This is a genomic window from Pseudomonas sp. HY13-MNA-CIBAN-0226 (genome assembly GCF_040310305.1).
Classification (GTDB): Bacteria; Pseudomonadota; Gammaproteobacteria; order Pseudomonadales; family Pseudomonadaceae; genus Aquipseudomonas; species Aquipseudomonas gregormendelii.
Map to the genome: position 1 here is coordinate 171217 of NZ_JBEOPS010000007.1, position 57671 is coordinate 228887.

The window sequence follows — 57671 nt, forward strand, 5'->3', positions numbered from 1 at the left end:
TGAGGGTACTGATGTCAAATGCACCATTGGTGGCAAGGAAGTAAAAAATTACAAGGTCACCAGCACCTCATTGGTTATGAACTGTAAAAAACCCTCAGACAACGCCGGCAGCATTGCAGTCAACACCGAAAAAATGGGCTCGAGCCCGTTCATCAATTTGCCTGGCAAAACGGACGGATTGATCATGGAGATGGATCAGCGTACAAGAGGATTGGCTCAAGCAATGATAAAGGACAGAGCGGCACTTTCGTCGAGACTGGACTCCATTAATGGCCGCTTCGATAAAGTGCGGTTTAACGCAAGCGCTTGCTTGGCACCAGAAACCGGTTCACATGATGTGCCAGCGTGCCCGCCTGGTTTCAAAGATACAGGCTTTATGGAGAGTAACACTTGGCCTGGTGGATGCTGTGGCTACGGGGCTGTTTGTAGAGTCTGCTACACAGTAGATCCTTAGCTGAGCTGCGCTGCGCTGCTCACATCTGATCACAACAGGGAGCTCTGTGCAGTCGCGTCTTATGAGTGAGTCGTGATTACAGGCGTCACAAAGGCTTGGCTTGTCTAAATCCACTGGCGAGCAGTCCTGTCGACAGTTCCCCAAATAGTCGACGTGACTCCAAACTGAGCTAGCACCCTGCAGCCGCATCTGAAAACCACTGAGCTTCCCTTTTCTCCCTGAAAGCTCTCATGAGGGGGTTGCAGGGGTCTGCCATGCACATGCCATACTGAACCGGGCAACCGCGTCACGCGATGCTAGAGTCTGCCAGAGGTGAACGACTCACTCTTCTTGCGGTCTGAGCAAACTGTAGACATATCTTAGAGAAGATGATTGACTCGTGAAGAGGCGTCTCTATAATTGCCGAAATTTTTTCGAGGCGTCTCAGTGACATCTCATCATGCTCTAAGCACGCAAAGACGTGATTCATGGGCTAAAGTACAGTGACTGCGTAGGGGATTGATTGAATGACAACAGATCGTCTGTTTGACAAAATCCGCAATCGGGTTGGCGAGACGCGCGACGAGCGCCAGAATGCGGCCCTTTCCCGTCTGAATGAAATGAATGAGAAGCTTGAGCGTCAGCTCGCTGCTCAGGCGATGACCCCAGACGTGCTAGCGAAGGCCTGCAGCCTTTAATCCTCCTTGTTTGATAGAAAGCAGCCTCCATGGCTGCTTTTTTTTTGCGCGACCATAATGACTCCATACCTCGTTTCCAGTTTTCAAAAAGCCACCCTCAGCGCGTTGATCCGCGAGCGCTTTGGCTACGACTTTGCTGATATTTTTTCCAAAGAACAGATCACCTATCTCTTCAACTATCTGACGGAGAGGGGCTGCTCTGCGATCCTTTTGGAGCCCAAGTATATTGATCGCGAATTTCTGGAGGATTACTCCAGGTACTACGTCAAGCGCTTCGGCAATGATGGTTACGTGTGCGGGCGGCTCCACTTTTTCAGCCGTAGCATTGACCACAAAAGCTTGGATCTTCTGTTAGAAGGTCGTGATGCAAACGGCCTGACGGCTGATGAGCTACAGAAACATTATCTTGGCTTCATGGTCGTCAAGCCGCTGAGTCGAACGTTCGTAGGTAAGACTTGCCTTCAGTTGGCAGGCGACAAGGGCATCGGTGACGGCACGAAGAAGAAAATCACTAAGCAGTACGATGTGAACCTCTTTGGGATAAAGCTGCACGTCGACTCAATTGCATTCCAAGAGCAGGATAAGGTTGTGGCGGCATGCGCCACTACAGCCATCTGGACGGCGCTCCACGCGCTTCCTTGGGGTGATGTCAAGCACGTGCCGTCATGCAGCGAGATCACGATCAATGCGCTCAATTTCGTTGAGGGGTCGAATAATGGCTTCCCCAACAAAGAGCTCACGAACAAACAGATTCAGCGCTCACTGGATGTCGAGGGACTGCGCTACCACTCTAGCCAGCTCCTCATTGAAACCAGAGAGTGGTTCCGCGCATGTGTCACTGCACACATCGATAGTAACCTCCCACTGATTTTGGTTGGTGTTGTCCACGGCTTGGCAAGGTCAGTGGCCGCTGAGGAAAGCGAGCAAAGCGAAACCATTTTTCTTGCGGAAAAGGGAAATCACGCCGTGACGTTGCTTGGTTACGATTTCCGGCTTGGCTCAAACTTGATCTACGTACACGATGATCGTCTGGGCCCGTATGCTCGGGCTGAACTGGTAGAGTTGAACGTCCTGCTCGGCGTTGATACTCCTGCCGATCTCAAAGATCGATGGGCACTAGCATTCCGTCATACAGAGGATAATGGTACGACGTGGCTGCCAGCCCACGAAATACTTATCCCGGATGCCTGCGTCGTACCTGCAGATAAGAAAGCCCGCTTGCCCTTCCAGTACGCCTACGGCACAGCTGAGGTGATTGCAGATCAGATTCGACTTTGGATGGATGCATGGCTCACCTCGCCGACGAATCTGATTCAACCTGAAAAGCTGCGATTCAATATCAAGCTCTCCTCCATTTCTCAGGTGAGGGATCACGTTCTTGAGCACACCCTTGAATATCACGGCGGCGAAACGTTACACATCGACGACGAGGAGAAAATCACCTTCACAGAGACTGATCTGGAGAGATGGCGAGAAGATCGAATACAGTTCCTGACGAGCCCAATGGCAAGACTCCAATGGGAGTTAGACTTCCTGTGGGGCAATAAGAAGGTCTTCAAGATCCTCCTGGACGCTACTGACATCCCTTTAGGTAAAGCTGTATCGGGCATTTACGTGTACGACCCGCTGTACGCTGAGCTCTTCTTCGGGGTGATTCGCGGCTTGGAAAATGTCGATCTTGCGGCTGATAGAGCGCATTTCTTCGGTTCGTTCGTCAAGGCACTTGAATTGCGCGACGTCGATTATGAACACCATTTGAACAAAGCTTACGGTGCGCTGCGCGCGCCTATTAAGCTGGAGGACAGTGAGGTTTCGGAACTTGGCAAAGGTCGCAACCCACGCCTCAAGCACTACTTTGACCCTGAGGGAGACAAACTGGCAGACGTTTTTTCGGACATAGTCGCTGACCCGGTTATGCGCAATCTCATCTGGGCCATCGGGCGAGATGGTAGTCTCTACGTTGCTGAAGATATAGCTAAACCGAAGCTCGGCCATCCAAGCATGACCGGCTTGCAGGCTGCACGTATTGCGGGAGAAATGTGGCGGACAGAGGAAGATGGTAAGCCAATCTGGCACGTGAATTACCTTTCGGGCCGATATAGCCGAGACTACGCCACGCCGAGTACGTATTTGGACAACGCTGTCCGGAAGATCAACTCGTTCTTTGATGACGATGCGCCTTTCATAGCCAAAGGTGCCACTCGCCCGCCCTCGGTCGAGGCTCGATTCGCTGCACAGATAGAACTTGCGACGCTGGCACCGATGGAAACAGGATCGAAAACCGGTACTGAAGTCATCTGCTAAAACCTGCTGGCGACAATTCGTCATCGCAGAAATGTGCTCTGGCTCGCAAACCATAGGATGAACAGTTGAAACCTCGCTGCGGCGGGATTTGAGAGCAAAGCTCGCGGCCATTTCATACTGAGCAGCAATGGGAACCCAGACGTGAGAAAGCCCTCCATGAAAATCATCATCGAAGAATGGGATGGTGACGGTGCGATTCGAATCCCAGACGAAGCGCTGCAAGAGCTCGAGCTGGATGTCGGCGACGCTGTGTACCTGACCGAAGAATTTGTCGGCAACACGCGCTGCCTCGTCCTATCAAAAACGCCTAAAATCGCGGATCGAATTGACGAACTCATTGAGGCCTGAATAGCGGAGAATAATGATGGTTGACGCGGATCATCTCTGGAAGCGCGAACGCAAACGCCGCTACGCACTTTGGGATTTGGAAAGGCTGCAGCCTGGATCTGACAGAGCGATTCAGTGCCTTGCGATTCTTGATGAAGTTGAGCGCCAAGATCAAGATGACCCCATTGGCGATGCAGCCGATATGTCGGTTGAGGAGCTACGAGAATCTGTTCCGGAAACCGAAATCGTGGGAGTCAGCGGATCCCACTTTGTAATCGTGCTTGACGAACATATACCAGAACCCTGGAAGACTCGTTTCGAAGAAGCGAGCACTGGGTCTACCCGTTTACGCCAGGGCTGTTATGCGAGAGATTGGCGCCGTTTTTTACGACTGTGGTCATTTGAGATGCAGCGCGTCGCAGCGCATAAGGAGTTGCGTTAAGACTGTGACGTGGCTGCTCGTGAGCTTCAATAACGTCAGATGGTTCCAGGCTACTGGAGCCGGACATAGGCCGCACCGATTTAACGCAAGAACTCCCTTCAGAGCTGGCCGTTAAGATCGATGACAGCTTTCGTCTCCCCCTCACCTCCAGCATATCAAGACGACGTCAAACCGAGCCCAGGACATGGCGCGCTCACCTGCGGTGCAGTTCTGGGTCGTGCCCGGAGAACTCCTACACCGGCTTCAAGTGTGTTAACGGATGGAGCTACCGCAGATTTTGATTACGCAGCAGCTATTCATCGGATCTGACGGCTGTCTTAGCCGTTCGATTTTTGACTTAGGGCAAGTATCGGCACCTTGGATTAGCGGGTGACAGCCGTTTCCGCTCACATCATGAACTAAATCCGCAAGGGACTGATCCCCAATGACTGCTAATTCACAAATACCGTTCACAGACCTAGTCAAACAGACCGTGAAAGCTAATGCAAGCCAATTGGTTACCGCCGGCGCCGCCCTGACGGGCCTCGGTTTTATCCTTACGTTCTGTGTTTTGTACACCTATCTACACGCGATTGGATATCCAAACCTGTTAAGCCCTGCATTGGGGAACACCAGCGCCCTGCTCCCGTGGATTGTCATTTCCACACTTATGCTCGTGCTGTATCTAGCGAGCCTAATGGTCACTTCCGCGTTCTATGCAGCGGCGTTGACCCCCTTCAAAAACAACCCCTCGTTTATGGCTTTGATGCTGATATTTCCCTCATTAGCAGGCATCGCAGCGATGGTGTGGGCGGTAGTTATTCGCCAACGCACAAGTGTGTTTTTCGTAGTTACCTTCTCAGCGGTGACTGTCATCATTGCCACTCTGGTGATGCTTTTGATACCAAAATTCTGGGCAACTGTAAGGGACGCCGCCAGCCAAGCTTCACCGGCTCAAAATGCGAAAACTAAATGGATGGCAACAATCATTGGCCTGATCGGGACGGTGTGGGGGGCGGCACTGTCTGCAATGTTCCCATTGCTCCTCCTCATCAAAACCTACCCGTGGCCCGCAAACAGGTACGAACTGTACAAATTTGCTGGCATCTGCGTGACCGTATCGGGACTCGGTCTCTTTCCGGCTGCAGCCTTTTACATCTGTAAAGATGGGCTGTGGACGCGTACACGCTCCACATTGGGCGGAATGATGCTGGTGGTAGCAAGCGCGCTTTACTTTGCCCCAGCGACCATACCGAAGGTGGTCGATCAAGCAGCGAAAATCATCGGTATCAAAAGCCTTGAGGTTTCGTCTTACATCATCAAGGACACCTATGCTGCCGAAGATTTCGATTCGCGGTGGGGGGAAGTCAAAACGCTTAGGAGTTATCCAGTCGTCGAGGCATTCCCTTTGTTTACTCTCGGTGACCTCCTCCTGCTCTGCCCCAAGCCGCTTGCACTTACCGCATTAGTAGATTGGCCGTTGGTGACCCGAGCGTGCCTGCTATTGGACGGCAAGACCGTGAAACAGATGCCGGAGCAGATACTGAAGGTGTCAAAGACCTAGACTAAATTAAAGAGAGTCCATCAACCAACCCGCTACCAGAGCGTCGTCAACGTATCGTTGCGGCGCTAGTGCACCACTTTCAAATTCTACAAAATCAAGCGTTTAAGGCCTGGTAGCGAAGCGCTATTCTTCTTGGCAATACCTCTTGGGATTGCATTGCTATGGATGACGCGCTGGTGGTCTTTTCACGGAAAGGTCTCTTCCAAACTCCGATTACGGCTTACGAAATTAAAAGCCGGGAGCATTATCGAAAGATGTGGCCCTTGGTCACTGCGGACAAACCCCACCACCTCGTAAGTTGGGTGAGCCCTTGTTTCGATGATGATGGAAAGCTGAAAACACACAGCTATTTCAGAAAGTACACCGGCAAACGCGGCGCTAGAGCCGCGGACTATTTCGACAGCCAGGAACAAGCTCGACAACGTCATATTGGCGAAAGCGAGGAGCACAGGCGAGCCAAGCAGCTGATAGCCGATGAGCTTCAGCGCCGACTCGACGCAGGGCTGGCCATGCCCTGGTACTACATGGATGAAACAATCAGCCAGTATCACCTGGCCGGCAATCTCCTGCTCGGAGCTAATAGTGTTACCCAAGAACAGAAAATAAAGACACCGTTTGGCAACTTCTATCGCCTTGATGTGGCGGTGCTCGGCAACCCTATTCTTCGGCATCCGATGGTGCTGGCGGGAATCGAAATTGAGCTTGGCCACGCTTTTGATGGGCGAAAGGCTCTGGCTGGTCGCTCAATGGGCTTTCCACTCATATCCATAGACATCTCCGACATGAGTCTGGATCAGCTGACACCGCAGTGGGCCCGGGAGGCGCTAACAGCAACGAAGTCCAGCAGCGATGTGGGCCGGCGCAAGACGTTCATCTACCTGAACGACCTGCTCTATCCGCTTTATGTTCAGTTGCCCCCTGCGCTAATCGAGGGGGATGACTTCCGGCACCAGTTCATTATATTTGCCGCTGATGAGCACCTGGAGCGGGTAAAAGCGACCCTAGCCAAGGTCAGTTCGGCACTCGGGCTTCAGAGCCCTACCGTTCTACTTGGGGTCGTCAACGGCAAAAGCGAGTCAGCAGCCAAGCAAGTTGCCAACCTAGGCGATATCGCGGGGCCGGATTGGCGTGAGTTCCACCAGCACCGTTGCCTGACGATCACCCTGGATCGCCCCAGGACACCGCAGGATGTGCCAAGTCACCTCATGCACATTGCGATTGCCGCATTATTGGCCGGCAAAGGCAATGCCTTGGTGGGGTACAAGAACCGGCTCGGTATCATCAACCATCGTCCTGAAGAAGACGTCTGGAATGAGTATCGACGTGGAACCTGGCACCGCACCTTGCCCAAACGTCTTGCGGAGCCATTCCAGCGATACTTGGCAGTGCTTGACCAGCTATATAGCCAATAGGCTCCATCCGTATCGGCTATAACCGGGATGACGCAAATCGGCGCCATCTCAGCGAGACTCATCAACAGTAACCCCACTACATGTCTTGGACTCATCCGTGTAACGAGGTAGATGGAGCCGGGCTAAAGCCCGAGAGAGCGAGCGCCAAAGTAGCTTGCTCTCCTCAGCCCAACAGCGCGCCTATCGAATCTCACACGAGCACTCCTTTGATTTTTCAGACACAGGACAATATCGGTGGGGGCGTCGTCCTCAACACGCACATTCGTAATCGTGCTTGCAGTAAGTATGGGGTAGGATTTGTAGCAGCCGGATGCTGCCCCAATTCTCATGATGCCAGCAATTCGATTTGCCTTTTCTCATTACCCCAATGGATCGCAAAATCAATTTCTCGCGAAACTGGCCGTCCACATTCTCTCAAGAACGTGACAGCGAGAAGGATCTGATCAATAGCCTTCGAGATCTCGCTTTCGGAGGGCTTTAGGAAGCGACCCTGAGGAAAAAGACCTTCCACATACATTTTCTCATCGATAGGTACTTCGCCGGGATACGTCATCATGACGGAACCGGGTCGAAGCCCTCTTAAAGAGTGCGCTGTCGGATCGTAGAACACAGCAACGACACTTCTGCCCATAGGGAGAGATAGCTTCCATGTTGACTTGGGTATCCATACTCCAGCCAATTTCGAATCGCGGAGATCGAGCCGTCGCTGTTCTTCTTCGATGATGGCAAGCATGTGTTCGACGTCCTTGGGCGACTCACTGCCGTACCGATTTTTTACTGGATCGATAAGCTCGACTAAACCAGAAGCTGTGAGGAACCCATCCTCCGTTTTTGTGATTTTCCTAGCCATGACTCCGGAGCGCTCGGATGAGCCAGACGTATAGATCGAGAATGTCTCACGGTCAGCGGCGAGGACTACGCAGTCCTCCATACTGATCATTGCGATGAACGTCATATGGAAATCCTTGTGGGCAATGGATATTTCGTTCGCCTCCTACTCAATGAAACTATTGCAGCACTACGTCGCTCGCTACTACGCAGATTTGCTGGAAGGGCCAGCCAGTGTCCATCATCGAGTATGTGACCTCTCACGCCATGAACGGGAATAGTGCTTGCCTCCAACGCTGCCCTCTTTCCACGGAATAGACGCAATGCCAGCTTCAGACCTGCTTCCTTCCCTGATACAAGATCAATAAAAATAAGTTGGCGCTCACTCTCTTCGTCTATCAGGGCGGCTCAGGTGAGGGTGGAGGCACAATGCGCGGCGCGCTGGAAACGATCAGCAAGGACGAGGAGTTCATCACCGTGTCGTTTTCAGTACTGATAACGCCTGAGTGAACATTCTTTTGGTAGGCTAGCCGGGTCTCGTTGACCCGAACGAGCGACGTCTAAATTCAGGCTACTTCATACCGCAGCTTAGCTATGGGCTCGCGATGACTCGAGCTTAGAATGATTTGAACACCACCTCTCCTCTCACCGCCCACGAGGTCAGCCTGATACTGACGGACGTCGCGTGCGGCAAACGCAACATGATGCCAAGCTCTATCCAGTCATGGAGCGAAATTTACCACGGACTCATGCCCCTTGAGGTTGATGGCTGACAGCTGACAGCTGATGCTATTCAATGACTGCGACTCTTTGGACTACTGCGAGTACTGTAGATCGCCTGACGGTAGATCCGGGATACTTGAACTCTTGCAGCGCGACGGAGCTGACCCTGTCGACCTATTGAATGCCTGGGAGCGTGAACAGCTCGGACGATTGCTCGCTGTGCTCTGAGCCTGTACGCAAAGCCGAAGCTTCTCGAGATGGGCAAACCGCAATAATGTAGTGTTCATCAGCTCGCAGTAACGCCAGCATAGTAGGAGGTGTCACCAGTTGGAGATACCCCCAACTCGTTCAGCGACGAGAAGTTCGGTTAGCATCCATCGCTACGAGCCTGCTCTGGCACAGAGTGAAAATCGTACCCGGCTCACCTGCTGCTTAGAGGACGGCGCATCTTGAAAAACGGCTTACACTCAGGACTTAACCCCAAACAGATATCTGCTCGTTTTGTCCGGCCAAGGAGTCGATAAGTGAACGTAAATTGGGAAGGGATATTGCCTATTCAAGGAGAGGTTATTGTCATCGAAGACGATCCGACGTTGCGTTCGCTGATGATGGATATCGTGGCAGAGATTGGCGCAAAGGCAGTGGCATTCGACACTGCTGATGGCGCATTGACCTACCTGTTGGAAGCGCATGATCAGTGTCGGCTGGTGATCGCCGATCACGGTGTTCCAGGTCAGATTCAAGGAATCGAATTCATCGAAATGGTCAGGGGTCGATGGCCTTACATCGCTGCAATTCTGACCTCCGGGTATCTGATCGACCCTACAGCAGTGCCTGCCTCAAGCGTATATCTGCACAAGCCCTGGTCACTGGACGACTTGGTCATCGCGGTGGCGTCCCTTCTGCAACCTGATCATCCCATCCGCAAACCTTGAGCCGACGTGACCGGGTGGGCTCCCATGCCGCAACCATTTACCGTTGCGCTAACAGGTAAGGCCTTCTGGCGAGTCGCCATTTCAATTCTGAGTTCGCTGATCAAGTTCGAGATCGCTCGACTGGACGTCAGACCCGATGCCAACACTTTGGGGACAAACAATTCGACACGGCCCGAGGATGGCTCAACCATCTTGATCAAAAGCGACCCTTTCGGATTCACGAAGCAAGTGCAGGAGCGAGGTAACAAACCACTCTCAACGATATGTCGGAGCTCTAAAGCTGAAATCATTGACGTTTGTCCAAATGAAAAATTTCAACTCAGTCTTGTCTATGAATCCCGGGAGTCAAGGATCGCGCCGAAGCATAATTTACGACGAATTGTTTCAACTGCTCTGAAGGACTTCGTTCTGACTATCGAATTCCGTCCCTACTGGGGCGCCTCGGTACTGTGAGCTTTGTGTAAAGAGTCACTGTCAGACGCTTCGCGACCTTAATGGAGAGATGACGCACAAGTGGTCGGACGTCCGCCGGGCCGAGCTCCGCTAGTGGGCACATTGGTGAATTCGAATGCGTGTCAGTTACGAAAGACGGCTCATCAGATAATCATCAAAGGCGCTTGATCTAGTAGCAAATAGCCGCTATGCCTTATCTTCCGTGCTGATTGCAGTCGTACAAGAGGAAAAGAATATGCTTTCTAGATACGTGGTTGTTCCGGCGACCCCTGTAGTATCGGAATCTGTACGTGAAGGCGGTCGTTACTACAGCAAAACAGTCTCCAATGGTTTTGACCTTTACGATAATCAAGACAAGCAGCGGTTGAAGCCAACCTTTGCGACCCGCCAGGAAGCAGAGGCCGAATGTGGAAGGTTAAATTCTGAGCGCCTTGCATCCATCCAATCCGCATATGGCTGAGTCAGTTCACTGGTCTTATATGAATCTCACTGATGCCACTTTAGTGCTGCTCCTTGCGGCACGTATCCATGGAACAGACGAAGCCATCAGAGCATCGGCGAAAAGTGTGGTGAAGAAATTACCACGCGGTAAACGTGATCTGATCTACAAGGTGATCGACAGCCGGACTCCGCTAGATTTGGTTAACTATTTGGCGCTGCACCTGGATGACTGACCAGAACCCACTGGTATTCGCCTGCCCTCTGCCACTCGTCGATAGTGGCTTGCGACAGGAGCGCTGAGGTGAATCGGTATGCTTTTGAGATACCGATAGTATTCACCAGAAACGACATGATATGATCGCCTCAAGCACACAGGTAGTGCTTACAAAAGCCCCGTGCTTGCTACTCCCTCTCCGCCTTACACAGATGAGAGATGTGGGGAACGCAACAAGCGAACCGTTGAACACAGTCATTGCCTGTGCTTCAGCTTGGCATGATAAGTTAGATTGAATGGCGCGTTTCCGGAAGTGCCCCATTCCTTGGCTTACTTGCCATAAGACACGTGCCAGGACATAGCTCCTGCAGGGCTCAGTAATGAATTAGCCTCGTAGAGGCATCAACGGTCAGCTATGCTGGCCGTTGTCATTTCTGCGTTTTGAAGACACCCGCGTCATTCTACTACTCACATCACCGCAAACCCTGCCACGCCCCTCACTGACCCCACGGGGCTAACCAGAGATGATGCATGCGCATCAAACGCGTACGTGGTCATTGGGGGCAATATTCAAGTGCGGATTCCCCTCGTACGCTTGGGCTGTTGAATGACAACCGGGAAACTGTCCCTTCAAATTCCTTGTCCCCTTGGTGCAGTCATAGTGAAAGAGCTGGTCATAGGGTGCTCCCAGTCGTCTTCTCCCTGACAAAATACACGCGAGATTATGACTCCCGCCTGCCCTGGAGAAGCCGTGGCGATCATTGCCTGGAGGATGAAACTCGACTTGTCGATCATCGACAAAACAGTTTCTGCTTCTGCCCGCAATTCGTTGCATCGGATGCGCATCCAGCATTCGTTTGCGATGCTCGAAAACTGCGTTACTTGGCACAATTCCAGCTGCCAGCTCCAAGTGCAATTTTTGCAAGGCTGGCACGAATGCTTTGGAGTTGAAGTTCTGCACAGGCAGCAGAATCGGGGTGCTCTGGGCCCTGGAAACCACCTCATCTCGCACAACGGATAGAGCTTCTCGGGCGATTGCTGTCGCCTGCTTAAGTTTCTCCGTCAGCTCGTTCACTGCCTTCCCGACTGAATTCAGCCGAGTTCCATCCCACTGCCATTCGACGGGCACCATCATGGTGTGGGGGAAAAAAGCGCTTGCGAAAGCGCTCGAACTCTCTGGGTCACGAACCAGATAGATAATGGCAAACGCTGTTTGCGCGACCTTTCCGCCCGCATCGATTTTCCGTTGAAAGACGTTCATAAAAAAATCGATACCTTGGGGGCCGTACGGAACGTAGCTAGGCATCTTGTCGATGCAGAATTCTGCACCTCTGGAAAACTCGCTATTTCTGGCTTCTACTTTTTCACGCAGCTCACGCGGGACACCCGCGAACCCAAAAAAATACTCCATTACTTCCTCATCAGCTTCGCAACGATATCCAGCGGCAGGGAAATGCGCTTGAGCTCACTTTCCGTTAGGCTTTCCATCAGTTGAGTCAGCAACGAGGGCCCACCTTCGGTGTTTGAAGTTGGCTTGTGCGTAAAGTCATTGATATCGAGCCCTTGATCGTGAATCCAGAGCTTTATACGTTCGTAAAAGTCAGAGCCAGTACCACCATCTTCCGCCCGGGAAAGGTATCTACTTTCAAGCTTTGTATAAGCAGCTGGGGCGCTTTCTGAAGGGGGTATATCCATATAATGAACGGTTGGAACAGTTCTGATCCAGCGTTCCATCTGGTCAGCCAGAGGACGCTCGAACGCGGCTTGCATGGCCCTGTTGAACGTTGCTGGCGGCACTGACGGGCGCTCAGCTATAGCGGCAGTCTCGACCGCTACAGGTTGTTTCGGCAGAGCCCCTAAGAGCAAACCACTCGCGTTAGGGCTGGAGACTTCAATTTCATCATCAAGGTAGTGATGTATGAACTGGGACAGCTTCAACCCGCCGAGCTCAGTATGCAGCGCAAAACCTCGGCTAGATGCCGCTTGGCCAAGCTTTGACAGGAGAAGAGGTTCATTTTTGGCCTGCCAGTGCCTTACTACCTCATCAACAACAAACTGATGAAAACTCAAAGTGGTCACTGGATGATCCTTCATTTAAAACGCTGCGGTTATAGAGCTGAAAACGGCTTCTGAGCCGACCTTTGGATATACGAGAGAGTTCTGCCCTCGTTAACCGCCGATCACGGGCAAAAAGCCATCATTATGCACTGCTCACAATCCTAACAAAAACGACCAGGTTGGGTGAAGCATTGCTGAACAAACCCTAAAACCGCGACATGAAACAAGGTAAATGATGCTGGGCGTCGCCATCGCACGTGCTGATAAGGGAGTGAGCTCGCCTCCCAACGTCAAGCTGTGAGCTGTAGTGGTCTAATGAAACCGGACACCCATTTAGGCGAGAATACCCGCCAGATCGAGGTGTCAGATGACCAAGCAACGCCGTACTTTTTCTCCAGAATTCAAACGCGAGGCTGCCGACCTCGTGCTTAAGCAAAACTACAGCTTCGTCGAAGCCAGTCGCTCGCTGAGTGTTGGTGAGTCGGCGCTGCGCCGTTGGGTCGACAAGCTTCAGTAAGAGCGCACCGGCGTCACCCTAGCTAATCTGCTCGGTTTCGATCCGCTTGACCTCCTCTTGATCACTTCAAGCCAAGATATGAGCGTGACTTATGAGCAGCGCCTAAAAGCGCTTCAGGATGAAGTCGGTCGCATTGCAGAACTAGGGTAAGCATCCGGCCAACACACCTTGCCATCTTGGGTGACGCTATTCGCTGGGCAGAAATCGGTTAACAATCATCGCGACCGCTTACGCTGAAGAGGGTAAGCGAATGCCGAACTCACCTTGCACAGGTCAGCCGTGCAATCTCTGATCCGGCGGCAGGTGGTACAAAAAAGTAAGCGCTGGCAAAAGTACGTGTGCCTAAGGTGGCTTGCTGCCCTTGCGCCAAGCCTTTAGGAAAGCTGGCTTGCTCGACAGCGCTTACTGATCAACAGCTAATCGCTGAACGATTCCTCCCTCATGCTAATCTGTTGAAAAGCAAAAATTTGCGAACTGTTCTACTTCGGCGCGCAGACTGACTGGAGCACTTAGTGATCCTATTCGCTCAGGCGACAATATCACCCGATTGCGTGCGTAACAGATCGGCTGGATCAGCCGTTGCATGAGCGTCATTCTGCCCGGTATAGGTTATGCCTCCATGGCTCCAAACCGGATTAACGTTTAAGACCTTGAGAGCGTAAGCGCATGGAGTCTACTTGGGTCGCGGTATCGGTCTTTATCTGCCTACTATCGGCAGCACTGTTGATGATGCATGTGTATCCCAAGCTCGCGGCCCGGCACAAGGATGAAGAGACGAACGCCGTGGTTCGGTTGGTAGCGAATATCTTCGTGGTAATGACGTCCCTTGTATTTGGCCTCCTAATCAATTCCGCCAAAAACACATACGAAAACGTCGATGCCAACTATCACGCTTACGCAACGAGCCTGATTATTCTCGACCGAACGCTCAAGTCGTATGGCCTCGCCGCCCAAGACACTCGTAAACATTTAATCGTTTATCTCGAACATGCGATTTCAACCCCCTACAGCGGCGATCAGGCATTGCAGCATCGCAAAAGCCCAGCCGTTCAATATCTTGATGATATAGGTGGAGCATTGGCCGCCATTGCTCCGCCCGACCGGTATCACGAGACCATGCTATCGGACATACGCCAGCAATATCACTCGATCATTGAGCAACGCTGGAGGATTGTTGAGCAGTCGGAAGGAGCTATACCAAGGCTCTTGATAGTGATGCTGGGGGCCTGGATGACACTCATTTTTGCCAGCTTTGGGTATCGGGCCCCACGAAACCCTATGGTTGTTGGGATGTTCACCGTGTCAGCGTTTCTTTTAGCCGCTTCGGTCTTTCTCGTTCTCGACATGGATATTCCTTTTTCCGGGGTCATACAAATTTCAGACCTGCCGTTGGAAAGGGCTCTTGCCGAAATGCAGCTGTAGAGCAAGAGTAAGGTGCATGACATTGCGTAATATCATGCAGGCCTCCACTGATGCGGCAACATTTGACCTATCTCACTGGCCCGCTGCGTCGGCAGCCGCGTCAGCACATCTTTGAGATACGCATACGGATCGTGCCCATTCATGCGCGCTGACTGGATCAAACTCATGATCGCCGCCGCCCGTTTCCCACTGCGAAGCGACCCGGCAAATAACCAGTTGGAACGTCCAAGTGCCCACGGCCGAATCTGGTTTTCGACTGCATTGTTGTCTATGGGCACAGCCCCCATCGTCCAGATAGCGCGTCAGCGCTACCCAGCGTCTAAGGCTGTAATCCAAGGCTTTGGCCGTCGCTGATCCGTTGGGCACCAGATCGCGCTGGGTCAACAGTAAGCGTCCGGCCAAGTCACCTTCCGAACCCCAGTATTAAGGGCGATGGTGTCCGCGTATTTTTAAGCGACGCTATCGCCCTTAACGTCAGGAATTCCATGCGCCAACGAAGCTCTTATCCCAAATCGTTCAAAGCCCAGGTTGTTCAGGAATGCCTGCAGCCGGGCGCGACCATCTCCGGCGTCGCCATCAGCCATGGCATCAACGCTAACGTAATTCGGAAATGGATGCCGCTGTACCGAGATCAGCCGCCAGCAATGCTACCTGCTTTTATTCCAGTGAAATCTACGCCAAAACGGCCGACTGAAACATCGGCGGTCATCGATCTACCGTTTGGCGATCAATCGGTCACAGTGAAATGGCCAACTTCTGATCCTGAAGGATGTGCCCGCTTTGTCCGTGGGCTCACGCAATGATTCGCATCGATGCTATCTGGCTCGCCACCGAACCCATGGACATGCGTGCCGGCACTGAAACAGCGCTGGCCAGAGTGATTACAGTGTTCGGTGCGGCGAAGCCGCACTGCGCTTATCTGTTCGCCAATCGCCGCGCTACCCGTATGAAAGTGCTGGTGCATGACGGGATAGGCGTTTGGCTGGCTGCACGTCGGTTGAACCAAGGCAAATTTCATTGGCCTGGCATTCGACAAGGCGGTGAAATGGAGCTGGATGCCGAGCAACTTCATGCCTTGGTGCTCGGTTTACCTTGGCAAAGGGTGGAGCTGGCGGTGCAATCACACTGCTTTAAAAGGCTGTAATTCGCGCCTTGACCTACTGCCGCAAACGACCTTTGGTAAAATCCACGGCATGACTTCCTCGCCCAATCTCGATCATATGCCCCCCGATCAACTGCGTGCCTTCGCTGCGCAGTTGCTTTTCGCAGGTCGACACGATGGGCAAGAAGATCCAGCGGATCGAAACGCTCAACGAACAGCTCACCCACGAAATCGCACTGCTCAAACGGCACAAGTTCGCCAAGCGCAGCGAGCAACTTAGCCCTGATCAGGGCAGCCTGCTCGATGACCTGCTTGATTCGGATATCGCAGCAATCGAGGCTGAGTTAAAGGCGGTCAATCCGCCCGCCGCACCAGCCGAACCGCGTCAGCAACCTAAGCGTGCGCCGTTGCCGCCACAATTTCCACGAACTGTGATCCGTCACGAACGAGAGAACACCCAGTGCGTGTGCGGCTGCCAGCTTCAGCGCGTCGGCGAAGACGTCAGCGAGAAGCTGGATTACACGCCGGGCGTGTTCACGGTTGAGCAACACGTCCTTGGAAAATGGGCCTGCCGCGAGTGTGAAACGCTTACCCAGGCACCGGTACCGGCGCAAGTGATCGACAAAGGCATCCCGACCGCAGGCCTGTTGGCACATGTGATGGTGGCCAAGTTCGCTGACCATTTGCCGCTGTATCGGCAAGAGAAAATCTTTGGCCGTGCCGGCTTGGCAATTGCTCGCTCGACACTGGCGCAATGGGTCGGCCAAACCGGAGTGCAGCTTCAGCCGCTTGTCGATGCGTTACGCGAAACGATACTTGCCCAAGGCGTGATCCACGCTGACGAAACGCCGGTGCAGATGCTCGCGCCGGGCCAGAAGAAAACCCATCGTGCCTACGTTTGGGCTTACTGCACTACGCCGTTTTCGCCGCTCAAGGCAGTGGTTTATGACTTCAGCCCGAGTCGTGCGGGCGAACATGCGCGCAACTTCCTTGGCCAGTGGAATGGCAAGTTGGTGTGCGACGACTTCGCCGGCTACAAAGCAAGCTTCAAGCAAGGCATCACTGAAATCGGCTGCATGGCGCATGCCCGCCGCAAGTTCTTCGATCTGCATGCGACCAACAAAAGCCAACTGGCCGAGCAGGCGCTTCACTCGATTGGCGGGTTGTACGAAATCGAACGGCAAGCGCGAGATATGACTGACGAAGATCGCGGGAGGATACGTCAGGAAAAAGGGGCGCCAATACTCAATGCACTGCATGCCTGGATGCTGGCCCAGCGCGATCTTGTGCCCGAAGGATCGGCTATTGCCAAAGCGCTGGATTACAGCCTAAAGCGCTGGGGCGCACTGGCTCGATATATAGAGGACGGCGCAGTGCCCATAGATAATAACGCGGTCGAAAACCAGATACGGCCGTGGGATCTTGGACGCTCGAATTGGTTGTTCGCCGGATCACTACGCAGCGGTAAGCGGGCGGCGGCAATCATGAGTTTGATCCAGTCGGCGCGCATGAATGGTCATGATCCGTATGCCTATCTCAAAGATGTGCTGACGCAGCTGGCAACGCAGCGAGCGAGTGAAATTAACGAATTGCTCCCGCACCGATGGTGCGACCGCTCCATCACGCAGAGTGTCGGGTAGACGCTCACCATAAATTGAAGCGCTTAACATTCCGTTGAATGCCAATCACGCTGATCGCCTAAGCAGTTCATTTCCTTGACGATCATTTCGCCAATCAACAACGCCCAAAGATCTGCGCTGAGGATTAGCAGTGAAAGCAAACCCCAATACGCAGACTCTAAGCCACGCGAATTCATCACAGGTGCCCGAGCTGCCAATATCCTGAGGGCATCGCGAAGGTCTATCTGGCTCGTTATCATCGCGCGTAACTGCTCGTTGTCCAGCCGCCGAGTTTTCATCGCTGTTACTCACCGTCGAAGTCAACCCTCATAGTGCCATCAGCCAGAGCCCATGGCGTTGAGTTTTTGATCCTTACCAAGCCATACGTCGGTAACATTCCGATCACTCACGTGCGTTGATAAGTGGCGATGGCGTGTTCGTAACAGGTAGACGTTGGAGTCAGAAAGGTGTGTTACCCGGACGCATACGGATCTGGCGGAAAAAGTAGAGATGAGGCGAAGATAAATCTGCTTCCAGCTGGTGTTCTACTCCTTGATTCCACCTTCAACTGGGCGTTATCCGGTTGCAGCTACCTGCTAATGATGAGCGCTGAGTCTCAAACGAGCAGGTGCCCTAGCGAGGGACTGGTGGGCACACACAGCAGCTATGGCCGGTTTTCGCATATGCTTAAGTAGGCACACCGCCGACACAAAAACCCCTTCTTTGCTGACCGGTCACCGGCGACGAAACGCTTTGCCATTTTGTAAACTGAGGTGGTCTCAGGTGCATACGCTGGAGCATTTTCCTTCGATTTCTCCGTGAGTAAGGAGTGCACAACAACCTTCGAAAACACACGCCCAGCAATGTTCAGCATCATCGGACGCATGTGACTCAATGTTGTGTCGACGCCCGCCTGAGTGCGGAGCCAGTGGATTTCTGTTGCCCCAGGCTTATCCACTAAAATCATCCATGGCAACTCGATGCGGACACCTTGTACATCGGCCATCAGATCAGTGATTAACGATCCACCTGTGCGCTGGATAATCTTGGCACCTCGGTTTGCTGCAATGACTGCGTCACGATGCAGTCCCGGATCTTCTTCTGCAGACGGAAGCTTGTGCGCCCCCCACGCATCGGCAAAAGCTTGTTTCGCTGGAATACCTTTGAGCCAACCTTCCAAAGTATCCATTACCGCCCAGCGCGCTCGGATTGAAATGTCGACCTGCTGTTCAGCTGTGAGACTCAACTCATAGCGATAGTGGTAGTGCAGCGGGCAATTAATAAACGACTCGAAGTGGCTGTAGTTGATCGATCCTACGTTTGCATTCCCTGCAAACGGTGTCGGTTTGATTGCTGCCATAGGAACGGCGCTACCTGGGAATTTGTTTAATAACCTGCCGGAGTTGCCCAATGCCGCAGGGCGATCCCTCCGACTAGGTTCATACAAATACAGTTCGTCCTTTGCCCTGGATAGCGCAACGTAGAGCAAATTATTTCGCTCCACGGAAGCTTCGAAATCATGTTCGCTTTGTGTGCTGTTGAGCACCTCAGGCGGTACTAATTGGGAAGCACGCGCATCGTATTTCCAAGACTTCTCGCTTCCAAAGGCGTCTTTGTCCACTCCGATAAGATGAACTGCTTGGAATTCAAGTCCTTTGCTCCCATGAACTGTCATCAACGGTACGGCATTCAGTGCCCTGGCCTCTGGTGGTATCCCGCGATCTGCAAGCTTTTCGTTGATGCGCCGGCGAAGCTCCTCGCGTAGCAAAAACCTCGACAGTCGTGCTTCTTTGGCATCACCGTCCCCGTTGCGCACCGCATAGGCGAACAGCCATAGAGCTAAGCGTTCGGTATGGGCCTCCATACTCTGATTTGAAGGATCTGGTAATCCGAAACGTCTATCCAACAGAACACTGCACACGAAGTCCCACGGCCTGGAATGCCGACTGAAGCCCGACAGCAAGGCGCTCAATTTAAGTTGCGCTGCCTGCCCATTGATCGAGAGACCCGGCATATATGCTTTCAGCCACTTACCACGCTGGAGCATCACTTTGGTGCTGCAGGTTTTTGTTAGCAACTCCATGTCAGCGACCGACATCGCATATTTAGGTTCTTGGATAAGCCCCACCAATGAGCGAGGCTGGCGGGTGCATAGCAGCTGCATCAGGCACACAAGGCGCTTAACTTCTGGGCGCTGCGACACATCGCCAATGTAAAGGTGAGGTATACGCCTTGCGGACAAGGCATCTGCCACTTGCTCGATATCAGCTTTACTCCGACTGATGACTACCTGGTCTCGGTATTCCACTCCTCGATTGGCCAAGGTGACGATGGCATCCCCAAGGGTTTGGGATTGGCTTTCAGGAGACGCACATTCGAAAAGCGATGGTGTCATACCAACCGACTGCCGATACGCAGTCACATGCTCTAGTGGGAGCCTCGGCTGAAGAACATGTTCGCGACCCGCATGGCAGAAGAGGTCGAGTATCTCGGGGGTGCTACGGCGATTTAGGTCAAGTTCGTACTTGCGAACCTGTGCATTCGGCGCATGCTTTCGAAAAGCACTGTCGAATTTCATAAGGCTCATGATCGAGGCGCCACGCCAATGGTGGATGGCTTGGCGAATGTCTCCCACCACCCAGACCGATTTGGCATTTCTTGAAAGCTCACGAACGAACTCAACCAGAACATGTGTCACGTCCTGATACTCATCCACCAATATGTGATCGAAATGATCAAAGTATTGTGTGACGGAGGCGCGATCTTTTTGTGCCTGTAAGGTCGGCAGTGCTACGAGGTCGGTGTAATCCACCAGCTTCTGGCGACGTAGAGTAGCTTCGTATGCCTCGTATACAGCCGCTATATCCTCGCGCTGGGACACGATATCAGCCTCAGGCAGCGGCAAAGCGGCGAGCTTTGAGCGGTATGTCTGAACGTCGACCAGTTCTTCCTTTAGTCGATCAATATGGCCGAACACCTCAGGCAACCAATCATAGGGATCCTGAAGACGAAGGAAATACTTGAGCGGGATTTTGTGGAGTTGACCAACCATCATGCGCACTTGCTTGAGCAGGTCTGCCATGTGGATATCAGCATCTAAACCGAATAGATCGTGGTGTTTGCGTAAGAACTCTAATCCGAAGGCATGGAAAGTACCCGCCCAAACATCGGAAGCCCTTCTGATGCCTGATGCCTCCATCCGCTCAACTAGCTCGTTGGCTGCCTTATTGGTGAAGGTAAGAACTAGAATTTTGCTGGGTTCTGCACCTTGCTCAATCAGGTGTTTGATGCGATGGATTAGCGTCGTTGTCTTTCCGGTTCCAGGCCCGGCGACTACGTTTATGAACCGCTCAGTTGCAGTAGCCGCCGCAGCTTGTGCAGGCGTCATGATGGGTAGAGGAGCGACGGGACTTATTACTTGCTCAGGCAGAAGAAGTGCGTCAAGCAACTGAAGCCTAACTACTTCCAAAGGTATTTTGAGATTCTCAGCTAAGACGTGCGCGCCCAGACCTTCGTTCCAGAACTTTTTGGCGGCTGAGCGAGGTAGCAGTAGCTCCCGGGCAAACACGTTAGCTTGGAGTTCTTGGCGCTCTCTGGCTCCATAACCCTCCACAGCAACCACTGAAGGGTCGCCGTGGGGAGTAGTTATAGAAGACAGGTCAGCCACGGTCACGGCAGTTTTCTCAGCATCGAGAAACCAATGCCCCAACTCGTGAGATACCAGATAGGCCATCTCAGCAGGCGAACAGTCGCTGCGGACGAAAATCGTATAGCGCTGTCGAAGCAGTGCGGCATCTGCGCCGCTTAGGCTGAAATGGCCTGCAGGCACTGACTCCACAACTAAGTCGAGTACTTCTTCAATCTTCTGAGGATCGAGAAGCTCAGGTGATGTAGGCCAACTCGAGAGAGACGTGCCGCTTAGCAGTGCTCTAATTTCGATTGCTTTGCGGCGTGCTCTGTCAAATGGGTTCAATGCTTCAATTCTCTAAGCCGAACAGCCAACTCTCTTCGCTTTCGGGAAGCTTCAACGCCGAAATTCCTTCGCGCCATGTGCGCGGCGTATTTAGCATCTGAGGTTTTCCAGACGGTGATTTAAAAGCGGGAACCTGACGATGTTCAAAATTGAATCTAGTAGCCGCCATCAGTAGCCCCGCTGGTACATCCATTTCTTCGGCAACGGCATCCACGACTCTAGATGGGGCTAACATTTCGCCCATCAATACAACGCAGAGAACGTCGCGCCGGTCACGTAGACCCACCTTCTGAGCTAGCTCTCGAGATTTCTTTGGCACCATCACTGACAGGATTTCTCGAGCCACATCTTCTACGCTTGATTCATCGATGAACGCGTTTTCACTAATTGCATCACGAACCTTTGCTTTGTCACAGGACGGCACGTGTCGCATCGACTCTGCTAACAAGAATGAGGTGATCTGCGATGTCGACTTTTCGAATTCCGTAGCGGTCATTCGAACAAGCTTGGCCAGAGGTCGATCAACACGAATCACCCAATGTTCCGTTTCACTGCCATCGTAAGACGTGGCCGCCTGTTCATAAGAACGCAGAAGACTGGATGGATTATTTGACTCCATCTCACACTCAAAGCGATCTATCCCATCCTGCAGCAAGTCTCGGGTGAGAGCCGCAATGGCCACACCTCTACTTCGCGCAAGCGTCGCTACAGCTGAGTGAAATGACTTTTTCGTCGTGACGCCTATGGTGTCACGACGAGGTTTGGTTGCAGTGTCCGTACGCCGACCTTCCTTAGGCTGCATAGGCTTCTCCATCTTTTCGATCTTCCTCGGCTTTGCCGTAGATGTCTGGAGTAAGACCTCTTGGCTGGCAAACTGTTCACATGAACCAAGCGGCATAGGCGCCTCATTCACGAGGTGGGCCAAGAGACTGCGAACCGCTAGGGACGAATCTTCGCCGACCCCCACAACATTTTGGCCGGTTGGGAGACTCAGATTGCACTGCCAACCATTGGGCGTGCTTCGAACCGTCACTTCGTCGGCCAAATCGTCTAGCCAATGAGCCCAACGCCTGAGACAATTGGAAAACGCAATGTCATGATTTTTCATGGAAACGAGGCTTGTACTCTGGTCAGTGGAACGTCGGACGGGCAGATGCGTTGCGCTTTGCCGTGACGCTATATCAACTTTATATCACTCGCGCTCGTAGGGACACAATTGATCAACGCTCATTTTTCCGTTGCCGTTCGCGGAGCGGTGTCGGTTTGGAGAGCTTCGCTGACTTTTGCAGACGCCCTGCAGCAGTTGAATGATCCTGTAGCTCTTGGGAACACGTTGCTTCCAGAAATTGATCGGCTTCTTCAGCTGCGCAGCCTAACGTGTGTAAATGTGAAGGCGTACGCATGGAACGCACCATTCGTGTACCTACCGAAGGTGTTCGATCACAACGAACTGTCGGAAACGCCTACTGGTTTTCTTCCCGTCCCTAACAACGAAGCCACACTTGCTGCACGTGCATCCGCCATCGGCTGCATCGCCGTTCTGGGCTCAAACACCGTCTCATACGGCTCAGAAAACGACGGTGCGCTTTTCGTGAACCTTGTGGTCATACCGGGGGAAAGTCATCAATCCGAAAAGTCCAAAGGATCGATGAAGGGCCATACCGACGGCGTTTGGTTTCCAATTCGTGGTGAGAGACATCCGTGGGACAACCGAGTCGCACCTTCTCCAGATTTCGTATGCCTGTGTGCTTTACGCAATCCAAAGCAGGTACCCACGACCGTGATGCCATTGTCGGAGGTGCTTGCAAAGCTCACTCCGGCAACCGTCAGCGAACTAGGGATACCTCAGTACAACATCGGCCCTCAGGGTACATTTCGAAAACGATTACGCGAAATTTTCGGCTCGGACGTGATCGTTGAAGACTCCCAACTTCTGTTTTGGGTAGAGGGCCAACCATGGATCAGATACAGCCACAGTTCGGCCCGAACGGCGGACGATGAGCTTTCCGCTGCCAGCTTGGCCATGGACGAGTTTAAGGCCGCATGCCTTGAGTGCGCATCCTCCCATCCACTTGAACCCGGCGACATCGTTCTCGTGAATAATCGGCTCAGCCTTCATGGCCGTGCTGAGGTTGGCGAGGAGCATGGTGAAGATTCGAGGTGGCTTCTTCGCACTTATGGACTCGACACGACAGATCTGGACGCAGATCAGTGGCACGCGAACAGCCGGTACATGCTCTACCCTTGAAAAGGAAGGGCATCACCAGACGATGTGGAAGCAGCGCATAGCAAATACCCGCATGCTTCCAACTAAATCATACTGGTACCCCGCCACATCCCTCATCTGTGACAATGTGAATTCATGCAGAGGTGCGAATCTTCAGTCCAGCCGCTTTCTGAAAAACTACCAAATGCGCCCCAAATACGTGGCCCCAGATCGTTCGTCAGTAGGTTCTATTCATGATCTCGCTGCGTCAGACACTGACTAATGGGACAACGCATCAGCGATCCGGTAAACCAATCTCACCCATGAACTCATTCAAAAAATGTTCAAGGCTTCGATGCCTTTTCTCGGCAATGCGCGCGCCTTCTTGTGTTTGAAAACCAGAGGCTAGCTTGAGGAGCTTGGTGTGAAAGTGCTCGATAGCGAAGCGGTCGTCGCGATACTCCCTGCCCGATGCCGTTGGGTTGGTAAAATCGTAGAGCCCCGACTCCATACGACCAGCAGCGTAAAAACACCTCGCTACCCCCACCATGCCAATAGCATCGAGTCTGTCACTGTCTTGGATTATTTTGGCTTCGATGGTGGTGGGCTCAAACCCTGCTGAAAAGCTGTGGCTTTTTATTGCGAGGGCTACAGCAGCGATATTTGACTCTGCCCAACCTAAATCAGCCAAAATGGCAGAGGCTTTTGCAGATGCAAGAGTCGAAGCTTTGGCCCGCAGTGGGGAGTTTTTTTCCACTGCAACACAGTCATGCAGAATGGACGCGGCCAAAAGCGTTTCGAGATCACCGCCCTCGATACTGTGGATCATTTTGGCGTTAAGCCACACACGATGGATGTGCGTAAGATCGTGCGAGCCATCTGCGCAGCTCTCAGGAATGTACTCCAGCAGATTGTTGGCCAAGCTCTGGTAAGGAAAAAATGCGCCATCAATCATCTTTAAAGGTCTCGTCACAAGGCGGAACAACGTACGATCCCCCTTAAGATTTTCCAATCGAAATCTGCATCCGTCTCTGTTGGCGTTTACGGAAGGCCAAAGACTGCAAGACCTCATCGACATTTCAGGCAGGGGATTCGGTTCTTACGGAGAGAGATTGATCCTGCGCTCACGCAGCCCAACTTTCGTACGTGAACGCGTCCGTCGAGCCGGGCGCTGCCCGAACGAGCGACAGCGCAATCAACCGCATGCGACGCTCTGAGTTCCATTGTGACGATCAAGCTAGCACCCCCCGCTCCAATCGACCAATTAGATCCACGACTGCATTCGTTTCGACTCTCGTCCTCACCATGTCTATTGGACGAAGCGAACCATGCCCACGAGCCGGCGACTGCATCCATTCCGTCGCTGCGCTGGCATCGCCTTCAAACAGATCAAGGGATGCTTGAAAAACGGTTATCAATGCCATTAGGCAATCACTCTCCATCGGGCTGAATCGCCCTGCTTTCCTCCTACGCGCGAACGTTCTTACGGACATACCAATAAGCCTTGTAGATGACCTTTCGCCTTAACTGAAAAAGGAATGCTATCCGGTCGAAAAACTTGGAAGGTAGCCCAGTACGAATGAGATCGAAAAGCGAGGTACCTCGAGAAGGCAACCCTGGGGCGCGCCATATGTTTTCAGAGGATGGGTACTCAGATTGGTACTCGTTGATCGAGGAAAGCATTCGTACCTCCCTTTATTCAGAATCTCAATCGCACACACGACCCGTGGCCCATAGGCGCGCCGCTATAGTCACCTCGGCTCACATCACAACTACCCTGACACCGGGGGCTATGATTCCGGCACCAGTCCATTTTTGAGGGCGCTCGGGCTCGTCTACAGTTCTTAAACCAGTGGATCAAAGCCTCTGGGACGGACAACCCGCCCCACTCTGAAGTGGATCCTCGAGATTGAGCATCGAACAAACAGCTTCAGCCTCTATCCTGACGTTAAAAACACCATGCTTGCTAGCTGAGCCTCCCTCCACGAGATCTACGACCCTGTATCGCTTACTACCATCTTCCAATACGGTGGTCTCGATGACCTTAAATCTTGGCTGCATGGGGCGTTCCTAAAAATTGTGTTCTACAACTACTGGTATCACGCAGCGCCATCAAGCACTGCGCAGCGCTGTGCATTAAAGTTTAAGAGCGCGACATTATCATTGTCCGGCGATCTGCTTTGGAGAAACCTGACTTAGGGTAGCCAGGTTTCTGGGCATGTCGGCACGGTTGGCGTCATTTGAGTGTTCCTAGCTTCTGGCCCAGCGTGCGCTTGATGCTGACGTCAATGTGATACCTGGGTAGCACTGCAGCCGTCAGGGCATTTTCATCCCACAGCCTGCAAGCTTCCTCCGTACTCCACTTACCACCCTTCCTGAGCGCATGAGCGCTCATCACTGTTTCGATCAACTGTTGCTCAAACCATTCACGAACCACTTGCTCAATTGCCCCGCCAGGGCCAGCGGCACCAGGGACATTGGCATACCGCTGCTCCCAGCGCTCCACCATATCGGTAACGACTCGGAAATCGGCATTCACTTTAATGAGGTTGCTGTTGTAGATGTAGTTGGCTGCGCGATCATCCATTTCCTCCTTGGCTCGCGAGCCATCTCCAATGCTCACCCAGGCCACTTCAGGCTCCGTATTCTGATTTATGAATTCAGCCTGAGTGCCTTCTTCAGCCGTAAAGAGCGCGTATAAATCACCTTGCCGTCCACCCTTTGCACCCGGTGTGCCTGAACCACCGCCTCCCTCGCCGCCTTTCTCCAGAGGCTCACCCCCTGCATTGCTATTGGGGTGGGAGATTGCATGAAGCCCTTTAGGATTGGGGCGGTAACGACCGAAGTTGAATAACTCCTTAATTGCCTTCAATCGCTCACGAATCGCTGCGCGATGGTCGCTGCTCTTGGCTTTGTGGCCTATTTGATCTTGGAATGTAGCGAGTTCTTGCGGCATGTAATCTCTAAATTCTGCGGCGTATGCAGCCCAATCGAGCTGCTCACCTTCAATCAAGAGCGCTGTACGAGCGGTGTTTGCCGTCACCGCTGATTCGTTGTCGGGATGGATGTAAACCACTACGCGCTCGCAACCAAAGATCACCCCGAACGACTGCAGACGAGCGTAACCAGCATTGCTCATCACAATTTCGTACAGCTCGTCGTGATACAACGCAGCTACCTGGCCTGGGGGCGTGAAATGCCCACTGTCAGTATCAATGTCATCTTTCATGATGTACCAAAAGGCGGTCGCGTCGCTTAAAGGCATCTTGAAGCTCCCGCGCTCTTGGCTGTTCGCCTCCAACCAAGGAGCCATTCCAGTAACCGTACGAAGGAAGCGGTGCTGATCACGAGGTGGATTTTCCCAACCCTCAACAGCAGACACTTTCACATCTTCGGGAAATCTAAAGAATCGAGAATTGAGATAGCGCACAATCCACTTGCGAGGCATGCGCACATTCCCTGGTGGCTCGGCAGTGTTATGGGTGGAGTGCTTACCAAGTAATACCACCATGGTGCCATGCTGTTTGATGATGTCTGGTTTCGGGTCGTCAGTGATGCGTGTCCAGAATTCACCACTAGGAAAGCGTTGCAGCCCATATTGACCATTAGCATCTCTATGCAAATGAATCATATATCCCTGACCATCCACCCAGCTCAGGTAAACGAGCCCTTCGGGGTTTGCTGGAGCTGCGGATATTTTGGCGCCTACACCAAAATTGCCCGAGGTTGATTGCAGGCTAATCGAGGAGCTTAGATGGTTGATATACTTGACCATCTCGTCCCCTGTCATACCTATACCGGTATCGATAATACAAAGCTTTTGCTCGCCAGTTAGGGCCTCTCGCTTTTCTTCTACGTTCCACCTGATTACACCTGAGCCGCTGCCACGAAGGATGCTTTCTATGGAGTTGCAGGTCAGTTCACGCAAGAACTGCAGAGGTGAGCAATCCTGATGAAGGCGATCAATGAGGAAGGCCATGTTGGCCACTTGCATCGGGGAAAAATCCGGGTTAACCGGCTGCAAACCGGCGATTTTATGTTTGTTCATGACTGGCGCCTCTTCCGTCAGGAGCGGTATCAAGGGCTCCCAAACTCAAAAGGATGGCGGTCTCGGAGGACAGTACGCTGTGCGACTCGACCGTCGATGTAATCCCCAGCAGGGATAACTCAAGGATAGCTCCGGGGGTATCTTAAGAGAGTCTTCTCGGACGGAGGGTTGGCAAAGGCAGGACACGCCGCAGTACTGCTCGCGGCTCTCAAAATCAGGATGGAGCGCGCGCCATAAGGTGTACCATTAATAGACCCTATAAAATATTGGTAAGACGTGCCCATGGAAAGCGAAGAGGGCCGCCAGATCGTAGCTGCTCTGGCGCAACGGCTTGGTGACAAGCCGTAGACATTGCTCAGATCGCAGATGCGATAATTGCAACCTTGCAGGATATGGATTTCGCCCTCAACCCCATTTTTGGGCCTAAAGGCGTTGCGGCACTTTTGCGGCGAAGCCTCTTTTTATGTGTTTCTGTAGTGGTCAACTCATCCCGGACACGGTTTGCAGTTTTTCTTCCGTTTTCGCTGGGGCCAATCCATCGTTAAATTGATGAGGTCGGATCCAGTTGTAGTGATGCATCAGGTACTGCTGATGTCTCTCTGAGCCTGCAGGCCAGTCATGTAGCCAGTCCTCGGTACCCACTCTGTTTTAAAACTGCGAAACACCCGTTCCATCGGCGCATTATCCCAGCGGTTTTCTCGGCAGCTCATGCTCTGACGCACGCGATAGCGCCACAGCCGCCGGCGAAAGTTGCGGCTGCCATATTGCGATCCTTGGTCTGAGTGAAACGGCAGGCCTTGAGGCTTACCACGCTGCTCGTAAGCCACTTCCAACGCCTTGATCACTGGGTGTGCATCCGGTTTTTCTGATAACGACCAGCCCACCACTCGGCGAGCGTAAAGATCCATAACAACCGCAAGGTAGTGCCATTTTCCCTGTGCCCAGATGTAGGTGATGTCGCCGCACCAGACCTGGCTGGGCGCTTCGACATCGAACTCCCGGTTCAAGATATTTGGGATATCATGCCCAATAAGTAGTAGCCTATAGCCATAGGTGCAGTTTGACAGCCCCGCTGAAGATAGGTTTTTCGGGGAACAGCAGCTTTTTATCAGCGGTTACTTCTTGGTGATGCGCCAAATAGCGAAACCGGGGTGGAGACAGACCAAGCCACAGAAGGCACGCATGATCTGCATGAGCGCGCCACCCTACCCTCACGCAACCGACGCGTTCTTCTGGGCTTTAAACCCTATTTACTGCCATGAGGCTTCGTTGCAGCTGTATTTGGCTTATGTCACTGAGCATCGACGATGTGTTTCGCGACATCTGTCCCGAGAATTTTCAACTGGCTCTATGGCGAGTTCGACACTTCCGACAAAGACAATTGTGCGCACTGCTACCCTACTCAAAGCGTTGAATATTAGTGTACAACGCGTGCCTTTGATAAAACCATAGGAAATGTATCGTGGATCGTGGATTCAATGTTTTGCTATATAGAGACTTTTATAAAATCGATGAGACTGCAGTAAGAGAATACCAGCGAGATGAGCGCCGTAAAGTAGAAGACTTATCTGCTTATGTTTTAGAAGCTGACACAATCGACGCTCAAACGGTGATAAAAAAAATCTTTCCCCATCAAAACGTGGATGTTTTCATTTCGCACTCCCATGACGACAGGGATCTGGCAACGCAACTAGCTATCGATCTGAAGGAGAAGCTGGGTATAATTGCTTTCGTAGACTCCTCCGTTTGGGGGTCAGCAGATGATCTACTGAGAAAAATAGATGACAAGCATTGCTGGGATGCCGACTTAGGAATCTACCGATACAGCGACCGAAATCGTACGACTGCGCATGTCCACATGATATTAGCAACAGCATTACAACAGATGATTGATCGTGCTGACACTTTATTTTTCTTGAATACAGACAAATCGCTATCTACAAAGCATTCAGTTAAGTCGAGTGAGAAGACATTATCACCTTGGATTCACATGGAGTTGATGTTCAGCTCTATGGTCAGAACAAAACTAAGGCCATCGCTCGAACATAAACGCATGATGGACAGTGTTCACGGCTCAGTCGCCCACGAGGCGCCATTGAAACACCTGACAGCGCTTGGTCACTACGACTTGGTTGTGTGGATGGTAAAGGCTGCTGGATTGCGGGGCAAAGCTGCAATCAACGTTTTGTATAATGATCATTAAGGGAGGCTAAGAGTTATGGATAGAAAACTGAAACACCTCGAGTTCATACAAGGTGTTGTCAACCGGTTATCGACTAACTCCTTTCTACTGAAAGGCTGGTCTGTCGTTATCGTCTCAGCGCTGTTCGCGCTTTCCGCTAAAGATTCAGACAAAGGCTTTGCTATGCTGGCCTACGTGCCGGCGATGGCGTTCTGGGGGCTGGATGGGTATTTCCTGGCGCTGGAGCGGAACTACAGAAAGCTCTATGAGAAAGTCAGGATTGTGGAGCCTGGACGCATAGACTTTGCCATGGGCATTGATGTTCAGAAAGGAATGAATGATTGGTGGAAGGCTTTTCTCTCTAAGACTCTATTGGTTTTCCATGGGGCGGTTGTAGCGGCAATTAGCCTAGTCGGCTATTTGTATATTAATTAAAGACAATAGGGCCCCTACGGGCCCTTTCCCCTCGATTACTCTCGACAAGCAATCCTTACGCGCGCTCTCCCCGCAAACCGATACAGCGACAAGATGACAGAGCCATGGCTTGAGTTAAGGCGGCTGCGGTACGACCAGAACACGATAGAGACGAGAAGATTCCCCTGATTCGCTGCTCGTCTAATTAAGCGCGTTGAGTGGGGGCGAGATGTAGCATCACTGCGGTAAGCGAATCACCCGCCTCTTTGACAGCAGATATGATCTCATCCTTTGAGACCCCCAATTTTTCAGCCTAATACTTAAGCTCTGTGCTGTCCCGGATGTTTATTCTGATCGCGTCGGTACCGCGTATTGGCTCTTGCTTTTCCATTGGGCTCGCCATGGCATGCTGAGGATGCGAAGTCAGAATAGTAGAATGAGGAGAGTCATGCTGGCTTTTGTGTAAAAGCACGTACGTAAAGGCGAACACCTAACCAAGTTAAGGCTTCGTCTACTGCGTCTAGGCAGCTTGATGACCACACGCCCAGACCATGCCGCCAGCTTGAGGCTTACACCTGCTGCAATAGTAACAACGTCAATTCCTTAGGCTCGGGGATTACTACAGTCAATATCTCCAAAAAACAGGCGTCACAAGCACCAATACGGTAAGAATTTCTAACCGCCCTAAAAGCATACCAATCGTCAAAAGCCATTTTGCAGCATCCGGTAGCGATGAGAAATTACCTGCAGGCCCGATGATGTTGCCCAGTCCGGGCCCAACGTTACACACAGCAGTTGCTGCGCCGCTCAAGGCCGTTGTCCAATCAAGCCCAATTAGAGCAAGCCCTAATGCGATTGCTGCAATCGTGACGGTGAAGAAAAAGCAAAAGGTCAAAAGTGAGCGCACAATCTCTTCGTCTATAGGATGACCATTGTATTTTTTTTGAATCACCGCCCGAGGATGAATCAGTTGCTTTAGGCTGCTCATCAGCAGGGTTCGTGCAACCTGGAAACGGAAAATTTTAAGGCCACCAGCCGTGGAGCCAGAACAACCGCCGACAAAGGTAAGATAGAAAAAAAGCATAATTGCGAAGCTGCCCCACAGGGTGTAGTCACCCAATGCAACCCCTGTAGTGGTCACGACAGAGGTCACGTTGACGGCTACGATACGGACGGAGTCCCACCAACTGTTGTCACTGTTAAAGCTCAACCAGGTACCAATAACTAGCCAGGTAATCACGAGAAAGCTGATGAATCCACGTACCTGTTGATCTTTTATCAGCGCCCTCCTATGTCCACGCAAGGTTGCGACATACAGGGTGAACGGTAGGCTACCCAAAATCATAACCACCACCGCTATCCAATGAATAGCTGGTTGTGGCCAGTGAGCCAACGACGCATCGGATGTCGAGTACCCACCCGTAGAGATTAACGACATTGCATGATTGATGGCCTCAAAGGGCGTCATACCTGCTAACCAAAGGGCCAAGGCCGATCCGCCTGTCAGACCGAGGTAGATCCACAGGATGTACGTGGCAGCAACATGAGAACGCGGTGTTACTTTCTCTGACCAATCTGATGATTCAGTCTGGAAAAGACGCATCCCGCCCACTCGCAACAATGGAAGGATCGCTACGGCCATACCGATAAAGCCAATACCGCCCAACCAATGAAGCATTGAGCGCCAAATCAGCAAGCCAGGAGATGCGGTATCCAAGCCGGTAAGAATGGTGGAGCCAGTAGTAGTGACGCCGGACATCGTTTCAAAGAACGCGTCGGTGTAGCTGATATGGTGGATGAATACCATTGGTAAAGCAGCAAAGGAGCAGACCACAACCCAGCTAGCCGTCGTCAGAAGGTACATGTCTCTTGGTCGAAGCTGGAAGGTTTCTGGTCGCCCCCGCACAACGAGCATCAGTCCAGAAACCAATGTAATCAGGCTAGACCAGAGGAAGGCAGATATCTCACCGCTTCGCTCATAAACCACCAGCGTAATCATGGGGATCGCCATGCTTACGGCTAACGTGATCAGGAAAATACCCAAGATGAAACCAATGAGCCGCATTGCCGCAATGGACATGAAAGAAGCCTGTTAACGAACGTCGCACAGTATCGTGCGAGAGGCTGCCACCCTCTGTAAGTTTTCTGTAAAAATTTCTACACCGATGTAATGCATACCGAGGTTTTTACCGAGCTGGAATTTACGAGATCAAGCCGAGTAGTTTCCGATACTAATGCTAAGCTACCACCGTGTGCAAAATGCTCATGGTAGAACTCCTCTTTCCCCGCACGCACGTGCGGGTTTTTTCTGACTACGCCAAGAAGATGCAAAGAGCTTCCCGAGATTTTGGGTATGCAGAAGGCTCCTTGATCCACGCTGGCAACTCGATAAGCAGAATCGGGCGCCGTTTCCGAATTCGAACGGTCATGCAATGGGACGTCACGAAGGAAGCGCTGACCAGCACCAAGTAGAAACAACTCAGGGAGAATGTAGTCGTTACGCGAAACCCGAAGCGAGGCCCTCTCATCCTACGTGATGATCCCGGAAGGCAATCTTGCTGGCCGTCATTTCGTTCCTGAGTTCACCTACAAGGTTTGATATCGCTCGGCTTGTGATCAGAGGCCTGGGGGAAATCCCGGTGACTAGCATTTCAACGCTGCCAGACTCTGGATCGACCACCTTTATCATCAGCGATCCATCAGGGTTCACAGTGCAAGTACAGGACAAAGGCAGGAAGCCACACTCAATGATGTGGCGTAACTCAAGAATTGAAATCATGACGTGCGTCCCTTGGGTCAAGTTTATTTTTCTTGCTTAGTAAGCATAGGTGCCGATTTACACCTTAGGAGAAAACTCGACAAGTTGCTTTCCATTCGTCGACAGACCTTTATCAGTTTCACTCAAGCGTGGCCATCTATTGGAGGCGTTGTTGGATTCTCTCCATCCTGACAATCAAAAATCTGATCGATGTACCGCGAGCACGTCCGTCATATGTGATTTTTTCTCTTCCCCATCTTCGCTCACTGCTCGGATATAACATCTCCATAGAGCCTTGGCAGAGCAGCCCATGCATCAAGAGCTATCCGTTGGCGGCCAACGGCTGCACGCCATTCAGCTTCGATTGGTGCTTCAAGATCAATCATTTCCCGAATTACTGCTGTGGAGGCCTGATATTCCTCAAACGCCTCTTTGGCTTTCGCCAAAAACTCCTCTTGCCGATACATACGGATTCTCCTGAGGCAGACACGTTTTGAAAAGCGCTGGGGGACTGAGGGCCATTTGAATGGGGATCATCTCGCCAAGCGTACGCTACACTCCTGGATGATGACTGCTGGGGCGCCAACCTTCCCACCGAGACTAAGAGTCGTCCTGAGAGAGTTGGGTGTCGATCCACTGTTCAGCTACCGAAATGGTCTCAGCCAAGGCGCTGTGGTAGTCAGGCCACGGCCCGGCGAGCTCCGCCACCGTGATGCCATAGCCGTGTATTTCCCCATCTTCTACGACATGTGCCGCTACCGGTGAATCGTCATTAGGTTTATCCCAGTCAAATTTCAGATAGACCGTTACGTTGCGGAATTGGTGAACGATTGGCGTTTCCATATTATGGGGCATGACTTTTTCATCAATCACCAGTAGAGAGTCATATTATTAACCCAAGCCGCAAGTTCTCTCTATCGAGGCAAAATGCCACGTTCCGTAGCAGTCGGTCGCCGCAGCTGCACACGTAGATACGCTTAACACGCAATCGTTCTGCTATCTTGATCTGATGGCAATGTGCCTAAAAGGAGCCAGTGATGGGGTTCACGATTTGCTACAGCTTCGAAGGCAACAGAGTTGTGCTTGAACGGGCGGGATATCAAATCAATGCTCACGATGCAGTGTGCTATGCACTGCGTCATTCAGGAGTCGCAATCAAGGAGCACGATTCAAAATGGTCGGGAAATCTGTCTTCCATAATTGAGATAGCCGACAGATGTGGCGTTACCGACGTGAGATGGCATCGGTCTATCACATACCCCCACGAGTAGTGGAGCCCTGACTGAGGAAACGATCTCACTTTTCGATTACCTCCTTGCGCATCGGTGCTAACCGAGAAATCAACCGATTTTGAACCGGCGTCGCAATTCCTTGATCATCCATCGCCGCAATCAAGTCCTCGACCAGCGCATTGAAGTCGCTGCGGCTGACATTCTGGCCCTTATGACTTTCAGCCATGCTGTCACCGGAGTAGATGCAAGGCCCGCCCGCTTCGACGCAGAACTGTTCAATCAGTTTGTCTCGCAGCCGCTGAATATCGATGCGGCGAAAGCGCTCGACGATTCGTTCATCCTTGGCAATGTTCAGCAGCATTCCTTCGACGATCCGGGTGATTCCTGTGCGCTCGCCGAGGTCGCGGTAGAGGCTATCGTCCTTCAGCGGATGTTGTGCGCATGCGCTCATTAATAGCACCAGAAATAGCGGTAACAAACGCATCAGAAACTCCCCTGCACGGACAGGTAAGTGCCGTTCTGGTTATCCAGTGTGGCGATCTCGCCGAGTCGTGCGTAGGCCAATACCACTGACACATGCTTGTTCGGAAAATAACCTACAAACAGATCTGCCCAATCACTTTCCCCGGCGAACGACAGGTTGTCCGGTTTTTCCCGATACTCGACGCCTACCACCCAGCGCGGATTGAACAGCACCGCCACCGAGCCTTCTTTCAACAGACTGCGCGCGTCGCGTCGATCACCGCCAAACCCCATCAACCCCAACTCGTTCGCACGGCTGTAACGAAGACTGCCATTGACCAATAAGTTGTAGCCAAACGCCGCGCCCATGAGCAAACGACTGGCCGCTAGATAACCCTCGGTGTCGCTGTCACGTTTGGCGCCGACCAGATTCGGGATCAAGAACTCCCGTTGATGTTTGTATTCCAGCCCCAGGGAAACCTGCGGCAGTTCGTCGTAAATCACATCGCCGAACAACCGCATTTTAACGCCGAGCACATCCTGACCCAGAATGTCCTCAGGCAGGTTTAGCTTGTGTACCAAAGAGCCAAGATCAAAGCGCTGCCGGGCGAAAGACAACTCGACGCGGTTGTCATAGGCCACGGCCAACCCGGCCACATCCAGCTGATAATCAGGCAAGTTGACCGTGGTCGCGAATACTGTGGCGCCCCACTCATTCGTCTCGCCATAACCGGTGAGCACTGCCCACGGTGTGACACCACCCCCCGCAGCGCCTTCGAGGTTGCTAGCGCCGCCGGTGGCGATCAGGCGACCGTTATCGGCCAAAGCGTTTTGCAGGGTCAGGCCGACGATGCAGCCGATCAACAGGAAAAAACGTGCCGTCATGAATCATTGAACCATGGAGGTTTGAGAATTGAGGGGCAGCGCCACCCAAGCTTCGAAAGCCGCCGCGCTCAGCGGTCGACTGATGAGATATCCCTGCGCCGTATCACACTTCCAGCGTTCCAGCAGGCGCAGGCTGTGCGCGTATTCGACGCCTTCGGCCACCACTTTGAGCCCCAGGTTGTGGCTCATTTCAATGGTCGAACGGACGATCACCGCATCCTCACTGGTTTCATCTAAGTCACGAACAAAGGACTGATCTATTTTCAGTTCCTGCACAGGGAGTTTTTTGAGGTGAGACAAGGATGAGTAGCCAGTACCGAAGTCATCCACCGACAGGCTAATTCCACAGTTACGTAGCTGGTGGAGGACTTTCAGTGCTCGCTCCGGTTCACGCATGACTGCGCTTTCGGTGATCTCGAAGATCAATTGCTCTGCCGGAAAGTTGTAGCTCTGCAGTAGTACCATTACTCGGGTAGCAAGGTCATCGCTGAGCAAGTCATCGGCGGATATGTTCAGCGACAGTTGCAAGTGCAGGCCCCGTTTATTCCAATCCGAGAGTTGGCGCATGCCTTCGTTGATTACCCAATGTGTCAGCGTCCGAATGCTTCCTGTACGTTCAGCCAAGGGAATAAATTCGGCAGGTGAAACCATGCCAAGTAGCGGGTGCTGCCAGCGCAACAAGCCCTCGGCTTGGCTGACGCGACCTTTACGGATATCCAGCTTGGGTTGGTAATGGAGGAGGAGTTCCCCGTTGCTCGCTGCTTGGCGCAGGTCGCGAATCAAATTGATCTGTCGGCGATGGGCCAAGTCACTACCGTGTTGATAAATTTGTAAATGGCCGGGCAACTGCGCGGCGTCTTTCATGGCAATGGAGGCGCGTTCCAGCAAGGTCTGTGCACTTTGTCCATCAGCGGGGAATGCCGCTATTCCGAGTCTGCAATCCAAAGCGAGATCGTGACCGTTGATGTGCTGAGGCTTAAGTAGTAATGGCTGCAGTTGGTCAGCTACGGCGACTGCAGCGTCGCTGTCGAGGCCCTCAAGCAACATCAGGAATTCGTCGGCGATCAGATGAGCCACGGTATCACCAGGATGCAGCGAGCCTTGCAAGCGTTGACCGGTTTGACGGAGCAATTGATCAACCGTTTCAGGGTCGGATGTTTCGTTGATAGACCGCAGGTTTTCAATGCCCAAGAAGATAAGCGCCATAGGTCGTTGTGCGGCAATGGCACTACCTAATCGCTCCATGGCTAACGCGCGGTTGGGCAAACCGGTGAGAGGATCATGCAGAGCGTTGTGAGCTAACTGCTGTTCGCGCTCAGCGATACCGCTTTGCATTGAGTTCACTGCTTTGGCCAGTAATCCAAATTCGTCGCTTCGGCGCAGTATCACAGGGGTCTGATAATCTCCTAGGCCAATACGCTCTGCAGCTAAGGCCAAAGACCTAACTGGTAGCGACACGCCTCGGGCGAGCAGCAAAGCGCCGACTAATGAGGCGAGTAACGCGACCAAGGCAATGCTAAGGATCTTCTCATCAAGCGGTACGAACGCTTGCATAGCCGCATCGAGTGGACTTTGTAAGAGGGCTATGACCCGACCGTCATACTCGCCAGCGCCGCTAGCTAGCACTAAAGACTTGCTTAGAAAATTATGTTCCGAGTGTTCCGTCAGCAGCGCTGCATTGCGCGTTGACGCATCGAGCATCAGACCAGTGATGCTTCCTCGAAGAACTTCTGGTTGCGTGCTAACAAGTTGCCCTGGCTGTCGGCGATCAATGGTTAGAAACGACACCTCTAGATTGGTTAGCGAACGCAGTTCGTCGGCAAATGCACTGTCCATGCTGAAGCCCATTACTACCCGGGCAATCGGCAGAGGCGCAAGCACTGGAGCTTCAACTAGCAGATGCGGTTTTCCCTGCAACGGCACCATCAGCATGGCTTGTTTTTTTTGCCGCGTATCGCGCAGCGCTTGGTCGTAACGAAACAAAGCGCCGTCTGCAACATCATCCAGCGTGCTAGCGAGGACTTTGCCATCTATGCTGAGGAGAATCATGTCGCTCGCGTTGATGCGCTTTCCATGGTTGAACAGCACCGAACGCATGGTTGCAGAGTCTCTACTGGCCACCGCATCGCGAAAGCCGAAATCGGCTGCAAGTAATTGTACACCGTCAGCCAAGCGCCGACCGCGCACCTCCAGCAACCGCTCGAAAACTCGTGTACCGACTTCCAGTTGAGTGTTGGCCTGGCTGCGAACCGCTGAATTGGTTGCCACCTTTACGCTGAAATACAATGAGCCGATTACCACCAGTAACAGCAGGATCAATACTGCAGTCACCTGCGCCTGAAAGCTATTGCGCAGTTTCATTGGCAGCTCGCTTGAACGCGTCTCCGAAAGCATTCGGAACAGGAGCCGTCGAAGTGTTCGTAGGCGATGGCTCCAACGCCAGGTTGAAAGTTTGCTTCAGGCCTTTAAGAGGTATTTTTATGGCGCCTGCGTCGAGAGGATGCATGTCTATCAATTGCGGGTGCCAAAGGGTGACCTTGTACTCACCGACGGGCAAATTATCCAGCTCCAATTTGCCTTGGACGTTCGTAACCCCGAAGCGTGGATCATCGGTAACGTAAACGTATCCAAGCATTCCGTCATGAATGTTGCAGCCAAGCACCACGACGCCAGGTTTATCGAATAGTACCGGGTCGGACGGTGTGCCTTCGTAGAGACGAAGTTCGAAGCGTTTTGCCGGCGAAAACGAATAGACCTGATGACGGATGTTGTCACTATTCGGGAATTTGATCGGGGTGCCTGTATGCACTGCAAGCACGTGCGGAGCGAACTGCTGAGCACGCTGATCCATATCGGCACTCAAATGGACTGAAGGCTGGCCAATTGGCCCTTGCAGAGTAACCACCACATCAGAGAGCAGATTGCCGTTTTGTTCGCGCAGTTCGACGTCGAGCCTGGCTAAGCTCGCCCAGCCATCAGTACACACGAAAAAGTTGACTAGCAAAAAAAGCGAGCAAATCTTGGCCATGCCGGCTCCGAGACAAAAAGACTGTGGTGCCACCTTCGCAGTGAGACCGCTGAAGAGGGATTGCAACAGATAATGCGCCAACCAAAGCCAATTGCCATCATTGAATGTCATACAGCATTGATGCTTCGTCGACAGAAATCCGCAATAGAAAATGGTTTCTGTAAGGCTATCGTCCAAATAGGAGAAATCTGGAGAGTCACGCCGTGTAGTTGCGTACCATCCATCCAATTTCTCAAAAATGACGGGACATATGCTCTGAGCGTGCGTGACGCGCAGCACCGTAGGTCTGGCTGTTTTTTAACAGACAGAATTCAGGCGCTTTTTTTTGATGGTGGGTACGGAGACCGCCACGGAACGTACAGATATTTAGAGGCTCAAATTTTACCTGTCATGAGGTAAAAGGATTCGACCCTGAATACTCATTCATGTGCGAAATCCAAGCTCCATAGGCGTCTGAATGCCGTTCCACAGCGGCAGACCATTTCACGCCTGAGAGTTCTCGAGCTGAAACAAGCATCATCATTTTATTATTTGCTGCATCCAGCTCAAGCAGCAACTCATAAGATTTGAATCTAAAATCTTCTACTGCACTCGTTTTGGATATTTCTCCCGACAGGCTCAACTCGGATTTCCGAGTCTTGTACCCATCAAAATTTTGACTTCGGGCGACTTATATTTATCAATCCGGACGACGGACAGACATCATCTTGATTGGTTGGTTGGTTGGTTGGAGCCGGAGCGCGGTAACCGGTCGGGTTTTTTCGCACTATCGCTTTTTGTGGTAAGCATGGAGGCACGCTGTTTTGCGTGTTGAATCCCCCACTCCATGGCTTGCGTCATGGTTTCATTAGGACGGGCCTCAAAAGCCTCCTCAAACAATAAAACACCTAAATCACCATATGCACCGAGAAATAGCTGTGTTTCGCCAGCATCTGAAAGCTGAACTTGCACATTTATCATAACCCTATCACTTATCCTCTCATCATGAGATCTACTGTGAACTTCCTCATTCACCCATCTCCAGTATCTTTCACTTCGTTTATGCATTTTTTTCTCATAATAAACGGGAATAATGGACGGAATGACGCTCTATCAAGTTATAGGTTAATTGCTTTGTATTGGTGTGCGATATTGGAGATAAAAAGCAAAGTTGAGGGCACATGTCGGTCGTGACGGGCATATAAAAAAACATAAATGAGTTGGCGAAAATTTTCGTAAGAGATAGTTTTCAATTTATTCAACTCAGTTACGTGAAGCACCGGCGGAGTGAAAGTGACAACCTTGCACCTCTCTCCTTGTAGTCGGTACAGGTACAAAAGCGTCGCGAACCTCGTCCAATTCCAACCAAGGATGAGATGTTGAGACTGACCTACTGCATGAAGGCGTGTGAGGAAAATCCTCAGTCCTTTGATGCTCGGGCTGAACCGCCTTGCACAATCTGCACGTTACAGTCGCCTCTAAAATAGTCCACTTCCCATGCCAGGCGATGAGCTTCTCAGTAGGTGTCATAATGGGCGATCTCTCAAAATAGTTGTACAAATTCACCATGACTGTATCAGTTTTCAGCCCGGATGGCTGGCCATTTGACACCCCGCCGACAACTGGATCGAGCACCCGTCTTTTAAATGGCACCGCATGTACGACAAATCGGAAAGGCATTAGAGAATCTTTCATTCTCACAACCTCAGCGCGTGCCAATCTGTTGAAAGGACAGAAGCCCGGCTGCCGTCATCGCCAACGAGCCAACTACGTGCAATGAAACCTCACCAAGCGCCCACAGCAGTCTGCCTTCCTGAATCAGAGAAACTGTTTCCGCTGAAAACGTGGAGAAGGTGGTGAGTCCCGCACAGAAATCCGTGATGACCAGGAGGCGCCATTCAGAGCCTAAGGAGCGGGAAAGCGGCCAAGAAAGTAATGGCAAGATCTATGTCAACAATCCGTCAATACAGTTAGCAGGCATGAGAATTGTATCGCCAGCCAAACCATGGCACAGAGGATTGCCCGCTGCTAAGGTGCGATTGAAACAGCTGACGCTACCTCCTCTCAAGAGGGCTCAACGCGTAGTTTGCACTAGAAATATTCATCACGACGATTACGCAGGCAAAATGAAAAACGCCTGTGCTTTTATGTCTCCGTGATCTGTTTCATTCGCTTATGTTCGTACATCAGCTTGTCAGCCAAGATCGTGGCCGAGCTTATACAGTTGGCAGCATTAGCCATAGATAACCCCACAGATGCGCTGACACCGAGCACTTGGAGCGATTGGCACACCCTTTCGCGAAGCGCCTCCCCACCTGCCCTATCGCAATTTACACCGATGATTCCAAACTCATCTCCCCCTAGCCTTGCGACGATGTCGTCGGATCGCGAAGCTTGATTCAAGGCACGAGCAGCGCTCTTAATGGTATCGTCGCCAGCGGCGTGCCCCTCGCCATCATTGATGAGTTTTAAATCATCCAAATCGATGATCAACACCGCTGCGGAATTCCCGTAACGACGGTTCCGACTATCTTGACACTCAGCAAGCTGATCCCAGCCGGCACGGTTATAGAGCCCCGTCATGCTGTCGCAAAGTGCCTGCGCTTCAAATCTCTCTGCTTTGCTTGCCTCTTCATCGGCTCGAAGTTCCATTTGTAAAATCTTGCTCAGCACCTTGCCTACCATCTCAATAAGTTCTTGGTCTTCCCTAATTTTTTCAGGCTGAGGGCTTGGATCAATTGCGCAAAGCGTGCCAAACAGCGAGCCATCCGACAATAGAAGTGGAACTCCGATGTAGGAGTTAATGGCTAACTGCTGGCTGATTGGCGCAGCCGCATAGCAAGGCACCAACGCTGCATTCGGTGCTATGCGGGGGCCGGCTCCGTTCACCATCTCACTACAAAAGGAATCACTCCAACTGAGAACTCTGCCTGGCTGGATTTCATAGCCATGATCTTCGCAATGCAGAACAGTCCAGTCGTCACCGTCAGCCCGAGTCACCATCCACAGATCGAAACCTAACCGGCGCCGCAAGAACGAAAGCACTTCACGCGCGGTATCTTCAAAATCACTCATCTGAATTTCGACTCGTAGGAAGGTATGGGCAAAGAAGGTGGGCGCCATCACCGAAACGCCAAGTGGGCCTATGGATGGTCGGCGATTGTAGCGCTCACCGCATGGCGAAGCTTGAGCAAGGTAGGAAAGCCGACGAAGTGTCCCATCCGATGCAAAACGTACAAGCATCTGAACGTGAACTTCGCGGCACAAACGACGTTCGCAGATCAAGATTTCAAGGAATCGGTATACGAACTGCCAAGACAAGGGCCCTAAATCCTACGTCTCGTGGATGCCAGCATTTTGGCCTTGTCACGGGAGGTGAGCTGTGATGGTGCTAGACATGGACGACGCGTTCGATCAACCTTGCCAAAAGTGAACTACTGTAAATTCTTGGGTTAACTGTGGGATGATAAGATGATTGCCAGAGGGGAAAGGAAGCTGTCGCTAAAAGGGGACGTGATAATCGTCGAAGATGACGACCTTCTGTGTAATCTGATGATTGAGATCCTAAGCGACATCGGCGTGGGGTGCATTGCCTTCGGCACAGCCGACGACGCATTAATTTATCTACTTCAATCGCACAGGGCTTGTACCATGGTGATCGCAGATCACAGCGTGCCATGGCAGATTTCGGGTAGTGACTTGGCCAAGATGGTAAAAGAGAAGTGGCCGGACATAGCCGTGATCCTCACCAGTGGACATGAGCTAAACGCAAGCAAGCTACCGCCAAAGGTTTGGTTTCTTCAAAAGCCTTGGGCTGTGGATTCGCTGGTATCAACTGTAGATGGACTGCTTAACCCTAGTTCTTAATTAGTTCCATCCTGATAAATTTCCGGCTTAACAAGCCATGATTGGCTTTGAGCGCTATTAACCATAGCCGCATTGTATTAAATAATAGAGAAATCTGACAGGACGTCTGGCATTTAGACTGCATAACTAGCGATCGAAAGCCAGACTTTCGTGTTCAAAAAACCACCACCCTGCTGTCATATTGAGATACATCAATAGCACACCAATCTTCTTGATTGAATCCAAGCCGCCCATTAAACCATTGATTATTAGGCGTCAGACAGTATGAACAACACATAGGTCGTAGAGAAAAACTCAACAACGGCAATAAAGCGACCGCCATGAAGTGATACCCGCCAAATTTTGAGTGTATTCTTCTAACCTGGCTCATTGGCCAACATGCTAACTGCATGCACAGCATCGCTTGCTCCATCACGAATCTGTTGGATGACTTCACCAGCCTGATCTGCCAAGTTGACACCCTTGGACGCACGCTCACGAGTACCATCCATGCTCTTTATAGCTAGCTGAGTTTCGCTCTGGATTTTGTTAACCATCTCAGCGATTTCCATTGTCGAGCCACTGGTGCGCGCAGCTAGTTGCCGAACTTCATCGGCCACCACGGCAAATCCGCGCCCTTGGTCACCCGCCCTAGCTGCTTCGATAGCAGCGTTCAAAGCCAATAAGTTGGTCTGATCGGCTATTCCACGGATGGTCTTGACGATGGTTGTAATTTGTTCCGAGCACTCCCCAAGGCTTGAGATGATTTTTGAAGAATCTTCGATGTTCGCAGCGATCTCTCGCATTTCGCTTGCCGCTTGCTGAATTACTAATGTGCCACGCTCAGGCGCTTTACGCGTATCTACTGATATGGAATAAGCCTTGCTGGCACTTTGAGTATCCTGCTTATGTTTCTCAACCATTAAAGTAACATTTGAGGCAAATTTCACTACTTTATTCAAACGCCCATTGGCGTCGTACACAGGATTGTAAGAGGCTTCAAGCCAGAGAGTTGTACCATTTTTTGCTACGCGCTCGAACTGACCGTTGAAAAACTCGCCCTGGTTAAGTCGCTGCCAGAACAACTCGTATTCACCACTGTTTGTAAGCTCTGGCTTACAGAATATTTTATGGTGCTTACCTTTGAGTTCAGCCAAGCCGTATCCTACTAGACTCAAAAAGTTTTGATTAGCACCTAAAATATTGCCTTCCAAATCAAACTCAATTATTCCCATAGCCCGGTCGAGGGCTTGCAGCTTACCTTTTACTAAGCTCTCGTGCTGTATTTTGCATGTAAAATCAAGCGCATACTTGATCACCTTTACTACATTACCCAACTCGTCCTTGACTGGATTATAGCTTGCCTCTAACCAGACCGGCTGATCATTGGAGTCTATTCGCTCGAAGGTTCCCGATTCGAAATTTCCACTTTTTAGGCGCTGCCAGAACCCTGCATATTCGCTGCTACTCCCCGAGCAAGCTTTCTTGCTCCGCGATAACTTGGCGCAACTCTATGATGGTCTTCTTGTACGACTTGAATAGGATCATGTGTCATTTACCCTGAAGATAGAGAAACCTGCAGTCAGTCCCAATGCTCACAATTGCTCGCCGCACCTTTTTTCCTGGGCTGCCACGGAGCAATGCCTATCTCCATATCGGCACTTTAATACTGCTCTATTTATATATCTAGTTCAATATACAAATGAAGAAATTTGCGCGCACTATCACCTTAACATTACAAGAAATTCTCCGGATAAAGGTGCGGACAGTTAAACGCAGAGACTATTGACCAGCCCTATATAACCGAATTCGCCGCCTGGATGAAACTCATGCAATACGCCCGATTGAGTTTAAACGCGAAATAACTAACCTAGACTTCCAGTTCATTCATAGCTGCACACTCAGCCCTTTACAAAGGCTGAGCTGTTGCCATTTCTCACCTAAAATTTATAGCTTAAATTTTCCGACCTGAGATTCAAGACTCTGAGCTAGAACTTGCAGGCCTTTCGCGGTTTCGGAGGTTTCTTCCACCGCCTGGCTGTTCTGTTGAGACATCTGTGCAATGCGCTCTACGTTACGAGCGACATCTTGGCTTGCGGCGGTTTGCTCTCGGAGAGCGAGCGAGATCATGTTCACGACACTAACGACATTACTCGATGCATCGCGAATGTTGACGATAGCTTCTCCCGCCTGGTTAGCAAGATCCACGCCTAGTTTTACCTGCTCTACACCAGCGTCCATGTTGGTTACAGCGTTACGAGTCCCTGTTTGGATTTTCTTAATCATTCCAGTGATTTCTTGGGTAGAGTTGGCAGTGCGCTGCGCTAACAGACGAACCTCATCCGCCACCACTGCAAAACCACGGCCCTGTTCACCAGCTCGAGCTGCTTCAATTGCTGCGTTCAACGCCAAAAGATTTGTCTGATCAGCGATGTCCTTAATGACGTTAACAATCGATGAAATCTGCTCGGAGTGCTCACCCAGCTCCCCTATCTGCGTCGCGGAAGCTTGTACGGTTTCGGCGATGAGCTGCATGCTCGCTAGGGTGCTCTGAATGACATTGCTGCCGTCTAGAGACTGCCTACCTGAGTCAGTGGAGATAGCGTGCGCCTCATCCGCGTTATCTGAGACATGGTTAATGCTGACGGTGAGCTGTTCCACCGTCGCTGCCATAGATGACGCGGCATTAGATTGCTCATGTGTAGAAACAGAAAGCTGAGTAGAAGCACTGGAGATTTCGTGAGCGGCAGCAACCAGTTGCTCTGCGCCGGTTTTGATTTGGGTGATCATGCCGCGCAGGCGCTCCTGCATAACCGCAAAAGCATCGAACAGGGTGCCGACTTCATCAGTCCCAGACTTTTCTATACGTGAGTCCAAGCGCCCCTCTGCGATTGTCTTAGCAATATCGACCGCTTGACGGAGGCGTCCAACTATTGTTTTCGAAAGAGCCATCGCAACAAAAATTGCAAAAATGACCGCCAGCACACCCCCGCCTATCAGAATGGCCAAAGCCATGCTCTTGGCCTGATTCATGTCAGCAGTTCGAGTAGCAAGAAGCTTTCTCTCGTCAGATTGCACGTCGGAGATCAGCTCGCGCATCGCATCCATTTTTGCCTTATCTCGTCCTTCACCTATCACCTTAACGATTGCATCCATCGGCTGCGAACCAATCGTAATCTGCTGACGCAGAGTGATCGCACCCTGAATGTCCTCTTGGAACCAGCGCGACTCAAGGCTTTTCAAGCTCTCAAGTCTTTGTTGTTGGATCGGGTTGTCAGAAGTCAGCCGTTTCAGCTTTGTGTAGCTTCCCGAAAACGATTGTTCGCCCTCGTGCAGTGGTGCTAGGAACGAGTCTCGTCCAGTAATAGCGTAACCTCGCATACCCGTCTCTATATTGACGAGGCTTCCTAGCATGGCTCCTGACTCGTTCAGTACATCGTAGGTATGGATGTTGCTTTTGACCGCGATGCTGACTTGGTCAAACCCTCGAAGGGACGTCATTACCAAAATGAGAATGACTGCCAAGACAATTCCGAAGCCCGCATAAAGCTTTTTTGCAATGCTCATGTTGGCCAGCATGCTTTTATCTCCTGAATTTTGGGCGAAATAATGCACCTTTCGAGAATCCTGCCCTCAAAGGTCAAAGCAGGGGTTTAGAAAGGTAAGAAGCATTTACCAGATGGAGAAAGCTCGGCTCGCACGTGGCGTGGTAACAATTGAAGCTACCCAGTTGATGACAGAATGCCATACATTTTGGAAAACGCTATACATGAAATTTTTTTTGTACAGGTTTCGATACTGCTCTTCGACAGCCCTGATTTCTGCACTGTATTCTAGTTTTTTTGCTAGCACGCGAAGGCCGTCGGCAAAAAATCACCGGATAACTGCTTGGTTTCCAGATGATGCTGTTTCAATTTTTGGAGCTAATTTCTCTTACCAAGCCGCACCTAACATCAGTGATGCCGAGCCTTTCCGTTTGGGTTTTAGCTTGGCACATTGGCCTGAATGCGGTCTCGGTTACTGAGTTGATCCCGGCATGGAGGGCGGCAAAATGACAAGCATCGCTGTCGCAGAGATGAGCTACCTTCATGAAAAAACTTTTGTGCTGGGCGTTGAAGCAATAGTGAATTTCGAAAATCCTTATGTGCGTCATCAGTGGCCTCCCCTCTCAAATACAACAACCTTTCGAAAGCCTAGTACCAACATGACGGCACCAAACACTACCCGACTGGCGGCGTGGAGGTTTCCTGCTGGAAAGCACGCGCTGAGTCGCGCCGTTCTGCACCTAGACCAGAGGAACTGACTTTTTTGGTGCGTCAGAGACGTGCAAGAACTACCCACTACCAAACGGGGGGCTGAATTTTGGAAAAATCACGTATGGCGAACTCTAACTTGGAACAACCTTCATTCCTTTTTGGAAAATGGCCACTCCGATCCATTTTCTTTCCATTGAGCATCCTCCTGATTGGAATTTTTCTATCGATCAGCCTAGGTCACTTGGACGTTCAACAAGAGTTGAGTGAGGATAGAGCTCAAGTCACTGCAAAATTAACGGGCGTTCGAGCTCATTTGGAAGGGCAAATACATTCGACGTTTGACGTTACCGAGGGTATCGCTCAGCTATTGAGGATGGACGGCGGCATCACGCCCGCGCATTTCGAAGGCATGGCTAAGCAGGCAATTGCATTGCAACCCCACATCCATCACATCGCTCTTGCTCCTGGAAATGTGCTGCTAAGCGTTTACCCGCTTAAGGGAAATGAAGCCATTTTAGGCGTCGATTATCGCAATGTGCCTGGTCAATATGCTGCGGTATTGCGATCTCGCGAATCGAGAGCCCCGCTGCTAGCCGGCCCTATTGATCTTTTCCAAGGAGGACGTGGTTTTATCCACCGACGCCCTGTGTTTGTCACCACCGAAAATGGCGCTGAACACTATTGGGGTAGTGCTTCAGTGGTGACTGATGTAGATGCGCTGCTTGAGTCGGGCGGCATAATCGCGACAGGCACGTTAGAGCTAGCATTGCGAGGAGGTAACGGCTTAGGGAACAACGGCGAATGGATTTGGGGAAATCCAAAAATCTTTCAAGAAGGCGCAATCACAACGCCGGTTGATGTGCCTGGCGGTACGTGGGAACTCGCTGCGATTCCTCGGAATGGCTGGAGAAGCGAATCGCTGTGGGGATCACCCCTGTTTCTTTTCGCGCTTACCTGTACCGGTTTTTTCACTTTTTTCGCCGCTCAACTTAGCAGAAGTCACCGCCTTGTGCGGCAACGTCATGCCGAACTCGCTCGAGAAGTCGAAGTTAGGAAAAGTGCTCAGTCATCTTTAGTGCAAAGCGAAGCTCGCTTTCGCGCCCTCTTTGAGCGGTCTCCGGATCCGACTTGGATACTGCGCCGTGGAGGTATTTGTAGCGATGCAAACGCTGCAGCGCTCGAAGTGTTCGGCTATGAAGAATTAGCTACATTACATAAAATTAAAGCTACAGATATTTCTCCGCTTTTTCAAAGTGATGGCCAGCCCACGACAAGTAAAGCCCAAGCCATGTTGAACACGGCAATAGAAAAAGGTGTACATCGTTTTGAATGGCTCCATAAGCGAGCCGATGGAAGTGTTTTCCCAGCCGAGGTAACCCTTTCCACGGTGAACTTATCGGACGAACTGATGCTATATGCGGTCGTGCGAGACATTTCTGACCGAAAAAAAATCGAACAAGCGTTGCTGACCCAAACGGCGCTTTTACAAGATGTAGTGGATAACGCACCATCTTTAATTTATGTATTCGATATTGAGGGTAACCTTCAGCTCTGCAACCTGATGTTTGAGCGGGCAATAGGCCTATCATTTGAAGATATGAAAGGTAGGCCACGGGAAAGCTTCATTTCCAATGGCGAAGCCGTCACTCAGCGTCAAAATGACAAACAAGTGCTAGCGACCGGAAGCGCCATGCGTTTTGAAGAACAGCTTAAAAAAGACAAGAAGACACATGTTTATCTCACGACCAAATGCGTCCTTCGAGACAATGGCAAGCCTATAGGTGTACTTGGCATTTCTACTGACATCACAGAAATTAAACAAAGCTCTGAACAATTGCGGCTTGCTGGCGTCGTCTTAGATAACGCCGCTGACGGTGTGATTATAACGTGTGCGAAAGGATATATTGTATCCGTAAATAAAGCATTTTCTACTATCACGGGATTCAGCGCAGAGGAATCTATAGGGCTAAAGCCACAAATTCTTATTTCAGAAGAACAGGATCTCGATTTCTATCGAGCTATTCTCGAGAGCCTCAGAGTAGCCGGATTTTGGCGGGGCGAACTTTGGAATCGTCGGAAAAATGGCTCCCTTTACCCAGAGTGGTTAACCATAAATACTGTTTTTGATGAGTTCGGTCGACCAGTAAACTATGTGGCTGTATTTTCAGATATCTCAGCCATCAACCAGTCTCAATCCGATCTAGAGCGAATGGCGCATTATGACCCAGTTACGAGCCTACCGAATCGAGTCCTCTTCCACGAAAGACTTCAACATTCCTTAAATCTTTCGTTGAGCTATGCCCAGACGCTTGCGGTGCTAGTCGTGGATCTAGATGGTTTCAAAACCGTGAACGATAGTCTTGGTCACTCCATGGGAGACTTGCTTTTACAGCAAGCAGGAACGCGCTTTTCACAGTGTGTGCGACTAGAGGATACGGTCTCTCGCTTAGGCGGGGACGAGTTTGCATTTATTTTAAATAACCTCAGTGAACCAACCGATGCCACGGTCGTCGCCAAGAAACTTCTGATGTCACTGCAGGAACCTTTTGATTTAAAGGGAAATTCAACCCTGCTGACCGCCAGCATTGGTATCGCCGTGGCTCCTCAGGATAGCGAAACTCCTGAGATATTGCTCCGGCAGGCTGATACAGCGATGTACGGTGCCAAGGAGGGAGGCCGCGACGATTATCGCTTCTATCAGCCCGAAATGACTATACGCGCAAACGAGCGATTGAATCTTGAACGCTCGTTACGACGCGCAGTAAAAAACCAAGAGTTTGAAGTTTGGTACCAACCGAAGATCAACCTAATGAGCGAAGAGGTTGAAGGTGCTGAAGCGTTGGTTCGTTGGCGAGATCCTATTCATGGTCTGATCTCTCCGGCAGACTTCATTCCCTTAGCAGAGAGCACCGGACTGATTATTCAGATTGGGGAACTGGTTATTGACATAGTCTGTCATGACATTCGCCACTGGATAGATAACAAAATACCTCAAAGAAAAATCGCAGTTAATGTGGCGACGCTACAAATTGACAGAACTAATTACGTTGCAACGCTTCTGAATGCTCTAGGTAAATATAACCTTCCGGCAAGTGTCCTTGAGGTTGAGGTTACAGAGAGCCTCATGATGGTCAGTCCTGAGCACTCCAGAGAAGTATTGAGCACTCTACAAAGCCTTGGCATCACAACCGCGATTGATGACTTTGGTACAGGATACTCGTCGCTTTCTTACCTGAATATCTTACCCATCAATAAATTGAAAATTGACAAATCTTTTATTGCGGATTTGCCTGTCAATAAAAGTCGCGCCGCTATAACTAGGGCCATAGTAGAACTGGGTCACGCCCTGGGTTTCAAGATTGTTGCCGAGGGTGTAGAAACACTCGAGCAAAGCGCGTTTCTAAAAAATATAGGATGCGACCAAGCACAGGGGTATCTCTATGCTCGACCTATGCCTGCGACTGAGTATGAAAAGTGGTTAAAGAGCCGCGATGGTACGAACAGGAGTAACCTATGAGCGAAAATACGTTGATTATTGGGATACTCAAAACCCTGAATGAAAATCAGCACGCATTAGCCGCAGCTGTGGAAGAAATTTCAAACCGACTTGATCAAGAAGCATCATCTATCATGGCAATGAATATAAATGGAGCACTCGATATTATTAATGGAAACACTACCTATATTGGAGACGCCCTCGAGACTCTTGAAAAGTTGAAGAATTAGCGAGGAACCTCCTTAATGAGACAGCCAGCCACCTTGAGAGGAGCGCGGGCTTTGGATTTAACGCAGTTTTCCTAAATTCGGCCCAGGTTCATATCCCGGGCCTCGTTTTCAGCGGCAGTCGTCTCAAGTTTGACCTTGATCCAACCCGATTCATGGTTGTCAAACGCCTTGAAGGCGCTAATAGCATCGACCAACGGTTCAGCCTGAGTGAGTATTTTTGAAGGGTCAACGCGACCTGCAAGAGTCATCTCGATGAGCTTAGGGATATATTTTCGGTGATGACAGTTTCCCATGTTCATGCGGATGTTCTTGTTCATTGCTGCACCAATGGGAAAGCTTTCGAACCCAGCTGGTTACACCCCGATGATGGAAAGTATGCCCGCTTTGGCTAACGCCGCCACTGCCCATCGCAAGGCTTGCGAAGGTTCATCTCCTGGCTGCCATTGCGCATGCCCATGAGTCTCAGCGTGGTGGGCATGATTTGCGTCTATACCCACGGCGTCTATGGCGCGATCAACTCCTATGTCGGTCGTCAGACGAGCGATAGCTTGAACAGGATCTTCTACTTCGAAATTAATGCATTCGGCACCGAGTTCTTGAGCGCGATCCAGCCTGTCTGATAAACCATCAATCGCAAAAACCCTACCAGCGCCCATCAACTTTGCACTTACAATTGAAAAAAGACCTACTGGCCCGCATCCAAACACGGCGACAGTATCACCATCCTTGATTTCCGCCATCTCAGCTCCAAACCAAGCGGTAGGAAAGATGTCCGACATCGCAATCGCTTGGTCGTCCGTAATTTCATCCGGAAGTTTGATCAATCCGATGTTCGCGAAGGGGATGCGAGCTTTTTCAGCTTGGAGTCCATCGAAGGGGCCGGTGGTTTTTGGGCCTCCAAAGAAAGAAGTCCCCGCCGTTTTTCCGTTAGGATTAGCAACGTCACACTGGGAGAAATATCCGCCTCGACAATACGAGCAGTTCCCGCAAGCGATGGTTGACGAGATCAGTACACGGTCACCTACCTTCAGATTACGAACGTCGCCTCCGAGCGTCTCGATAATCCCAACACCTTCGTGGCCAAGAATCGTACCGGCTAGCATGTCTGGAGCACTACCTCGGATAAAGTGCAGATCCGTTCCGCATATGGCAGAGGGGGTAATTCTGACAATGGCGTCTGTTGGGGCTTGGATAATTGGTTCGAGAACGTCGTCCAACCTGATGTCGCCTACGCCATGAAACACGACAGCTTTCATATCTCACCTCGTGATTTTTTCAAGGGACACAGAAGGTGGAGGAATATCTGGAGATTAGGGTTCACTCATAAAAAGGAGCAGCTGACAAACGGCGCATGCACCGCCGTCGTCTATTGTCACAATTATCCCTGTTGCACTGCGACATGCTGCCGGCCAATCACTTCGGTATAAACCCCTACCAAGCTGGGCAGCATCAAACTGACTAAAAGGTGGTGCCAGATTTGGAATTGCAAAACAGATGCGATAGAGGGAGATAAAATCTTAAGATTTTTCAATCGGCATAGAGGATATGCGTAACAATACATTTACCTTTGCACCCCCAAATTCTTTTCGCCATCAACGGGCGTCATCGCAACAAATGGCCCGCCGCCCGTGCCCGCAACGCCATCACAAGATTCGCTGGTAATTTTTTAATTTCATCAGGCCAAAGCGCCAAATGTCCTCGATACTCTTTCGATTCATCATCAGATTTTGATACATCAGCCAGCGAGAAATTATGTCGACTCAGGTAGGCCGCAGAAAAGTCATCTGCCAATGACCTGGCAGACTCTCCGCTTGACGCTAGGCACCAACGCGCTATTACGATTACCCGCTCTTTAGGTGTGAGCGGTGCTACAGCATCTATAAAATTCAGGATATATTTGTTATAGAGCAGCGCGCCTTGCTCGGGTTCATCCGTAGGATTTCCCGGACAGTGTCGTCGTTCCCAAGGGAGCATGTAAACCATTTTGTCCATCATTGGCTTGAGGACATAATCAGATGGCTTAACCAATCGCTGCATAATTTTATCCTGAAAAAATTTGGTTAGTTCCGGGTTTTTCCCTTGTGGAGGCCAAAGCCCCGCAGTACTTATGTTACACCGAGTTACTTGAGACATAAGCTATGTTTGCCACGTCCACACCAAGTACGGCTAGATCGCTCATTGCAACACTGTCACTGTACGCCACCGAAGCTTAAGTTAAACATTTTTAGTGCAGAAAAAACGCATGTACTTATTGTAAAACTTAAGACATAACCGAGATGGGCAATGAAGTGGATTCTGATTCTGAAATGAACTGATCGAGACGCTGGATATTGAGACGCCGGCACTCGGTCTCGGCTTCTTTACGGCATTGATAAGCATTTTGCAGGCGCAGCTTTTCCTCGTTGTCATAAATATTGAAACCTATGGGTGAAGTTTGACAGTAGAAACGCGATCCATTGCGCATTGACCCCGTTTCCGTGGGGATTGCAGGAACAACCACAAATCTCGAATTCATCTTCACGCTCCTCTCCAAGCCTCCTTTACTCTTAGCGGCTGTAAGCAAACTCAGCAAGTAATGAGCAGGGAATCCGATGAGCAGCATGAACCTTAGCTACCTATTCAATTGGCGGTGGGGCATTGCTCGCCAGGAAAATGAACAACATCGACCAATAGCAACTCCACGGTTTTGAATCCGGCTGCGCGGGAGGCGAAAAGATGACGCCTGCATGCGACTTCCTCAGGGCACCCGGCTTGTGCAAGGGGGTGTGCCATGCTGCGTTGAATTCTGAAGCAGCGCTCGATCCAGTCGCAATCCCACCCGGTGCTACCGAATTCACGGTGCCGCATCGCGCTGTCCCATGTGCCAAGCTCCTGCTCATAACAGCCATTCCAGCTTTGGCGGCAGCATAAGCGGCTTCTCCCGAACTACGGCGTGAGCACCCGTTGTAGCACTGATATTCACGAATCGGCCACAACCTGCGTCACGCATCCCTTGCAGCACTCCTCGTGGTAGAAGAAAGTGAGTTGTCAGGTTTCGAGCAATAGAAAGACACGAGGTGTCGTAGCTTATAGCTGCCAAATCTACACATGGCTCAGGATGTCCTTGAAGCGGCCATGGCTGCATTATTGAAGAAGAATCGATGCGACCCCATACCGATTAAGCCTAAGCCGTAAGCGCGAAAACTTGCGACTCATCGGTCAAGTCTGCGGCTTCGACCTCAAACGATATTGGACTACACTGAGCGCTCCCGTTGCAATATTTCGCCAGCTATCGCTGACTGAGGAGACCATGCGTGAACGTGAATTGGGATGGGATATTGCCGGTTCAAGGGGAGATAATCGTCGTGGAAGACGATCCGACCTTACGCTCGCTGATGATAGATATCGTTGCGGAGTTGGGCGCAAAGTCAGTCGCATTTGAAACGGCTGACGACGCGTTAACCTATCTCCTGCAAGCGCATGACCAATGCCGGCTTGTGATTGCCGACCACAGAGTGCCCGGGCAGGTCAAAGGTATTGAGTTCATTGAAATGGTCAGAGGGAAATGGCCGTCAATCGAAGCAATTTTGACCTCTAGATATCAAATAGAACCAGAAAAAATACCGGCCGGCACTTCCTACCTTCACAAACCCTGGTCGTTAGACGATCTGGTCATCGCAGTAGCCTCGCTTCTTCAGCCAGAGGCACCTATCAGTAAATCCTGAAATCATCACGGTAGAGATTCAATTTGCTAGGGAAGCGCAGTGAGACAAATCGAACGAAGTAACGTGCCTTGTGAAGCTCAGCCTAGGACGTTGAGAGTTCACACCCATTAGTGGCCACCAATGGGGAGCTTGTCCCGATAGGCTAGTCTGAGCACTGGGCCAATCCAGAGGAGTGATCATTGTGAACGAGCAAAAAATCAAAGAAGCAGCCTATGTGCTATGGGAGAAAGACGGCAAACCTGATGGACGTGACCTAGAGCATTAGTTCAAAGCAAGCAATATGTCTGGCGAGGAATCCGATACGGGTGTAGATCGCTCTACACTCTCGGATAATCAAGCAGGCCCTAGTGGTGACACTTCTGTTGCGCAACAGAGGACTGCAGTGACTGATAACCGCAAACGGAAGAAAACCAAAACCTAGGACGGATAGCGTATCGATAACTCATATCATCCTGGGGGTCTTGGCACCCCGCGAAGCCCCCAAGGGCTGGGTCTGGAGACTCGGGGCTAAACGCCCTCCAGCCTTGCATCGGAGCTGGAAGATTGTTTCCCAATAGGAATACAGCACAGCCGGGCGAGGAAGACTGGTCTTTAGGCGGCATTATCGCGTTATGCCCCCCCGTTGAGGGCAACTGACGAGCGGCGTGGGTATGGAATTTTTGACGTGGCGAGCTGTAACCTTGGCACCGGAATGCCGGTACTACCGAAATACACCGACCTATGTGTTGTCTGCAAATAGACTGGTTGAGCTCACCATCGACTATCCTGAAGCGCAAATCAAATAATCCGACACGATCGGAATGATGAGTCAATACGACCCATCACGCATTGCACTAGTTTTATCGTATCTCATGGCAACGCTGTGCGAAGAAATAATCCTTGAGCGAAGATTAAAAAAACCCGCACGGCGTGCGGGCAACAGGAGTATTTTTTTCTGAGCAGCCTGCATAACGTGGCAGACCTAGTATTAAGATTCACCGGTATCGCCAGCCGTTTCAATTATTTCAGCAAGCAGTTGAGCTAACTGACGAATGGCTCGTTCATACAGGAATCGCAGTTGCCCTGAGAACCTAGCCTACAGGGCTCTTATTTCCCCCCTCCTCGCTTACCCTTTGCTGTGCTCGGGTGAGGTAGGCCCATGCTTAATCCCCCGAGGGCCTGCTACGCCCCAGACGATCAGTCCAAGCACCGGAAAAATGATGAGGCCAATGGCCCAAGCTGCTTTCACACCCACTGTTTTGTCGCTACGGAACACACTGATAATTGCCCATAAATCTACAAGCAAGATGACGACCGCCATGGCAATCGCAAAGTAGCTGGTTGCTTCAGACATGATTTGATCCTCCAGAGGCTAGTACGACTTAGGCCTCGGGATTTCGTCGTTGTTCAGACCAATTCACTGAAGAGGATAAGGAGCGCATGGATCAGGTTTAGCAGGCGACTATCGATCTTTTGCCGTTACGCTCGATGATTGCGAATTTATCTCTAGGGCCACGATGCCTTGGGTAGCCCGCCTGGCAGCTCCTGCTTGAGAGTGGCCAATGGAGATCTGCGCAGGCTGATGTTGATTGTACCAATCGATGTCCGAAGACCCAAAGAGTGCCGCAAAGTCACTCAGAAATCAGTTCGCAGTGGGACTGCACTTCAATTGGCAGTTTTAATGGCATCCCATTTACCAGGCTTCAGACGTACCTACCCCAAAAAATTCCCGCTTTGATTTGGGGCCAAAAAAAAGCCAGCCGGCCTTCGGCCAAATTAACGACTAGCTGCTAAGCCAACCAATCGCCTGAAGGCACTAAGCAATTCTGCGTTTTGCTACAAAGGGTAAACCCAAGAAAAAATCAGCTTGAACGTAGATTCAGAAACGGTTTCGAGCTCCGAGGAAGCTTTTTGAGAAAGCTGTTTTTTGTTCTCAATATATACACTCCGTTTGTCAAAAAAGAATTCAAGGGGGTACTCGAAAATAAATATCCCTTGACAATCCTAATGGTGCGGAAAGACTAGTGTTCTCGGTATCTGCTCGTCTTCGTCGGTAAGGTGTACTCATCGAAAAGCGCTGCACTTCTGTGCGTCGCACTCTGAATTGGTCGCTGTAGCCGCATGCGCCTGGGCAGAAAAGCTCTAGAATTTGTATCGCATTTCCCTTAAGGGATTTCTCGGCAGCCATCGCTGAAATGCCCTATCTCTGCGCCCCGCAAATCTCCGCGCAAGGAGTCATCGCTCACCAGATTCAACCTCGTTCACCCAGTAGAGCACGACGATGGAAATGGGGCAGCCACTCCAACGCGTATTCCGAAGCATCTGCTTGCACCTGACAGCGCGTACCAAAAAACCGCTGCACGCGACTGAAAATACACTGTTCGGGTGATTGAAAAGCCCAAGCAAAACACACCGTGCCTGCTGGTATGCCGTCGATGTCTTCAGGGCCGAGAATGCCTGTGGTGGCTAAGGCGACATTGGCAGTACTGTCACGTAGCGCGCCATTCGCCATCTCGCGGGCGACTTCGACGCTTGTAATATTGAATGTCTCGATAGTGGGGGACTGACGTGCAAAAGCCGTCGTTTAGCCTGTGGTGAGTAGACCACATAACCCGATTCAATGAATTCGCCACTGCCTTCGACCTCGGACAGCAACGTAATTATTTTGCCCGCAGTGCAAGACTCAGCGGTCGATAACACAAGGCAGTTCTCGCGCAAATAGCGGACGGTGCTCGCGGCGATGGACATGGCGACGTTTCCTCCGATTGCTGACTGGTTGACTCCTGAAAAGCGTGTCCATTCAAAATTCTACAAGCCGCGTTGCTGGCAGATATTTAGCGGCGATTGTGACCTCTAGCGCGGTCGATTTTAGCTACAGGTTCGGGGATGATGGATCAACGACTGGGTCAACCTTTCCGCTAAATACCCTGAAGCCGTAAGTGTTGTAAACAAGTGTGACCGGTATCAGGAAGGCGAAACCCACCAACATGAATAGCTGAGTGGAGGGACTCGAGGCGGCAGCCTGCAAGGTCAGTTGTGGGGGCACAATCAGCGGAAACAGCGCTGTGATCATCAAGGCAAACGCCAAGACAAAAATTCCCAGTGCAGCGAACAGCGGCAAATATTCACGGCGACTTTTGAACCCTAAAGCAAAGCCAATCAGTAGTGCGATTGAGAGTGTTGAAGCGGGCAACCATACCATCTGATCTGAAAGACGATCCGCGTAGCGGACGTCCAGTGCGGCTGTCCAGCCGACCAACACAAGGAGCAGCACAACCGTGACGAAACCCAGCAATCTGGTTTGTTTTTGGGATCGCAGTTGCAGATCGCCCAACGTACGCCAATACAACCAACAGCCGCCTAGCCACGTGTAGCCCACTATAAGCACTGCGCCACAATATAAGGGGAACATCCCCGTCCACTCCCAGCCGTCGCCGCTGTATTGCCCGTCATGGTTTGGGACACCTTGTACCAGCGTTCCCAGAACTATCCCTTGGCATCCACCTACGACAGCCGAGCCGG

General features: G+C 51.3%; 52 protein-coding genes and 8 pseudogenes (2 of these 60 only partly in view). 25 read left to right on the forward strand and 35 right to left on the reverse strand.

Annotated features, from left to right (window positions below; translation table 11 throughout):
• The 7 genes from AAEZ05_RS09955 to AAEZ05_RS09985 all read left to right on the forward strand — a co-directional run.
• A protein-coding gene (locus AAEZ05_RS09955) for a hypothetical protein (RefSeq protein WP_350647115.1) crosses the window boundary here: on the forward strand, window positions 1-454 show its end. Its footprint begins 698 nt before the window's first position; 454 of the gene's 1152 nt are visible here — the last part of the coding sequence; its start codon lies beyond the left edge, outside the window; its stop codon occupies window positions 452-454.
• Between the two features lie 506 nt (window positions 455-960).
• Window positions 961-1131, forward strand: a complete 171-nt coding sequence (locus tag AAEZ05_RS09960) for a hypothetical protein (RefSeq protein WP_350647117.1) — start codon at window positions 961-963, stop codon at window positions 1129-1131.
• 57 nt (window positions 1132-1188) lie between these two features.
• Entirely contained in the window at window positions 1189-3435 is a 2247-nt protein-coding gene (locus AAEZ05_RS09965; protein ID WP_350647119.1) for a hypothetical protein, read from the forward strand.
• A 141-nt stretch (window positions 3436-3576) separates the two neighbouring features.
• On the forward strand, window positions 3577-3783 hold the full coding sequence (locus tag AAEZ05_RS09970) for an AbrB/MazE/SpoVT family DNA-binding domain-containing protein (RefSeq protein WP_350647121.1): 207 nt from the start codon (window positions 3577-3579) through the stop codon (window positions 3781-3783).
• A gap of 13 nt (window positions 3784-3796) precedes the next feature.
• Window positions 3797-4204, forward strand: a complete 408-nt coding sequence (locus AAEZ05_RS09975; RefSeq protein ID WP_350647123.1) for a hypothetical protein — start codon at window positions 3797-3799, stop codon at window positions 4202-4204.
• 424 nt (window positions 4205-4628) lie between these two features.
• A complete protein-coding gene (locus tag AAEZ05_RS09980; RefSeq protein WP_350647125.1) occupies window positions 4629-5747 on the forward strand; it encodes a hypothetical protein in 1119 nt (372 codons plus the stop codon).
• Between the two features lie 161 nt (window positions 5748-5908).
• Entirely contained in the window at window positions 5909-7159 is a 1251-nt protein-coding gene (locus AAEZ05_RS09985; RefSeq protein ID WP_350647127.1) for a hypothetical protein, read from the forward strand.
• 325 nt (window positions 7160-7484) lie between these two features.
• Here AAEZ05_RS09985 and AAEZ05_RS09990 read toward each other — a convergent pair whose 3' ends face one another.
• A complete protein-coding gene (locus AAEZ05_RS09990; protein WP_350647129.1) occupies window positions 7485-8114 on the reverse strand; it encodes a hypothetical protein in 630 nt (209 codons plus the stop codon).
• 659 nt (window positions 8115-8773) lie between these two features.
• On the opposite strand from AAEZ05_RS09990, the gene AAEZ05_RS30715 reads away from it, so the two are divergent.
• Together AAEZ05_RS30715 and AAEZ05_RS10000 are read left to right on the forward strand one after the other, a co-directional pair.
• Window positions 8774-8938, forward strand: a complete 165-nt coding sequence (locus AAEZ05_RS30715) for a DUF7693 family protein (protein WP_502947763.1) — start codon at window positions 8774-8776, stop codon at window positions 8936-8938.
• A gap of 296 nt (window positions 8939-9234) precedes the next feature.
• A complete protein-coding gene (locus tag AAEZ05_RS10000) occupies window positions 9235-9645 on the forward strand; it encodes a response regulator (protein ID WP_350647131.1) in 411 nt (136 codons plus the stop codon).
• Here AAEZ05_RS10000 and AAEZ05_RS10005 read toward each other — a convergent pair.
• Window positions 9624-9935: a DUF1652 domain-containing protein gene (locus AAEZ05_RS10005; protein WP_350647133.1), complete on the reverse strand. Its 312-nt coding sequence runs from the start codon at window positions 9933-9935 to the stop codon at window positions 9624-9626. The genes AAEZ05_RS10000 and AAEZ05_RS10005 overlap by 22 nt on opposite strands.
• A gap of 398 nt (window positions 9936-10333) precedes the next feature.
• Between AAEZ05_RS10005 and AAEZ05_RS10010 the strand changes: the two genes are divergently transcribed.
• Together AAEZ05_RS10010 and AAEZ05_RS10015 are read left to right on the forward strand one after the other, a co-directional pair.
• Window positions 10334-10558, forward strand: coding sequence for a hypothetical protein (locus tag AAEZ05_RS10010; protein ID WP_350647135.1), 225 nt, complete (start codon window positions 10334-10336; stop codon window positions 10556-10558).
• A gap of 19 nt (window positions 10559-10577) precedes the next feature.
• Window positions 10578-10772, forward strand: a complete 195-nt coding sequence (locus tag AAEZ05_RS10015) for a DUF7740 domain-containing protein (RefSeq protein ID WP_350647137.1) — start codon at window positions 10578-10580, stop codon at window positions 10770-10772.
• A 519-nt stretch (window positions 10773-11291) separates the two neighbouring features.
• On the opposite strand, the gene AAEZ05_RS10020 is transcribed toward AAEZ05_RS10015, so the two are convergent.
• Window positions 11292-12164, reverse strand: a complete 873-nt coding sequence (locus tag AAEZ05_RS10020; RefSeq protein ID WP_350647139.1) for a hypothetical protein — start codon at window positions 12162-12164, stop codon at window positions 11292-11294.
• On the reverse strand, window positions 12164-12832 hold the full coding sequence (locus tag AAEZ05_RS10025; protein ID WP_350647141.1) for a hypothetical protein: 669 nt from the start codon (window positions 12830-12832) through the stop codon (window positions 12164-12166). The genes AAEZ05_RS10020 and AAEZ05_RS10025 overlap by 1 nt, the downstream gene beginning before the upstream one ends.
• Window positions 12833-13178: 346 nt before the next feature.
• Here AAEZ05_RS10025 and AAEZ05_RS10030 point away from each other — a divergent pair.
• Both AAEZ05_RS10030 and AAEZ05_RS10035 read left to right on the forward strand, forming a co-directional pair.
• A pseudogene (locus AAEZ05_RS10030) lies at window positions 13179-13325 on the forward strand (transposase); the annotation flags it as partial.
• A 669-nt stretch (window positions 13326-13994) separates the two neighbouring features.
• Window positions 13995-14750: a bestrophin-like domain gene (locus AAEZ05_RS10035; protein ID WP_350647143.1), complete on the forward strand. Its 756-nt coding sequence runs from the start codon at window positions 13995-13997 to the stop codon at window positions 14748-14750.
• Window positions 14751-14782: 32 nt separating this feature from the next.
• Here AAEZ05_RS10035 and AAEZ05_RS10040 read toward each other — a convergent pair.
• Window positions 14783-15137: pseudogene (locus AAEZ05_RS10040) on the reverse strand (IS66 family transposase); the annotation flags it as partial.
• Between the two features lie 98 nt (window positions 15138-15235).
• On the opposite strand from AAEZ05_RS10040, the gene tnpA reads away from it, so the two are divergent.
• The 3 genes and pseudogenes from tnpA to tnpC all read left to right on the forward strand — a co-directional run bounded on the left by tnpA (window position 15236) and on the right by tnpC (window position 17492).
• Complete coding sequence (gene tnpA / locus AAEZ05_RS10045) at window positions 15236-15553, forward strand: IS66-like element accessory protein TnpA (RefSeq protein WP_350647145.1); 318 nt, start codon at window positions 15236-15238, stop codon at window positions 15551-15553.
• Window positions 15550-15894 carry an IS66 family insertion sequence element accessory protein TnpB gene (tnpB, locus tag AAEZ05_RS10050; RefSeq protein ID WP_350647147.1) on the forward strand — a complete coding sequence of 115 codons (345 nt, stop codon included), beginning with the start codon at window positions 15550-15552 and terminating at the stop codon, window positions 15892-15894. The genes tnpA and tnpB overlap by 4 nt, the downstream gene beginning before the upstream one ends.
• Before the next feature lie 49 nt (window positions 15895-15943).
• Window positions 15944-17492: pseudogene (gene tnpC, locus AAEZ05_RS10055) on the forward strand (IS66 family transposase).
• 643 nt (window positions 17493-18135) lie between these two features.
• On the opposite strand, the gene AAEZ05_RS10060 reads toward tnpC, so the two are convergent.
• The gene (locus tag AAEZ05_RS10060) at window positions 18136-21444 is read right to left on the reverse strand and encodes a UvrD-helicase domain-containing protein (RefSeq protein ID WP_350647149.1); all 3309 of its coding nucleotides are present in this window, start codon (window positions 21442-21444) and stop codon (window positions 18136-18138) included.
• Between the two features lie 4 nt (window positions 21445-21448).
• Complete coding sequence (locus tag AAEZ05_RS10065) at window positions 21449-22342, reverse strand: hypothetical protein (RefSeq protein ID WP_350647151.1); 894 nt, start codon at window positions 22340-22342, stop codon at window positions 21449-21451.
• A 318-nt stretch (window positions 22343-22660) separates the two neighbouring features.
• Here AAEZ05_RS10065 and AAEZ05_RS10070 point away from each other — a divergent pair, with 318 nt between their 5' ends.
• Window positions 22661-23692, forward strand: coding sequence for a TauD/TfdA family dioxygenase (locus AAEZ05_RS10070; protein ID WP_350647155.1), 1032 nt, complete (start codon window positions 22661-22663; stop codon window positions 23690-23692).
• 253 nt (window positions 23693-23945) lie between these two features.
• Here the strand turns inward: AAEZ05_RS10070 and AAEZ05_RS10075 are convergent, their stop codons facing one another.
• The 4 genes and pseudogenes from AAEZ05_RS10075 to AAEZ05_RS10090 all read right to left on the reverse strand — a co-directional run.
• Window positions 23946-24605, reverse strand: a complete 660-nt coding sequence (locus AAEZ05_RS10075; protein ID WP_350647157.1) for an HD domain-containing protein — start codon at window positions 24603-24605, stop codon at window positions 23946-23948.
• A gap of 277 nt (window positions 24606-24882) precedes the next feature.
• Window positions 24883-25143 (reverse strand): antitoxin Xre/MbcA/ParS toxin-binding domain-containing protein, encoded by a 261-nt coding sequence (locus tag AAEZ05_RS10080; RefSeq protein ID WP_350647159.1) that lies wholly within the window; start codon window positions 25141-25143, stop codon window positions 24883-24885.
• A 743-nt stretch (window positions 25144-25886) separates the two neighbouring features.
• Complete coding sequence (locus AAEZ05_RS10085; RefSeq protein WP_350647161.1) at window positions 25887-27698, reverse strand: hypothetical protein; 1812 nt, start codon at window positions 27696-27698, stop codon at window positions 25887-25889.
• A 480-nt stretch (window positions 27699-28178) separates the two neighbouring features.
• A pseudogene (locus AAEZ05_RS10090) lies at window positions 28179-28720 on the reverse strand (IS3 family transposase); the annotation flags it as partial.
• 440 nt (window positions 28721-29160) lie between these two features.
• Between AAEZ05_RS10090 and AAEZ05_RS10095 the strand changes: the two are divergent.
• The gene (locus tag AAEZ05_RS10095; RefSeq protein ID WP_350647163.1) at window positions 29161-29901 is read left to right on the forward strand and encodes a toll/interleukin-1 receptor domain-containing protein; all 741 of its coding nucleotides are present in this window, start codon (window positions 29161-29163) and stop codon (window positions 29899-29901) included.
• A gap of 15 nt (window positions 29902-29916) precedes the next feature.
• Window positions 29917-30315, forward strand: a complete 399-nt coding sequence (locus tag AAEZ05_RS10100) for a hypothetical protein (RefSeq protein ID WP_350647165.1) — start codon at window positions 29917-29919, stop codon at window positions 30313-30315.
• Window positions 30316-30499: 184 nt separating this feature from the next.
• On the opposite strand, the gene AAEZ05_RS10105 is transcribed toward AAEZ05_RS10100, so the two are convergent.
• From AAEZ05_RS10105 to AAEZ05_RS10125, 5 genes are all read right to left on the reverse strand, one after another.
• The gene (locus tag AAEZ05_RS10105; protein ID WP_350647167.1) at window positions 30500-30598 is read right to left on the reverse strand and encodes a hypothetical protein; all 99 of its coding nucleotides are present in this window, start codon (window positions 30596-30598) and stop codon (window positions 30500-30502) included.
• A gap of 321 nt (window positions 30599-30919) precedes the next feature.
• On the reverse strand, window positions 30920-32374 hold the full coding sequence (locus AAEZ05_RS10110) for a TrkH family potassium uptake protein (RefSeq protein WP_350647169.1): 1455 nt from the start codon (window positions 32372-32374) through the stop codon (window positions 30920-30922).
• A gap of 444 nt (window positions 32375-32818) precedes the next feature.
• Window positions 32819-33073 carry a DUF1652 domain-containing protein gene (locus tag AAEZ05_RS10115; protein ID WP_350647171.1) on the reverse strand — a complete coding sequence of 85 codons (255 nt, stop codon included), beginning with the start codon at window positions 33071-33073 and terminating at the stop codon, window positions 32819-32821.
• Window positions 33074-33315: 242 nt separating this feature from the next.
• Window positions 33316-33519, reverse strand: a complete 204-nt coding sequence (locus tag AAEZ05_RS10120; RefSeq protein WP_350647173.1) for a hypothetical protein — start codon at window positions 33517-33519, stop codon at window positions 33316-33318.
• A 133-nt stretch (window positions 33520-33652) separates the two neighbouring features.
• Window positions 33653-33925 carry a hypothetical protein gene (locus tag AAEZ05_RS10125; protein ID WP_350647175.1) on the reverse strand — a complete coding sequence of 91 codons (273 nt, stop codon included), beginning with the start codon at window positions 33923-33925 and terminating at the stop codon, window positions 33653-33655.
• A 164-nt stretch (window positions 33926-34089) separates the two neighbouring features.
• On the opposite strand from AAEZ05_RS10125, the gene AAEZ05_RS30720 reads away from it, so the two are divergent.
• Window positions 34090-34323: a DUF6555 family protein gene (locus AAEZ05_RS30720; RefSeq protein ID WP_502947764.1), complete on the forward strand. Its 234-nt coding sequence runs from the start codon at window positions 34090-34092 to the stop codon at window positions 34321-34323.
• A 25-nt stretch (window positions 34324-34348) separates the two neighbouring features.
• Here AAEZ05_RS30720 and AAEZ05_RS10130 read toward each other — a convergent pair whose 3' ends face one another.
• The 8 genes and pseudogenes from AAEZ05_RS10130 to AAEZ05_RS10165 form a co-directional block, all read right to left on the reverse strand.
• Window positions 34349-34768 carry a group I truncated hemoglobin gene (locus AAEZ05_RS10130; RefSeq protein WP_502947765.1) on the reverse strand — a complete coding sequence of 140 codons (420 nt, stop codon included), beginning with the start codon at window positions 34766-34768 and terminating at the stop codon, window positions 34349-34351.
• Complete coding sequence (locus AAEZ05_RS10135) at window positions 34768-35631, reverse strand: DUF3034 family protein (protein WP_350647177.1); 864 nt, start codon at window positions 35629-35631, stop codon at window positions 34768-34770. Before AAEZ05_RS10135 ends, AAEZ05_RS10130 begins: the two co-directional genes overlap by 1 nt.
• 3 nt (window positions 35632-35634) lie before the next feature.
• Window positions 35635-37992 (reverse strand): putative bifunctional diguanylate cyclase/phosphodiesterase, encoded by a 2358-nt coding sequence (locus AAEZ05_RS10140; RefSeq protein ID WP_350647179.1) that lies wholly within the window; start codon window positions 37990-37992, stop codon window positions 35635-35637.
• Entirely contained in the window at window positions 37976-38659 is a 684-nt protein-coding gene (locus tag AAEZ05_RS10145) for a methylamine utilization protein (RefSeq protein ID WP_502947766.1), read from the reverse strand. Before AAEZ05_RS10145 ends, AAEZ05_RS10140 begins: the two co-directional genes overlap by 17 nt.
• 388 nt (window positions 38660-39047) lie before the next feature.
• Window positions 39048-39281, reverse strand: coding sequence for a hypothetical protein (locus tag AAEZ05_RS10150; protein ID WP_350647183.1), 234 nt, complete (start codon window positions 39279-39281; stop codon window positions 39048-39050).
• A gap of 80 nt (window positions 39282-39361) precedes the next feature.
• Window positions 39362-39673 (reverse strand): hypothetical protein, encoded by a 312-nt coding sequence (locus AAEZ05_RS10155; RefSeq protein WP_350647185.1) that lies wholly within the window; start codon window positions 39671-39673, stop codon window positions 39362-39364.
• A gap of 670 nt (window positions 39674-40343) precedes the next feature.
• Window positions 40344-40587: pseudogene (locus AAEZ05_RS10160) on the reverse strand (CrcB family protein); the annotation flags it as partial.
• A 196-nt stretch (window positions 40588-40783) separates the two neighbouring features.
• Window positions 40784-41959 (reverse strand): sensor domain-containing diguanylate cyclase, encoded by a 1176-nt coding sequence (locus tag AAEZ05_RS10165; protein WP_350647187.1) that lies wholly within the window; start codon window positions 41957-41959, stop codon window positions 40784-40786.
• Window positions 41960-42109: 150 nt separating this feature from the next.
• On the opposite strand from AAEZ05_RS10165, the gene AAEZ05_RS10170 reads away from it, so the two are divergent.
• Window positions 42110-42505, forward strand: a complete 396-nt coding sequence (locus AAEZ05_RS10170; protein ID WP_350647189.1) for a response regulator — start codon at window positions 42110-42112, stop codon at window positions 42503-42505.
• Window positions 42506-42861: 356 nt separating this feature from the next.
• Here the strand turns inward: AAEZ05_RS10170 and AAEZ05_RS30725 are convergent, their stop codons facing one another.
• The 4 genes and pseudogenes from AAEZ05_RS30725 to AAEZ05_RS10185 form a co-directional block, all read right to left on the reverse strand.
• Entirely contained in the window at window positions 42862-43407 is a 546-nt protein-coding gene (locus tag AAEZ05_RS30725) for a methyl-accepting chemotaxis protein (RefSeq protein WP_502947767.1), read from the reverse strand.
• Window positions 43408-43413: 6 nt separating this feature from the next.
• Window positions 43414-43719, reverse strand: a pseudogene (locus AAEZ05_RS30730) (PAS domain-containing protein); the annotation flags it as partial.
• A 712-nt stretch (window positions 43720-44431) separates the two neighbouring features.
• Window positions 44432-46063 carry a methyl-accepting chemotaxis protein gene (locus AAEZ05_RS10180; protein WP_350647191.1) on the reverse strand — a complete coding sequence of 544 codons (1632 nt, stop codon included), beginning with the start codon at window positions 46061-46063 and terminating at the stop codon, window positions 44432-44434.
• A gap of 331 nt (window positions 46064-46394) precedes the next feature.
• Window positions 46395-46637: a DUF6555 family protein gene (locus tag AAEZ05_RS10185; protein WP_350647193.1), complete on the reverse strand. Its 243-nt coding sequence runs from the start codon at window positions 46635-46637 to the stop codon at window positions 46395-46397.
• 224 nt (window positions 46638-46861) lie between these two features.
• Here AAEZ05_RS10185 and AAEZ05_RS10190 point away from each other — a divergent pair, with 224 nt between their 5' ends.
• Window positions 46862-50257: a bifunctional diguanylate cyclase/phosphodiesterase gene (locus AAEZ05_RS10190; RefSeq protein ID WP_350647195.1), complete on the forward strand. Its 3396-nt coding sequence runs from the start codon at window positions 46862-46864 to the stop codon at window positions 50255-50257.
• Complete coding sequence (locus tag AAEZ05_RS10195) at window positions 50254-50466, forward strand: hypothetical protein (protein WP_350647197.1); 213 nt, start codon at window positions 50254-50256, stop codon at window positions 50464-50466. Before AAEZ05_RS10190 ends, AAEZ05_RS10195 begins: the two co-directional genes overlap by 4 nt.
• 71 nt (window positions 50467-50537) lie before the next feature.
• Here AAEZ05_RS10195 and AAEZ05_RS10200 read toward each other — a convergent pair.
• From AAEZ05_RS10200 to AAEZ05_RS10215, 4 genes and pseudogenes are all read right to left on the reverse strand, one after another.
• A pseudogene (locus AAEZ05_RS10200) lies at window positions 50538-51722 on the reverse strand (zinc-dependent alcohol dehydrogenase).
• 346 nt (window positions 51723-52068) lie between these two features.
• Window positions 52069-52503 (reverse strand): hypothetical protein, encoded by a 435-nt coding sequence (locus AAEZ05_RS10205; RefSeq protein WP_350647199.1) that lies wholly within the window; start codon window positions 52501-52503, stop codon window positions 52069-52071.
• 223 nt (window positions 52504-52726) lie between these two features.
• Window positions 52727-52981 (reverse strand): hypothetical protein, encoded by a 255-nt coding sequence (locus tag AAEZ05_RS10210; protein ID WP_350647201.1) that lies wholly within the window; start codon window positions 52979-52981, stop codon window positions 52727-52729.
• A gap of 100 nt (window positions 52982-53081) precedes the next feature.
• Entirely contained in the window at window positions 53082-53441 is a 360-nt protein-coding gene (locus AAEZ05_RS10215; protein ID WP_350647203.1) for an SDR family oxidoreductase, read from the reverse strand.
• A 318-nt stretch (window positions 53442-53759) separates the two neighbouring features.
• Here AAEZ05_RS10215 and AAEZ05_RS10220 point away from each other — a divergent pair, with 318 nt between their 5' ends.
• Window positions 53760-54170 carry a response regulator gene (locus AAEZ05_RS10220; protein WP_350647205.1) on the forward strand — a complete coding sequence of 137 codons (411 nt, stop codon included), beginning with the start codon at window positions 53760-53762 and terminating at the stop codon, window positions 54168-54170.
• Between the two features lie 181 nt (window positions 54171-54351).
• Complete coding sequence (locus tag AAEZ05_RS10225; RefSeq protein ID WP_350647265.1) at window positions 54352-54435, forward strand: DUF2934 domain-containing protein; 84 nt, start codon at window positions 54352-54354, stop codon at window positions 54433-54435.
• Between the two features lie 840 nt (window positions 54436-55275).
• Here AAEZ05_RS10225 and AAEZ05_RS10230 read toward each other — a convergent pair.
• From AAEZ05_RS10230 to cydB, 3 genes and pseudogenes are all read right to left on the reverse strand, one after another.
• Complete coding sequence (locus AAEZ05_RS10230) at window positions 55276-55503, reverse strand: PLD nuclease N-terminal domain-containing protein (protein ID WP_350647207.1); 228 nt, start codon at window positions 55501-55503, stop codon at window positions 55276-55278.
• A gap of 897 nt (window positions 55504-56400) precedes the next feature.
• A pseudogene (locus AAEZ05_RS10235) lies at window positions 56401-56897 on the reverse strand (CinA family protein).
• Window positions 56898-57021: 124 nt separating this feature from the next.
• A protein-coding gene (gene cydB, locus AAEZ05_RS10240) for a cytochrome d ubiquinol oxidase subunit II (RefSeq protein WP_350647209.1) crosses the window boundary here: on the reverse strand, window positions 57022-57671 show its 3' portion. Its footprint extends 370 nt past the window's final position; only the last 650 of its 1020 coding nucleotides appear in the window; its start codon lies off the right edge, out of view — the gene reads right to left on this strand; its stop codon occupies window positions 57022-57024.

Coding starts and splice junctions, on each gene's coding strand:
- AAEZ05_RS09960 (WP_350647117.1), top strand. CDS start 961: ATGACAACAGATCGTCTGTTTGACAAAATCCGCAATCGGGTTGGCGAG.
- AAEZ05_RS09965 (WP_350647119.1), top strand. CDS start 1,189: ATGACTCCATACCTCGTTTCCAGTTTTCAAAAAGCCACCCTCAGCGCG.
- AAEZ05_RS09975 (WP_350647123.1), top strand. CDS start 3,797: ATGATGGTTGACGCGGATCATCTCTGGAAGCGCGAACGCAAACGCCGC.
- AAEZ05_RS09980 (WP_350647125.1), top strand. CDS start 4,629: ATGACTGCTAATTCACAAATACCGTTCACAGACCTAGTCAAACAGACC.
- AAEZ05_RS09985 (WP_350647127.1), top strand. CDS start 5,909: ATGGATGACGCGCTGGTGGTCTTTTCACGGAAAGGTCTCTTCCAAACT.
- AAEZ05_RS09990 (WP_350647129.1), bottom strand. CDS start 8,114: ATGACGTTCATCGCAATGATCAGTATGGAGGACTGCGTAGTCCTCGCC.
- AAEZ05_RS30715 (WP_502947763.1), top strand. CDS start 8,774: ATGCTATTCAATGACTGCGACTCTTTGGACTACTGCGAGTACTGTAGA.
- AAEZ05_RS10005 (WP_350647133.1), bottom strand. CDS start 9,935: ATGATTTCAGCTTTAGAGCTCCGACATATCGTTGAGAGTGGTTTGTTA.
- AAEZ05_RS10010 (WP_350647135.1), top strand. CDS start 10,334: ATGCTTTCTAGATACGTGGTTGTTCCGGCGACCCCTGTAGTATCGGAA.
- AAEZ05_RS10015 (WP_350647137.1), top strand. CDS start 10,578: ATGAATCTCACTGATGCCACTTTAGTGCTGCTCCTTGCGGCACGTATC.
- AAEZ05_RS10020 (WP_350647139.1), bottom strand. CDS start 12,164: ATGGAGTATTTTTTTGGGTTCGCGGGTGTCCCGCGTGAGCTGCGTGAA.
- AAEZ05_RS10035 (WP_350647143.1), top strand. CDS start 13,995: ATGGAGTCTACTTGGGTCGCGGTATCGGTCTTTATCTGCCTACTATCG.
- tnpA (WP_350647145.1), top strand. CDS start 15,236: ATGCGCCAACGAAGCTCTTATCCCAAATCGTTCAAAGCCCAGGTTGTT.
- tnpB (WP_350647147.1), top strand. CDS start 15,550: ATGATTCGCATCGATGCTATCTGGCTCGCCACCGAACCCATGGACATG.
- AAEZ05_RS10065 (WP_350647151.1), bottom strand. CDS start 22,342: ATGCCGCTTGGTTCATGTGAACAGTTTGCCAGCCAAGAGGTCTTACTC.
- AAEZ05_RS10075 (WP_350647157.1), bottom strand. CDS start 24,605: ATGATTGATGGCGCATTTTTTCCTTACCAGAGCTTGGCCAACAATCTG.
- AAEZ05_RS10080 (WP_350647159.1), bottom strand. CDS start 25,143: ATGTCCGTAAGAACGTTCGCGCGTAGGAGGAAAGCAGGGCGATTCAGC.
- AAEZ05_RS10085 (WP_350647161.1), bottom strand. CDS start 27,698: ATGAACAAACATAAAATCGCCGGTTTGCAGCCGGTTAACCCGGATTTT.
- AAEZ05_RS10100 (WP_350647165.1), top strand. CDS start 29,917: ATGGATAGAAAACTGAAACACCTCGAGTTCATACAAGGTGTTGTCAAC.
- AAEZ05_RS10110 (WP_350647169.1), bottom strand. CDS start 32,374: ATGTCCATTGCGGCAATGCGGCTCATTGGTTTCATCTTGGGTATTTTC.
- AAEZ05_RS10115 (WP_350647171.1), bottom strand. CDS start 33,073: ATGATTTCAATTCTTGAGTTACGCCACATCATTGAGTGTGGCTTCCTG.
- AAEZ05_RS10120 (WP_350647173.1), bottom strand. CDS start 33,519: ATGTATCGGCAAGAGGAGTTTTTGGCGAAAGCCAAAGAGGCGTTTGAG.
- AAEZ05_RS30720 (WP_502947764.1), top strand. CDS start 34,090: ATGGGGTTCACGATTTGCTACAGCTTCGAAGGCAACAGAGTTGTGCTT.
- AAEZ05_RS10130 (WP_502947765.1), bottom strand. CDS start 34,768: ATGCGTTTGTTACCGCTATTTCTGGTGCTATTAATGAGCGCATGCGCA.
- AAEZ05_RS10135 (WP_350647177.1), bottom strand. CDS start 35,631: ATGACGGCACGTTTTTTCCTGTTGATCGGCTGCATCGTCGGCCTGACC.
- AAEZ05_RS10140 (WP_350647179.1), bottom strand. CDS start 37,992: ATGAAACTGCGCAATAGCTTTCAGGCGCAGGTGACTGCAGTATTGATC.
- AAEZ05_RS10145 (WP_502947766.1), bottom strand. CDS start 38,659: ATGGCCAAGATTTGCTCGCTTTTTTTGCTAGTCAACTTTTTCGTGTGT.
- AAEZ05_RS10170 (WP_350647189.1), top strand. CDS start 42,110: ATGATTGCCAGAGGGGAAAGGAAGCTGTCGCTAAAAGGGGACGTGATA.
- AAEZ05_RS30725 (WP_502947767.1), bottom strand. CDS start 43,407: ATGGTTGAGAAACATAAGCAGGATACTCAAAGTGCCAGCAAGGCTTAT.
- AAEZ05_RS10180 (WP_350647191.1), bottom strand. CDS start 46,063: ATGCTGGCCAACATGAGCATTGCAAAAAAGCTTTATGCGGGCTTCGGA.
- AAEZ05_RS10185 (WP_350647193.1), bottom strand. CDS start 46,637: ATGACGCACATAAGGATTTTCGAAATTCACTATTGCTTCAACGCCCAG.
- AAEZ05_RS10190 (WP_350647195.1), top strand. CDS start 46,862: ATGGCGAACTCTAACTTGGAACAACCTTCATTCCTTTTTGGAAAATGG.
- AAEZ05_RS10195 (WP_350647197.1), top strand. CDS start 50,254: ATGAGCGAAAATACGTTGATTATTGGGATACTCAAAACCCTGAATGAA.
- AAEZ05_RS10205 (WP_350647199.1), bottom strand. CDS start 52,503: ATGCAGCGATTGGTTAAGCCATCTGATTATGTCCTCAAGCCAATGATG.
- AAEZ05_RS10210 (WP_350647201.1), bottom strand. CDS start 52,981: ATGAATTCGAGATTTGTGGTTGTTCCTGCAATCCCCACGGAAACGGGG.
- AAEZ05_RS10230 (WP_350647207.1), bottom strand. CDS start 55,503: ATGTCTGAAGCAACCAGCTACTTTGCGATTGCCATGGCGGTCGTCATC.